Source organism: Micromonospora sp. PTRAS2 (genome assembly GCF_054052245.1).
Window position 1 is genome coordinate 57,185 of the sequence record NZ_JBSWBU010000015.1, and the last position, 52,174, is coordinate 109,358.

General features: G+C 72.9%; 54 protein-coding genes and 2 tRNA genes. 37 read left to right on the forward strand and 19 right to left on the reverse strand.

Going from position 1 to position 52,174, the window contains the following annotated elements; translation table 11 throughout:
• Positions 1-49: 49 nt before the first annotated feature.
• Complete coding sequence (locus ACVMYR_RS29355; protein ID WP_043966274.1) at positions 50-634, forward strand: type III secretion system chaperone family protein; 585 nt, start codon at positions 50-52, stop codon at positions 632-634.
• A 49-nt stretch (positions 635-683) separates the two neighbouring features.
• On the opposite strand, the gene ACVMYR_RS29360 is transcribed toward ACVMYR_RS29355, so the two are convergent.
• The 3 genes from ACVMYR_RS29360 to ACVMYR_RS29370 form a co-directional block, all read right to left on the reverse strand.
• Positions 684-1,103, reverse strand: a complete 420-nt coding sequence (locus ACVMYR_RS29360) for a globin (protein WP_353900860.1) — start codon at positions 1,101-1,103, stop codon at positions 684-686.
• 124 nt (positions 1,104-1,227) lie between these two features.
• Positions 1,228-2,619 (reverse strand): MFS transporter, encoded by a 1,392-nt coding sequence (locus tag ACVMYR_RS29365; protein WP_077938667.1) that lies wholly within the window; start codon positions 2,617-2,619, stop codon positions 1,228-1,230.
• Between the two features lie 299 nt (positions 2,620-2,918).
• A complete protein-coding gene (locus ACVMYR_RS29370) occupies positions 2,919-3,998 on the reverse strand; it encodes a mechanosensitive ion channel family protein (protein WP_457123361.1) in 1,080 nt (359 codons plus the stop codon).
• A gap of 264 nt (positions 3,999-4,262) precedes the next feature.
• On the opposite strand from ACVMYR_RS29370, the gene ACVMYR_RS29375 reads away from it, so the two are divergent.
• A complete protein-coding gene (locus tag ACVMYR_RS29375; protein ID WP_043966647.1) occupies positions 4,263-4,805 on the forward strand; it encodes an HNH endonuclease in 543 nt (180 codons plus the stop codon).
• A gap of 30 nt (positions 4,806-4,835) precedes the next feature.
• Here ACVMYR_RS29375 and ACVMYR_RS29380 read toward each other — a convergent pair whose 3' ends face one another.
• The 3 genes from ACVMYR_RS29380 to ACVMYR_RS29390 all read right to left on the reverse strand — a co-directional run bounded on the left by ACVMYR_RS29380 (position 4,836) and on the right by ACVMYR_RS29390 (position 6,986).
• A complete protein-coding gene (locus ACVMYR_RS29380) occupies positions 4,836-5,723 on the reverse strand; it encodes a class F sortase (protein ID WP_077938668.1) in 888 nt (295 codons plus the stop codon).
• Positions 5,724-5,735: 12 nt separating this feature from the next.
• Positions 5,736-6,236, reverse strand: coding sequence for a hypothetical protein (locus tag ACVMYR_RS29385; RefSeq protein WP_043966649.1), 501 nt, complete (start codon positions 6,234-6,236; stop codon positions 5,736-5,738).
• A gap of 315 nt (positions 6,237-6,551) precedes the next feature.
• A complete protein-coding gene (locus ACVMYR_RS29390) occupies positions 6,552-6,986 on the reverse strand; it encodes an Lrp/AsnC family transcriptional regulator (RefSeq protein ID WP_043966285.1) in 435 nt (144 codons plus the stop codon).
• A 145-nt stretch (positions 6,987-7,131) separates the two neighbouring features.
• Here ACVMYR_RS29390 and ACVMYR_RS29395 point away from each other — a divergent pair, with 145 nt between their 5' ends.
• The 12 genes from ACVMYR_RS29395 to ACVMYR_RS29450 are packed head-to-tail and all read left to right on the forward strand — an operon-like array spanning position 7,132 to position 18,179.
• Positions 7,132-8,094: a tryptophan 2,3-dioxygenase gene (locus ACVMYR_RS29395; protein ID WP_431896357.1), complete on the forward strand. Its 963-nt coding sequence runs from the start codon at positions 7,132-7,134 to the stop codon at positions 8,092-8,094.
• Between the two features lie 14 nt (positions 8,095-8,108).
• Positions 8,109-9,389, forward strand: a complete 1,281-nt coding sequence (gene kynU / locus ACVMYR_RS29400; protein WP_457123362.1) for a kynureninase — start codon at positions 8,109-8,111, stop codon at positions 9,387-9,389.
• The gene (locus ACVMYR_RS29405) at positions 9,386-10,723 is read left to right on the forward strand and encodes an FAD-dependent oxidoreductase (RefSeq protein WP_457123363.1); all 1,338 of its coding nucleotides are present in this window, start codon (positions 9,386-9,388) and stop codon (positions 10,721-10,723) included. Before kynU ends, ACVMYR_RS29405 begins: the two co-directional genes overlap by 4 nt.
• Before the next feature lie 23 nt (positions 10,724-10,746).
• Entirely contained in the window at positions 10,747-12,228 is a 1,482-nt protein-coding gene (locus tag ACVMYR_RS29410; protein WP_457123375.1) for a 2-hydroxymuconic semialdehyde dehydrogenase, read from the forward strand.
• Positions 12,225-13,019 (forward strand): 2-keto-4-pentenoate hydratase, encoded by a 795-nt coding sequence (locus ACVMYR_RS29415; RefSeq protein ID WP_077938671.1) that lies wholly within the window; start codon positions 12,225-12,227, stop codon positions 13,017-13,019. Before ACVMYR_RS29410 ends, ACVMYR_RS29415 begins: the two co-directional genes overlap by 4 nt.
• The gene (locus tag ACVMYR_RS29420) at positions 13,016-13,804 is read left to right on the forward strand and encodes a 2-keto-4-pentenoate hydratase (protein WP_077938672.1); all 789 of its coding nucleotides are present in this window, start codon (positions 13,016-13,018) and stop codon (positions 13,802-13,804) included. The genes ACVMYR_RS29415 and ACVMYR_RS29420 overlap by 4 nt, the downstream gene beginning before the upstream one ends.
• Positions 13,801-14,229: a RidA family protein gene (locus ACVMYR_RS29425; protein ID WP_431896361.1), complete on the forward strand. Its 429-nt coding sequence runs from the start codon at positions 13,801-13,803 to the stop codon at positions 14,227-14,229. The genes ACVMYR_RS29420 and ACVMYR_RS29425 overlap by 4 nt, the downstream gene beginning before the upstream one ends.
• A gap of 36 nt (positions 14,230-14,265) precedes the next feature.
• On the forward strand, positions 14,266-14,790 hold the full coding sequence (locus ACVMYR_RS29430; protein WP_431896363.1) for a 3-hydroxyanthranilate 3,4-dioxygenase: 525 nt from the start codon (positions 14,266-14,268) through the stop codon (positions 14,788-14,790).
• The gene (locus ACVMYR_RS29435; protein WP_457123364.1) at positions 14,790-15,914 is read left to right on the forward strand and encodes an amidohydrolase family protein; all 1,125 of its coding nucleotides are present in this window, start codon (positions 14,790-14,792) and stop codon (positions 15,912-15,914) included. Before ACVMYR_RS29430 ends, ACVMYR_RS29435 begins: the two co-directional genes overlap by 1 nt.
• 49 nt (positions 15,915-15,963) lie before the next feature.
• The gene (locus tag ACVMYR_RS29440; protein ID WP_077938687.1) at positions 15,964-17,427 is read left to right on the forward strand and encodes an amidase; all 1,464 of its coding nucleotides are present in this window, start codon (positions 15,964-15,966) and stop codon (positions 17,425-17,427) included.
• 49 nt (positions 17,428-17,476) lie between these two features.
• Positions 17,477-17,785 carry an aa3-type cytochrome oxidase subunit CtaJ gene (ctaJ, locus tag ACVMYR_RS29445; protein ID WP_431896366.1) on the forward strand — a complete coding sequence of 103 codons (309 nt, stop codon included), beginning with the start codon at positions 17,477-17,479 and terminating at the stop codon, positions 17,783-17,785.
• On the forward strand, positions 17,772-18,179 hold the full coding sequence (locus ACVMYR_RS29450) for a DUF5130 family protein (protein WP_043966300.1): 408 nt from the start codon (positions 17,772-17,774) through the stop codon (positions 18,177-18,179). The genes ctaJ and ACVMYR_RS29450 overlap by 14 nt, the downstream gene beginning before the upstream one ends.
• 241 nt (positions 18,180-18,420) lie before the next feature.
• Here ACVMYR_RS29450 and pepN read toward each other — a convergent pair whose 3' ends face one another.
• Positions 18,421-20,976: an aminopeptidase N gene (gene pepN, locus ACVMYR_RS29455; RefSeq protein ID WP_396788985.1), complete on the reverse strand. Its 2,556-nt coding sequence runs from the start codon at positions 20,974-20,976 to the stop codon at positions 18,421-18,423.
• 246 nt (positions 20,977-21,222) lie between these two features.
• Between pepN and ACVMYR_RS29460 the strand changes: the two genes are divergently transcribed.
• The 3 genes from ACVMYR_RS29460 (at position 21,223) to ACVMYR_RS29470 (ending at position 23,743) form a co-directional block, all read left to right on the forward strand.
• Positions 21,223-21,822 carry a mycothiol-dependent nitroreductase Rv2466c family protein gene (locus ACVMYR_RS29460; protein ID WP_457123376.1) on the forward strand — a complete coding sequence of 200 codons (600 nt, stop codon included), beginning with the start codon at positions 21,223-21,225 and terminating at the stop codon, positions 21,820-21,822.
• A gap of 162 nt (positions 21,823-21,984) precedes the next feature.
• Positions 21,985-23,184, forward strand: a complete 1,200-nt coding sequence (locus ACVMYR_RS29465; RefSeq protein WP_091280880.1) for a DUF1015 family protein — start codon at positions 21,985-21,987, stop codon at positions 23,182-23,184.
• A gap of 91 nt (positions 23,185-23,275) precedes the next feature.
• A complete protein-coding gene (locus ACVMYR_RS29470) occupies positions 23,276-23,743 on the forward strand; it encodes a ribose-5-phosphate isomerase (RefSeq protein ID WP_043966306.1) in 468 nt (155 codons plus the stop codon).
• A gap of 33 nt (positions 23,744-23,776) precedes the next feature.
• On the opposite strand, the gene ACVMYR_RS29475 is transcribed toward ACVMYR_RS29470, so the two are convergent.
• Together ACVMYR_RS29475 and ACVMYR_RS29480 are read right to left on the reverse strand one after the other, a co-directional pair.
• Positions 23,777-24,103, reverse strand: a complete 327-nt coding sequence (locus ACVMYR_RS29475; RefSeq protein ID WP_353900873.1) for a hypothetical protein — start codon at positions 24,101-24,103, stop codon at positions 23,777-23,779.
• A 66-nt stretch (positions 24,104-24,169) separates the two neighbouring features.
• Entirely contained in the window at positions 24,170-25,402 is a 1,233-nt protein-coding gene (locus tag ACVMYR_RS29480; RefSeq protein ID WP_077938683.1) for a GNAT family N-acetyltransferase, read from the reverse strand.
• Positions 25,403-25,511: 109 nt separating this feature from the next.
• Here ACVMYR_RS29480 and ACVMYR_RS29485 point away from each other — a divergent pair, with 109 nt between their 5' ends.
• A complete protein-coding gene (locus ACVMYR_RS29485) occupies positions 25,512-26,075 on the forward strand; it encodes a hypothetical protein (RefSeq protein WP_077938684.1) in 564 nt (187 codons plus the stop codon).
• Positions 26,076-26,340: 265 nt separating this feature from the next.
• Positions 26,341-28,221: a propionyl-CoA synthetase gene (locus ACVMYR_RS29490; protein ID WP_457123365.1), complete on the forward strand. Its 1,881-nt coding sequence runs from the start codon at positions 26,341-26,343 to the stop codon at positions 28,219-28,221.
• Between the two features lie 78 nt (positions 28,222-28,299).
• Here the strand turns inward: ACVMYR_RS29490 and ACVMYR_RS29495 are convergent, their stop codons facing one another.
• From ACVMYR_RS29495 to ACVMYR_RS29505, 3 genes are all read right to left on the reverse strand, one after another.
• Complete coding sequence (locus ACVMYR_RS29495) at positions 28,300-30,984, reverse strand: Hsp70 family protein (RefSeq protein WP_457123366.1); 2,685 nt, start codon at positions 30,982-30,984, stop codon at positions 28,300-28,302.
• Positions 30,985-31,072: 88 nt separating this feature from the next.
• The gene (locus ACVMYR_RS29500) at positions 31,073-31,837 is read right to left on the reverse strand and encodes a pirin family protein (protein ID WP_431897803.1); all 765 of its coding nucleotides are present in this window, start codon (positions 31,835-31,837) and stop codon (positions 31,073-31,075) included.
• Positions 31,838-31,878: 41 nt separating this feature from the next.
• Entirely contained in the window at positions 31,879-32,442 is a 564-nt protein-coding gene (locus ACVMYR_RS29505) for a YceI family protein (protein ID WP_043966316.1), read from the reverse strand.
• 110 nt (positions 32,443-32,552) lie between these two features.
• On the opposite strand from ACVMYR_RS29505, the gene ACVMYR_RS29510 reads away from it, so the two are divergent.
• Both ACVMYR_RS29510 and ACVMYR_RS29515 read left to right on the forward strand, forming a co-directional pair.
• Positions 32,553-33,023: a MarR family winged helix-turn-helix transcriptional regulator gene (locus tag ACVMYR_RS29510; protein ID WP_077938689.1), complete on the forward strand. Its 471-nt coding sequence runs from the start codon at positions 32,553-32,555 to the stop codon at positions 33,021-33,023.
• 244 nt (positions 33,024-33,267) lie between these two features.
• Complete coding sequence (locus ACVMYR_RS29515) at positions 33,268-34,017, forward strand: cellulose binding domain-containing protein (RefSeq protein WP_357752419.1); 750 nt, start codon at positions 33,268-33,270, stop codon at positions 34,015-34,017.
• A 19-nt stretch (positions 34,018-34,036) separates the two neighbouring features.
• Here ACVMYR_RS29515 and ACVMYR_RS29520 read toward each other — a convergent pair whose 3' ends face one another.
• Positions 34,037-34,474: a hypothetical protein gene (locus ACVMYR_RS29520; RefSeq protein WP_096761680.1), complete on the reverse strand. Its 438-nt coding sequence runs from the start codon at positions 34,472-34,474 to the stop codon at positions 34,037-34,039.
• A gap of 178 nt (positions 34,475-34,652) precedes the next feature.
• On the opposite strand from ACVMYR_RS29520, the gene ACVMYR_RS29525 reads away from it, so the two are divergent.
• Positions 34,653-36,089, forward strand: coding sequence for an RICIN domain-containing protein (locus ACVMYR_RS29525; protein WP_457123367.1), 1,437 nt, complete (start codon positions 34,653-34,655; stop codon positions 36,087-36,089).
• Between the two features lie 84 nt (positions 36,090-36,173).
• Here ACVMYR_RS29525 and ACVMYR_RS29530 read toward each other — a convergent pair whose 3' ends face one another.
• The gene (locus tag ACVMYR_RS29530) at positions 36,174-36,674 is read right to left on the reverse strand and encodes an anthrone oxygenase family protein (protein WP_077938691.1); all 501 of its coding nucleotides are present in this window, start codon (positions 36,672-36,674) and stop codon (positions 36,174-36,176) included.
• A 321-nt stretch (positions 36,675-36,995) separates the two neighbouring features.
• Between ACVMYR_RS29530 and ACVMYR_RS29535 the strand changes: the two genes are divergently transcribed.
• Both ACVMYR_RS29535 and ACVMYR_RS29540 read left to right on the forward strand, forming a co-directional pair.
• On the forward strand, positions 36,996-37,220 hold the full coding sequence (locus tag ACVMYR_RS29535) for an RICIN domain-containing protein (protein ID WP_457123377.1): 225 nt from the start codon (positions 36,996-36,998) through the stop codon (positions 37,218-37,220).
• Positions 37,221-37,254: 34 nt separating this feature from the next.
• Positions 37,255-37,527 (forward strand): PIN domain-containing protein, encoded by a 273-nt coding sequence (locus ACVMYR_RS29540; protein WP_431897797.1) that lies wholly within the window; start codon positions 37,255-37,257, stop codon positions 37,525-37,527.
• A gap of 466 nt (positions 37,528-37,993) precedes the next feature.
• Here the strand turns inward: ACVMYR_RS29540 and ACVMYR_RS29545 are convergent, their stop codons facing one another.
• Entirely contained in the window at positions 37,994-38,215 is a 222-nt protein-coding gene (locus tag ACVMYR_RS29545) for a winged helix-turn-helix domain-containing protein (RefSeq protein WP_077938693.1), read from the reverse strand.
• A gap of 197 nt (positions 38,216-38,412) precedes the next feature.
• Between ACVMYR_RS29545 and ACVMYR_RS29550 the strand changes: the two genes are divergently transcribed.
• The 6 genes from ACVMYR_RS29550 to ACVMYR_RS29575 all read left to right on the forward strand — a co-directional run bounded on the left by ACVMYR_RS29550 (position 38,413) and on the right by ACVMYR_RS29575 (position 41,828).
• Positions 38,413-38,772, forward strand: coding sequence for a DivIVA domain-containing protein (locus ACVMYR_RS29550; protein ID WP_457123368.1), 360 nt, complete (start codon positions 38,413-38,415; stop codon positions 38,770-38,772).
• Positions 38,765-39,076, forward strand: a complete 312-nt coding sequence (locus ACVMYR_RS29555; RefSeq protein ID WP_144082706.1) for a hypothetical protein — start codon at positions 38,765-38,767, stop codon at positions 39,074-39,076. The genes ACVMYR_RS29550 and ACVMYR_RS29555 overlap by 8 nt, the downstream gene beginning before the upstream one ends.
• Positions 39,077-39,144: 68 nt before the next feature.
• A complete protein-coding gene (locus ACVMYR_RS29560; protein WP_457123369.1) occupies positions 39,145-40,056 on the forward strand; it encodes an AAA family ATPase in 912 nt (303 codons plus the stop codon).
• 314 nt (positions 40,057-40,370) lie between these two features.
• On the forward strand, positions 40,371-40,862 hold the full coding sequence (locus ACVMYR_RS29565; protein ID WP_457123370.1) for a hypothetical protein: 492 nt from the start codon (positions 40,371-40,373) through the stop codon (positions 40,860-40,862).
• Positions 40,863-40,976: 114 nt separating this feature from the next.
• Positions 40,977-41,264, forward strand: coding sequence for a hypothetical protein (locus ACVMYR_RS29570; protein ID WP_198956645.1), 288 nt, complete (start codon positions 40,977-40,979; stop codon positions 41,262-41,264).
• An 81-nt stretch (positions 41,265-41,345) separates the two neighbouring features.
• Positions 41,346-41,828 carry a hypothetical protein gene (locus tag ACVMYR_RS29575; RefSeq protein WP_457123371.1) on the forward strand — a complete coding sequence of 161 codons (483 nt, stop codon included), beginning with the start codon at positions 41,346-41,348 and terminating at the stop codon, positions 41,826-41,828.
• 28 nt (positions 41,829-41,856) lie between these two features.
• On the opposite strand, the gene ACVMYR_RS29580 is transcribed toward ACVMYR_RS29575, so the two are convergent.
• Both ACVMYR_RS29580 and ACVMYR_RS29585 read right to left on the reverse strand, forming a co-directional pair.
• Positions 41,857-42,324, reverse strand: a complete 468-nt coding sequence (locus tag ACVMYR_RS29580; protein ID WP_457123372.1) for a hypothetical protein — start codon at positions 42,322-42,324, stop codon at positions 41,857-41,859.
• A 1,508-nt stretch (positions 42,325-43,832) separates the two neighbouring features.
• Positions 43,833-44,162, reverse strand: coding sequence for a hypothetical protein (locus ACVMYR_RS29585; protein ID WP_077938700.1), 330 nt, complete (start codon positions 44,160-44,162; stop codon positions 43,833-43,835).
• A gap of 949 nt (positions 44,163-45,111) precedes the next feature.
• On the opposite strand from ACVMYR_RS29585, the gene ACVMYR_RS29590 reads away from it, so the two are divergent.
• Entirely contained in the window at positions 45,112-45,669 is a 558-nt protein-coding gene (locus ACVMYR_RS29590; RefSeq protein ID WP_457123373.1) for a tyrosine-type recombinase/integrase, read from the forward strand.
• Between the two features lie 53 nt (positions 45,670-45,722).
• On the opposite strand, the gene ACVMYR_RS29595 is transcribed toward ACVMYR_RS29590, so the two are convergent.
• A tRNA-Gly gene (locus tag ACVMYR_RS29595) sits at positions 45,723-45,796 on the reverse strand.
• Positions 45,797-46,011: 215 nt separating this feature from the next.
• On the opposite strand from ACVMYR_RS29595, the gene ACVMYR_RS29600 reads away from it, so the two are divergent.
• From ACVMYR_RS29600 to ACVMYR_RS29625, 6 genes are all read left to right on the forward strand, one after another.
• A tRNA-Pro gene (locus ACVMYR_RS29600) sits at positions 46,012-46,085 on the forward strand.
• Positions 46,086-46,230: 145 nt separating this feature from the next.
• Complete coding sequence (gene tig, locus ACVMYR_RS29605) at positions 46,231-47,583, forward strand: trigger factor (RefSeq protein WP_077938701.1); 1,353 nt, start codon at positions 46,231-46,233, stop codon at positions 47,581-47,583.
• A gap of 171 nt (positions 47,584-47,754) precedes the next feature.
• Positions 47,755-48,396: an ATP-dependent Clp protease proteolytic subunit gene (locus tag ACVMYR_RS29610; RefSeq protein WP_043966346.1), complete on the forward strand. Its 642-nt coding sequence runs from the start codon at positions 47,755-47,757 to the stop codon at positions 48,394-48,396.
• A 14-nt stretch (positions 48,397-48,410) separates the two neighbouring features.
• A complete protein-coding gene (locus tag ACVMYR_RS29615) occupies positions 48,411-49,073 on the forward strand; it encodes an ATP-dependent Clp protease proteolytic subunit (RefSeq protein WP_043966349.1) in 663 nt (220 codons plus the stop codon).
• A gap of 208 nt (positions 49,074-49,281) precedes the next feature.
• A complete protein-coding gene (clpX, locus tag ACVMYR_RS29620) occupies positions 49,282-50,577 on the forward strand; it encodes an ATP-dependent Clp protease ATP-binding subunit ClpX (RefSeq protein WP_043966350.1) in 1,296 nt (431 codons plus the stop codon).
• Positions 50,578-50,665: 88 nt separating this feature from the next.
• Positions 50,666-51,463: a carbon-nitrogen hydrolase family protein gene (locus ACVMYR_RS29625; RefSeq protein WP_077938702.1), complete on the forward strand. Its 798-nt coding sequence runs from the start codon at positions 50,666-50,668 to the stop codon at positions 51,461-51,463.
• Positions 51,464-51,481: 18 nt separating this feature from the next.
• On the opposite strand, the gene ACVMYR_RS29630 is transcribed toward ACVMYR_RS29625, so the two are convergent.
• Complete coding sequence (locus ACVMYR_RS29630) at positions 51,482-51,709, reverse strand: hypothetical protein (RefSeq protein ID WP_077938703.1); 228 nt, start codon at positions 51,707-51,709, stop codon at positions 51,482-51,484.
• Positions 51,710-52,174: the final 465 nt, after the last annotated feature.

Consider the following 52,174-nt stretch of genomic DNA (forward strand, 5'->3'; position numbering starts at 1 on the left):
CAACGCACCGTAGGCGGCTGGATCCGCTGGGGAGTGAGGTGCGCGAGCGATGCCGTGGTGGTCATGGCGCCCCGGTCCCGCCGTTGGCGGCGAACCGGAAACTCGAAGCGGGATCACAGTGGACAGCACCGTCCGGGTCGGACCACCGGCCCCACGTCAACCGGGCGACGACTGCCCGTCCGTCGATCGGCCGATGATCGCCGACATGTCGGCCACCATCGCGCCGGTCACCCTTCGCCGGGTCTGCGACGCGCTCGACCTGCTGGACGTGCGCTACCTGGCCGACGGCGACGGCAACCTGCTGGCCATGTGGGAGCGGCACGCGGTGCTGGTCACCCTGGAGGGTCCCGAGGACGAAATCCTGGTGATGCGGGCCCGCCCGCACGCCACGGTCCCACCCGACTGGGCCGACCGGGCCTACCGGGTGGTCAACGAATGGAACCACACCCGACGGTTCTGCAAGGCCTACATCGGCGACCCCACCGAGCGGGGGCAGTTGCCGATCTACGCGGAGCTCCAGGTGCCGCTCGGCGCCGGGGCGCACGACGCGCTGCTGGTGGAGATGCTCGACTGCGGGGCCGCGGTGGCCACCACCTTCGTGGACTGGCTGCACGACGAGGGCGCCCTGCTCTGACCCGTACGGTCCCGCCCGGGCCGCCGCCGGCGGCCCGGGCGGGACCGCGTCAGGCCGGTCCGGCCGGGTCCTCCATGACGTTGACCATGAAGTAGGCGGCCCGTTCCAGGTAGTCCCAGAGCGCGGTGGCGATCTCCGGCGGCAGATCCAGCCGGTCCACGGCCCGTCGCATGTGGTGCAGCCAGGCGTCGCGCTCGGCGGCACCGATGCGGAACGGGGCGTGCCGCATCCGCAGCCGGGGGTGCCCCCGCTGGGCGGAGTAGGTGTTGGGGCCGCCCCAGTACTGCATGAGGAACAGCGTCAGCCGGTCCGCGGCCGGGCCCAGATCCTCCTCCGGATACATCGGCCGCAGCAGCGGATCGGTGGCGACGCCGGCATAGAACTCGTCCACCAGCTTGCGGAAGGTGGGTTCGCCGCCGACCGCTTCGAAGAGGGTCACGGCACGCTCGGACTCACCGGTGGGATTCACCGCTCCATCCTGCCAGGTGCGGCCGGAGCCGGCGGGGGCCAACCGGCCCGTGCGCTGCCGACCTCGTCACAGCGGGGCGGGGGCGGTCCGGCCGGCGAGGGGAGTCGGGCGGCCCCCGGGTGGGTCAGCTCACCGCCTGGCTGGCCCGGCCGCGCTCGCCCGGCGTGCCACCCTCGTGTCCGCCGCCCGCGGCGGCCGGCCGGGGTCGAGGCTCGCCGCCCCCGGCCGGGGTTGGCGCGCCCGCGTTGCCGGCGGCCTCGACCGCCGTGTCGATCGCCGCCCGCGTCGGCCACGCCGCGGCGGTGAGCAGCATCAGCACCACGCCGGCCGCGCTCCACCCCCCGACCACCACCGGGATCGGGAAGCGCTCGGCGAGCAGGCCGGTGACCAGCACCGCGAGGCCCTGGATCACCTGGACCCCGGTGGCCATCACGCCGAACGCCCGGGCCCGGTAGCCGTTGGGCAGCGCGCGGACGAAGAGACCGTTGGCGACCGGGAGCAGCCCGGCGACCGCGAAGCCGCACAGGCCGGCGAGCAGCGCCACCACCAGCGGCGGCGGGTCGAGCAGCGACGGCACCAGGACGAGCGGGGCGAGCACCGCCAGCGGCCGGATCAGCACGAGCCGGCGGGCCGGGGCGACCGCCCGGCTGACCAGCAGCCCGCCCAGGATGAAGCCGACCGGGTTGGCGGCCATGATCACGGCCTGGGCGACGCCGCTGTCCATGCCGTCGTCGACGCCCTCGCGGGCCCAGGCGGCGGCCAGCCCCTCCGGCACGATGGAGAAGAGCATGGCGCTGAAGACCAGCAGGGCGATCGCCCGCAGCACCGGGGTGCCGAAGACGATCCGGAAGCCGTCGCCCGTCTCCCGCAGCAGGTGGCTGCGGTGGGCACTGGTCATCGCCGGCGGCCGGTCCTGGACGCCGAAGCGGACCAGGGCCGCCGAGAGGGCGAACGTGGCCGCGTTGACCAGCAGGGCGAGGGTCGGGTCGAACGCGGCGAGGGCCGCGCCGACGAGGTAGCCGAGCACCTGGGCGGCCTGGCCGGTGCTGCTGTTGAGCGAGAGCCCGACCACCAGCCGGTCGCCGGTCAGGATGAGCGGCATCAGCGCGGACCGGGCGGCCTGGCTGGGCGGGTTGGCCAGGGTGGTCGCGAAGAGCAGGCAGAGGATCAGCCACGGCTCGTTGCCCGGGAGGGCGACCAGCACCATCAGGGCCATGCGGATCAGGTCGCACGCCACCATCACCGAGCGGTAGCGGTAGCGCTCGGCCAGCGTGGCCAGCAGCGGGCCGCCGATCAGCCAGGGCAGGAAGCTGACCGCGAACGCGGCGGCGGAATAGCCCACGGACTGCGTCTCGCGGTAGACCAGCACCGTGACCGCGGCCTTGGCGATGAAGTCGCCGATCCAGGAGAGCGCGCTGGCGGTGAAGACCGCCCTGTACTCCCGTTGGGCGAACACCTCGCGGAAGGTGGCCGGCCCTTCCTGGGAGGGTCGCTCGTCGGACACCGTGGCCTCCATCGTTCCCACGGTGGGCCACTCGTGATGGCCTGACCGGGAACCGTCGTCAGATCTACGGATCAGCGAGACGTGATCACGCTCCGGCAGGTGGCGTGCGTACCGGATTCTGCCCGATCGTCTGACAACTAGCTAGGGCGAACGGATTGATCGTCGCATCTCCGACTGAACGAACGGACGATACCCGAGGGGCCGCGCGGTCCGCGACCCCTGTATTCTCGGTCAACAAAACCGCAGGTCATCGACGGTTCTCGGTGTCTGGAGCGGGGCGGGGCCGCTGCGGCGGTGGCGGCGGAGCCGGGTCAGGTGGCCCCGCCCTGGCCGGTCGCCGTGTCGTCCGCGGCCCGCAGGGGGACGCCCGGATAGAGGCGGGCGGCGGCGATCTTCGCGGTGATGCCCGAGTTCTCCAGCGCCTCGGCGAGCCGCCGGCGCAGTTCCCGGCCCACCGCGAACTGCCCGTCCGCGGTGGTCTTCACGACCGTACGGATCACCGCGCCGTCCACCGTCATCTGCTCGACGCCCAGCACGTCGGGCTGCTCCACGATCTCCGGGGCCAGGTCCGGGTCCAGGGCCACCGACGCGGCGGCCGTGCGCAGCACCGCCGTCGCCTCCTCGGTGCCGGCGAAGCCGATCGGCAGGTCCACCACGACCAGCGCCCACCCCTGGCTCTTGTTGCCCACCCGGACGATCTCGCCGTTGCGGATGTACCAGAGCACGCCCCGGCCGTCGCGGACCGTGGTGACCCGCAGGCCGACCGACTCCACCACGCCCGTCGCCTCGCCCAGGTCCACCGTGTCGCCCACGCCGTACTGGTCCTCGACCAGCATGAACAGCCCGGCGATCAGGTCCTTGACCAGGCTCTGCGCGCCGAAGCCGAGCGCCACGCCGGCGATGCCCGCGCTGGCCAGCAGCGGCGCCAGGTCGAAGCTGAACTCCCGCAGGATCATCAGCAGCGCGATGCCGAAGACGAACGCCGTGACCATGCTGCGCAGCACCGAGCCGATGGCCTCGGCCCGCTGCCGCCGCCGCTCGGGGATGAACTCGCCGGGCTCGTGGGCGGCGGTCGGCACCCGCTCGCGCAGCGGGCGCAGCAGCGTGGGCACCCCGTCGGCGGTGGTCCGGACCAGCCGCTTGATCATCCGGTGCAGCGCCCACCGGGCGAGGAGGGCCAGCGCGAGGATCAGCAGCACCCGCAGGGGCTTGAGCAGGATCCAGTAGCTGCCCTCCGCGAACCAGGCCGAGCCGCTCGTCTCGTACAACCACTCGCAGGAGCTGCTGCCCTGGCAGTCCGCGCTCGGCGACGGATCCGGGGACGCTCCGGGGGCCACGACGGCGGCCGCGGCGGCGGGAAGGGCGGCGAGGAACAGGCTGGGGGTGCTCACCCTGCTTTCGTACCCCACCGCCCGCGACCGGCCGGCAGCGGGGCGCATACGCCGGGGCGGACCGTGCGGAACCGGTCATCCTGACACAACCTAGGAATGCTTCGGCGAGGGACCCCGGATTAGTACGTGCAATCCGGGGCCTTATCAGGGACGATTGGCGCAACGGACGTCGGTGATCCCGCCGACGCCGGCGTCGTTCCGCCCTGCGCGGGGCACGCCCGGCGTGCCAGCGGTGGGAGCAGCTGGACCGGGAGGGTGAGCTCGATGCCTGACATACGACCCACGGTGGGCTCCGGCGCGCTGGTTCTCAACGCCACCTACGAGCCGCTGTGTGTCGTGTCGGTGCGTCGCGCCGCCATCCTCGTGCTCTCCGCCAAGGCCGTCTGCGTCGCCGACGGCGAGGGGATCCTGCACAGCGCCCGCAACGCGCTCCCGGTGCCCTCCGTGGTCCGGCTCACCCGGTTCGTGCGGGTGCCCTACCGCGCCCACGTCGGGCTCTCCCGGCGGGCGATCTTCGCCCGGGACGGCTGGCGGTGCGCCTACTGCCGGGGCCCCGCCGAGACCATCGACCACGTCTTCCCGCGCAGCCGGGGCGGCCGGCACGCCTGGGAGAACGTGGTGGCCGCCTGCGCCCGGTGCAACCACACCAAGGGCGACAAGACCCCCGCCGAGCTGGGCTGGCGGCTGCACGCCCCGCCCGCCGTGCCGAAGGGGACGGCCTGGCGGGTGCTCGGGCACCGGGCCCCCGATCCGCGCTGGGCGGACTGGCTCGACCTGCGCGAGGCCGAGACCGAGGCGGCGGCCTGAGCCGCGTGTCCTCCGCCGGCGCAGTGTGCGTCAGGTGGTGCGCGCCTTCACCAGGGACGCGTACACCACCACGTTGTCGGCGTATCCTGTCTCGCCGCCGACCCACGCGCCGCCGCAGGTGATCAGGCGCAGCCCCGGCCGGCTGAAGTCGCCGTAGACCTCGTCCACCGGCAGCCGGGCCTTGGCGTAGCGCCGCACCTCGTCGACCTCGAAGATGGCCACGGAGCGGTCGGCCCGGCGCACCTCGACCCGGTCGCCGGAGCGCAGCTCCTTCAGCTCGTGGAAGACCGCCGGCCCGGTGCGGGTGTCGACGTGGCCGACGATCACGGCCGGGCCGTACTGGCCGGGGGTCGGGCCCTGGTCGTACCAGCCGGCCTCCTGGGCGCGGTCGGCGTCGGGCACCCCGATGCTGCCGTCCGCGGCGATGCCCACGTCGTGCACCGGGGCGTCGAGGCCGATCGGCGCACTCGCGATGCCCACCGGCCGGCTGGCCGGCAGCACCGGGAACTTCTTCGGCGGGGGCCGCAGCCCGGCGATGAAGCGGTCCGGCAGGAGGCTGTGCCCCGTCACCTGTTCGACGCCGAGCATCGCCACGATCAGCACCATCAGGGCGGCGACGAACAACACCGGGAACCCGGGGCCCCGGCGGACGGCCCGTTGCCACCGGCGGGCGGCCGTACCGGAGGGGTCCGCCGCGCCGACGGGCCCGGCGCGGCCGGGTGTCACGGCGCGGCCGGGCGGCCCCACGGTGGTGACGCTGGCGGAGAACGCCTGCCGGGCCACCCGGGCGAACCGGCCGTAGCCCCGGGCCACGAGCCGGGCCGCCGCCCGGACCGGCCTGCGCCGCGTCCGCCGGGCGCGGTCCCGCCGGTCGCGCTCGCGTCGGGCCGTGGCGTCGGCGCGGGTACGTCGGGCCATGACGGCTCCCGGTCAGGACCGCGTCCCGGTCTGCCGGCGGGAGCCGAACGCACCGAACCCGGCCGCCACGGCCGCCGCCACCAGGCCGCCGACCAGCAGCAGCGAGCCCGTGCCCCGGCCCTCGCCGGCCGTGCCGCCGGCACCGGTGTTCGGGCCCTTGCTCGGCTGCGTCATGTTCAGCACGGTGAGGGTGGTCGTCGCGGTGCCGCCGTTGGCGCAGCGCAGCTCGACGGAGTAGTCGCCGGCCTGCTTGTTGCCGGGGATGGTGACCGCCCCGGTCAGGAAGCCGTTGTTCGGCCGGAGCACGACCCGCCCGAACGCGTCGGACTGCACGTCGGCCTGGCGGTTGTTGTCGTTGTCGCAGCTCGCCCGGATGTCGACCCGGGTGCCGGCCTGGGCGCTGTTCGGGGTGACCTCGATGAAGGTGTTCTCCCCGGCCCGGGCCGGCGCGCCGGCGAACAGGACGAACGCCCCGAGCACGCCGAGCACGGTCAGCACGGCCCGTACGGTCAGCCCGGCGTGTGCGACCCCCGCGACCCGCGCGCCGCGCCCGGCCGGACGGGCCGGGGCCGGCACGGATGGCGTTGCCGGACGGGTCGTGGCGGCCGGTGCGGCGCGCATGGCCGGACGGGCACGGTGTGACGCGGTGAGCCCCCGCATTGTTCCCCCCTCCCGGTGCCGAGGCACCGGAATCCTCCCCGGGACAAGTCCGCGCTGCATTCCCCCTGACGTGGGGGCAAACCCGCCGGCACTGGTCCGCGCGCCGGCTCGGCAGGGTGTTAGGAGGGGGCCCTTCCTATACAGAAAGCGTTAACAAGGTGCCCTTCCTTACAGGCGGGTGACGGGGTGCCAGGCAAGGGGGGTGGAGAGGACCATCGTGCTCGACGGCTGGCCGTACGGGGCGAGCCGGTCGATCACCCGCTCGAAGTCCCCGATCGAGCCGGCCGCCACCCGCAGCACGCTGCACGCGTCGCCGGTGATCCGGTGGATCTCCATGATCTCCGGCCAACCCGGCACGTCCGGGTCGTTGAGGATGCACCGCGACCCGTAGCAGGACATCCGGATCAGGGCGACCACCGTGCGGCCGGCGCGGGCCAGGTCGACGTGGGCGTGGTAGCCGGTGATCACCCCCGACTCCTCCAGCCGGCGGACCCGTTCGGCCACGGCCGGCGGCGACAGGTGCACCCGCCGGGACAGCTCGCTGTACGAGAGCCGGGCGTCGGCCTGGAGTTCCCGCAGCAGCGCCCAGTCCATGTCGTCCACGCCTGACCTTCCTCTCCGAAAGGTGGATGGGGGTTTCGGCTTTGGCTTCGCAGGTCGAAGGGCGGCAGCGCCGTCGAATCGGCATTCCGTTCGGCCCGTCGACCGGGGCACCATGACGCTACCCGGCTCATGGAGGAGACGACAGGTGGAGCAGACGGACCTGCGGGTGCCCGCACCGGCCACGGTGGTCCGTCCGGCGACCCCGCGGCAGCGGGCGGCCCGGGCGGCCCGCAACGGCGGCGAACCGACCCTGGACTTCGCCGACCGGGTGCCCTACGACGCGTACGTGCACGCCAGCACCCTGCACCGGTTGCAGCAGCCGCTGAGCGACGACCCGGGCGAGATGTCCTTCCTGATGGTCAGCCAGATCATGGAGCTGTACTTCGGGCTGACCCGCCACGAGCTGCGCGAGGCCCAGCGCTGCCTGCGCGCCGACCGGGTGCGCGCCGCCCTGGCCCCGCTGCGCCGCGCGGCGCTGCACCTGGAGGGGCTCAACGCGGCCTGGAAGGGGCTGCGCTGGATGACCCCGGCCGACTTCAACCGGTTCCGCAACCTGCTCGGCGAGGGCTCCGGCTTCCAGTCGGCGATGTACCGGCACCTGGAGTTCACGCTCGGCCTGCGCGACGCGGCCCTGATCCGGCCGTTCCGCCGGCAGGCCGAGGTGCACGCCGAGCTGCGCGCCACGCTGGCCGCCCCGAGCCTGTGGGACGACGTGGTGGCCCTGCTGGCCCGCCGCGGCTTCGCCGTGCCGGCCGAGGTGCTGGGGCGCGACGTCGCCGAGGAGCACCGGCCGCACCCGGCGGTGGAGGCCGCCTGGGTGGCGATCTACGACGGCGAGGAAGCCGGCGACGGGGAAGCCGGCGACGGGGAAACAACCGGCGAGGAAGCCGGCGCGGACGGGCCGGGCGACGAGCTGCGGCTGCTCGGCGAGGCGCTGGCCGAGGTGGCCGAGCAGTTCGGCGACTGGCGGTGGAACCACGTCAAGGCCGTCCAGCGCACCATGGGCGCGAAGGTCGGCAGCGGCGGCTCCGCCGGCCTGGCCTGGTTGCAGCGCAGCATGGCCCGGGTGGTCTTCCCCGAGCTGTGGTCGGCCCGGACGGCGATGTGAGCGGGGAGGACACGATGACCGTCGCGGAGAGCGAGGCGCACCGCCTCGACAAGGCCGACCCCGGGCACCGGCACCTGTTCCACGTGCCGCCGGCCGACGGCGGGCGCTACCCGGAGGCCGCGTACCTGGCCGGCAACTCGCTCGGCCTGCAACCCCGGGCCACCCGCGCCGAGCTGCTGGCCGACCTGGACGCGTGGAGCCGCCTCGGCGTCGAGGGGCACCTGGAAGGGCAGCGGCCCTGGCTGCCGTACCACGAGCTGTTGACCGGGCCCGTCGCGCGACTGGTCGGCGCGCGGCCCACCGAGGCCGTGGTGATGAACTCCCTCACCGTCGACCTGCACCTGCTGATGGTCAGCTTCTACCGGCCGGCCGGGCGGCGCACCCGCATCGTCATCGAGGACGCCGCCTTCCCGTCGGACAGCTACGCGGTGCGCAGCCAGGCCCGCTTCCACGGCCTCGACCCCGACGCCACCGTGCTGCGGCTGCGCCCCCGCCCCGGCGAGGACGCCCTGCGCACCGCCGACGTGGCCGACCTGCTCGCCGCCGAGGGCGACACGATCGCGCTGGTGCTGCTCGGCGGGGTCAACTACCTCACCGGCGAGCTGCTGGACATCCCGGCGATCACCGCCGCCGGCCGGGCCGCCGGTGCGGTCGTCGGCTGGGACCTCGCGCACGCCGCCGGCAACGTCCCGCTCGCGCTGCACGACTGGGGCGTCGACTTCGCCGCCTGGTGCTCCTACAAGTACCTCAACTCCGGCCCGGGAGCGCTGGCCGGCGTCTTCGTCCACGAACGGCACCTCGGCCGGGCCGACCTGCCCCGCTTCGAGGGCTGGTGGAGCACCGACGCGGCCACCCGGTTCGAGATGACCCCGACGTCCCGGCCGCCGGCCACCGTGGAGGCGTGGCAGGTGTCCAACCCGCCGATCCTCGCCATGGGCCCGGTGCGCACCTCGCTGGAGCTGTTCGACTCGATCGGCATGCCGGCGCTGCGGGAACGCAGCCTGCGGCTCACCGGCTACCTGGAGCGGCTGCTCGACGAGGTCACCGCCGACCGGCCGCTGACCGTGGTCACCCCCCGCGACCCGGCCCGCCGGGGCTGCCAGCTCTCCGTGCGCATCGGCGCGGGCAGCGCCGGGGAGCTGACCAAGCGGCTGCGCCACGAGCACGGGGTGATCGCCGACGCCCGGGAGCCGGACGTCGTCCGGTTCGCCCCGGTGCCGCTCTACTCGACGTACCACGACTGCTGGCGGGTCGCCGACGCGCTGGCCGCGACGGTCGCGGAGGTGACCCCATGAACCCCGAACGCGAGGAGATCGCCGTCGTCGGGGCCGGGCTGGCCGGCTGCCTGCTGGCCTGCTTCCTGGCCCGGCGCGGCTACCGGGTGGCCCTCTACGAGCGGCGGCCGGACCCGCGCACCGGCCGCGTCGAGCGGGGCCGCTCGATCAACCTGGCGCTGTCCGAGCGCGGGCTCGACGCGCTGCGCCGCATCGGGCTGGCCGAGCAGGTGCTGGCCGACGCGCTGCCGATGCGCGGGCGCATGATCCACCCCGTGGTCGGTGAGCCGGCGTTCCAGTCCTACAGCGCCACCGGGGACCGGGCGATCAACTCGATCAGCCGGGGCGCGCTCAACAACGCCCTGCTCACCGCCGCCACCGCGCTGCCCGGGGTGCGGGTCGCGTTCGACCACCGGCTCGTCGGCCTCGACCCGGCCACCGGCGAGATGACCTTCGAGACCCCGCAGGGCAAGATCACGGCCGCCGCGCCGGTCGTCCTCGGCGCCGACGGGGCCGGCTCCGCCGTGCGCGGGCAACTCCTCGCGTACGGGGTGCTCCAGGAGAGCCTCGACTTCCTCGACTACGGCTACAAGGAGCTGACCGTCCCGCCGGTCGGCGGGGAGTTCGCCCTCGACCCGGCGGCCCTGCACATCTGGCCGCGCGGCACGTCGATGATGATCGCCCTGCCCAACCCCGACCGCTCGTTCACCTGCACGCTGTTCTGGCCCACCCACGGCACGGCGAGCTTCGCCTCGCTGACCAGCCCGGCGGCGATCGAACGGCACTTCGCCACCCACTACCCGGACCTGCTGCCGCTGGCCCCCAACCTGGTCGACGACTACCAGCACAACCCGGTCGGGGTGCTCGGCACCGTCCGCTGCACCCCGTGGCAGGCGGGCGGGCGGGTCGGGCTGCTCGGCGACGCCGCGCACGCCATCGTCCCGTTCTACGGCCAGGGCGCGAACTGCGCGTTCGAGGACGTGGTGGCGCTGGACCGCTGCCTCGACGAGTGCGCCGACGACTGGGCGGCGGCGCTGCCGCTGTTCCAGGCGCGGCGGCAGGGCGACGCCGAGGCGATCGCCCGGATGGCGCTGGCCAACTTCGTGGAGATGCGCGACAAGGTGGCCTCCCCGGTCTTCCAGGCCCGCCGCCGCCTCGACCACGCGCTGGAGCGGGCCCTGCCCGGGCGGTACGTCTCCCAGTACGAGCTGGTGTCCTTCTCCACCACCCCGTACGCGCGGGTGCGGCGGCGGGTGCGCCGCCAGCAGGCGGCGCTCGGGGCGGTGGCCGCCGGCACGGCGGCGCTGCTGGCCGGCGCGGTCGGCGCGGCGTGGACCCGGGGACGGCGGCGGTGAGCGTGACCTGGGATCCGGGCCTGATGGCCGGGCGGGCGGCCGGCGGGCCGCCGCTGCTGCGGCACTTCGTCGGCGGGGAGTTCGTCGACGCGGGCCGGCGGTTCACCAAGCGCAGCCCCGTCACCGGCGAGCCGGTCTTCGAGGTGGTCGAGGCCGACCGGTCCACCGTCGACGACGCGGTGGCCGCCGCCCGGGCGGCGCTGCGCGGGCCGTGGGGCCGGCTGGGGGAGCGGGAGCGCGCCGAGGTGCTGCGTCGGGTCGCCGACGAGCTGGAACGCCGCTTCGCCGACCTGGTCACCGCCGAGGTCGCCGACACCGGCAAGTCCATCAGCCAGGCCCGCACGCTGGACGTGCCCCGGGCCGCGGCCAACTTCCGGGCGTTCGCGGAGATCGTGGCGACCGCCCCGACGGAGTCGTTCACCACCGTCACCCCGACCGGCGGGCGGGCGTTGAACTACGCCGTGCGCAAGCCCGTCGGCGTCGTCGCCGTGATCGTCCCGTGGAACCTGCCGCTGCTGCTGCTCACCTGGAAGGTCGCCCCGGCCCTGGCCTGCGGCAACGCCGTGGTGGTCAAGCCCAGCGAGGAGACCCCCGCCTCGGCGACCCTGCTCGCCGAGGCGCTGGCCGCCGCCGGGGTGCCCGACGGGGTGTTCAACCTGGTGCACGGCTTCGGCCCCGACTCGGCCGGCGAGTTCCTCACCCGCCACCCGGACGTTGACGCGATCACCTTCACCGGCGAGTCCGCCACCGGCGGGGCGATCATGCGGGCCGCCGCCGACGGGGTGAAGGCCGTCTCGTTCGAGCTGGGCGGCAAGAACGCCGGCCTGGTCTTCGCCGACGCCGACCTCGACGCGGCCGTCGCCGGGTCGGTGCGGTCCAGCTTCACCAACGGCGGCCAGGTGTGCCTGTGCACCGAGCGGATCTACGTGCAGCGGCCCGTGTTCGACGAGTTCGTCGGGCGGCTGGCGAAGGCGGCCGACGCGCTCGCGTACGGGTGGCCCGCCGACGAGGCCACCGTCAACATGCCGCTGATCTCCCACCAGCACCGGGACAAGGTGCTCGGCTATCACGACCTGGCCCGCGCCGAGGGGGCCGAGTTCCGGGCCGGCGGCGGCACGCCCGCCTTCGGCGACGCCCGCGACGGCGGGGCGTACGTGCGGCCCACCGTGCTCACCGGCCTGCGCCCCGACGCCCGCACCAACCGCGAGGAGATCTTCGGCCCGGTGGTGCACGTCGCCCCGTTCGACACCGAGGAGGAGGCGTACGCGCTGGCCAACGGCACCGAGTACGGCCTCGCCGCGACCGTGTGGACCCGGGACGTGGGCCGGGCGCACCGGGCGGGGGCCCGCCTCGACGCCGGCATCGTCTGGGTCAACACCTGGTTCCTGCGGGACCTGCGCACCCCGTTCGGCGGGGTGAAGGCGTCCGGCATCGGCCGCGAGGGCGGCGTGCACTCCCTCGACTTCTACTCCGAACTCACCAACGTCTGCGTGGACCTCACATGACCGTCGACATCGAAGCCGCCGCCCGGGAGCTGACCGAGGCCCGGTCCAGCGGCAAGCCCTGCCCGCCGCTGCGCGGCCGGCTGCTGCCCGAGGGGGACGTCGCGTCGGCGTACCTCGTGCAGCAGCGCCAGGCACGGGCCTGGCACGGCCGGGGCGAGCGCCGGGTCGGCGCGAAGATCGGCCTGACCTCCCGGGCCGTGCAGGACGGCTTCGGCGTGTACGAGCCGGACTTCGGCGTGCTGACCGACGCGATGGCCGTCGCCGACGGCGACGAGGTGCCGATCGGGCGGCTGCTCCAGCCCCGCGTGGAGGCGGAGATCGCCTTCGTGCTCGGCGCGGACCTCACCGTCGGGCGGCCCACCACCGTCGACCTGCTGCGGGCCGTCGACCACGTGCTGCCGGCCATCGAGATCGTCGACTCGCGGGTCGCCGGCTGGGACATCTCCATCGTCGACACCGTCGCCGACAACGCCTCCAGCGGGCTGTTCGTGCTCGGTGCCGCGCCGCGCCGGCTCGCCGACGTCGACCTGCGGCTGTGCGGGATGGTCCTGGAGCACGCGGGGGAGCCGGTCTCGGTCGGCGCGGGCGCGGCGTGCCTCGGCAACCCGCTGCACGCCCTCGGCTGGCTCGCCGGCACCCTCGCCCGCGCCGGCGACCCGCTGCGCGCCGGTGACGTGGTGCTCTCCGGGGCGCTCGGGCCGATGGTGCCGGTGACGCCCGGCGCGGCGTACGAGGCGCGGATCTCCGGGCTCGGCTCGGTGCGGACCTGCTTCAGCGAGGAGAAGTCATGATCGGGGTGGACACCGCCGGCATCGCCGCGAAGCTGGGCGAGGCGGCCGACACGGCCACCGCCATCGGCCAGCTCGCCGCCGAGACCGGCCTCGACGTCGACGGCGCGTACGCGGTGCAGACCGCCCTCGTGCAGCGCCGGCTCGACCGGGGCGAGCGCCTCGTCGGGCTGAAGATGGGGCTGACCAGCCGCGCGAAGATGGCCCAGGTCGGCGTCGACGAGGTGATCTGGGGGCGGCTCACCGACGTGATGCGGGTGCCCGACGGCGGCACGGTCGACGTGGCCGACTTCATCCATCCCCGGGTCGAGCCGGAGGTGGCGTTCCTGCTGGACCGGGTTCCCGAGCCGGGCGAGCCGGTCGGGTCGTTCGCCGACGCGGTGCGCGCCGTGGCCCCGGCGATCGAGCTGATCGACTCCCGGTACGCGAACTTCACCTTCTCCCTGCCGGACGTGATCGCCGACAACACCTCGGCCGGCGTGTTCACGATCGGGCCCTGGTCGCCGGTGCCCGACGGGCTGGACAACCTCGGCGTGCTGCTGGAGGTCGACGGACGCATCGCGCAGGTCGGCTCGACCGCGGCGATCCTCGGCGACCCGCGTCGGGCCCTGGACGAGGGGCTGCGCCTCGCCGGCCGGCACGGGGTGCGGCTGCGCTCCGGCTGGGTGTTCCTCGCCGGGGCCGCGACGGCCGCCGTGCCGCTGCGGCCGGGCGCGCACGTGCGGGCCGTCGTCGAGAAGCTCGGCGTCGCGTCGCTGCGGGCGGCGTCGCCCGGGGCGGCGTCGTGAGTGGGCGGGCTCGGGTGGTGGCGGGGAAGGCCGTGCCGCGCGGGGCGTTCCCGCACGTCAAGGTCGCGGGCGGCTTCGTCTTCGTCTCCGGTACGTCGTCGCGGCGGCCCGACAACACGTTCGCCGGTGTCGCCGTGGACGAGTTCGGCACCACCGACCTGGACATCCGGGAGCAGACCCGGGCCGTCATCGGCAACGTCCGGGACCTGCTGCGCTCGGTCGGCGCGGACCTGGCCGACCTGGTGCAGGTCACCTCGTACCTGGTCAACATGAACGACTTCGGGGGCTACAACGAGGTGTGGGCGGAGTTCTTCGACGCGGGCGGGCCGACCCGGACCACGGTGGCCGTGCACCAGCTGCCGCACCCGCACCTGCTGATCGAGATGCAGGCCGTGGCACTTCTTCCGTCGGAAGGTCAGTCGTGAGTTCGCAAGGTCAGTCGTGAGTTCGGGAGGTCAGTCGTGAGTGAGATCGCCGAGCCGTTCAGCTTCCCCGGCTGGATCGCGGAGAACCAGCACCTGCTGAAGCCGCCCGTGGGCAACAAGGAGATGTTCCCCGGCGGCGACGACTTCATCGTGATGGTCGTCGGCGGGCCCAACCAGCGCACCGACTTCCACGTCGACCCGTACGAGGAGTTCTTCTACCAGGTCAAGGGCAACATGCACGTCAACCTGATGACGCCCGAGGGGCCGCGTACGGTGCACGTGCGCGAGGGGCAGATGTGGATGCTGCCGCGCGACACCCCGCACTCGCCGCAACGCCCCGAGCCCGGCTCGATCGGCGTGGTCGTCGAGCGGGTCCGCGAGGAGGGCACGCTGGAGAAGTTCCAGTGGTACTGCCCGCAGTGCGGGGCGAAGGTGCACGAGGTGGAGTTGCAGGTCCGGGACATCGCCGCCGACCTGCCCCCGGTGTTTCAGGCGTTCTACGCCGACGAGGCCGCCCGCACCTGCGGCGACTGCGGCGCGCTGCACCCGGGCAAGGGCTGATGACGGCCGGGCCCGCGTCACACTCACCCGCCCCGGACGCGGGCGCACCCGTCGTGGACGTGCACACGCACGTCGTACCGAAGGGGTGGCCGGACCTCGGCGCGGCGTGCGGCGGGTCCGGCTGGCCCTGGCTGCGGGTCGACTCCGAGCGGGCCGCCATGATCATGGTGGGGGAGACGGAGTTCCGGCCCGTCGGGGCGGAGTGCTGGGACGCGCCGACCCGGCTGGCCGACATGGCCGCCGACGGGGTCGACGTGCAGGTGGTCTCGCCGACGCCGGTGTTCTTCTCCTACGACCGCCCGGCCGACCAGGCGGCGAAGGTCGCCCGGATCTTCAACGACCTGACGCTGGAGGTCACGGCCGGCGGCGGCGACCGGCTCGTGCCGTTCTGCCAGGTGCCGTTGCAGGACCCGGACGCGGCCTGCGCCGAGTTGGACCGCTGCCTCGCGGCCGGGCACGTCGGGGTGGAGATCGGCAACCACGTCGGCGACCGCGACCTCGACGACGCGGGCGTGGTCACCTTCCTCCAGCACTGCGCGCACGTCGGCGCGCCCGTCTTCGTGCACCCGTGGGACATGCCGGACGGGCCCCGGCTCGGCCGGTGGATGGCCCGCTGGCTGACCGGGATGCCCGCCGAGACGCACCTGTCGGTGCTGGCGATGATCCTCGGCGGGGTGTTCGACCGGGTGCCGGAGACGCTGCGGATCTGCTTCGCCCACGGCGGCGGCAGCTTCCCGTTCTGGCTGGGCCGGGCCGACAACGCCTGGCACCGCCGGGGCGACCTGGTCCGGGGCGCGTCCGCCGCCCCGCCCAGCGCGTACGTCGACCGGTTCTGCGTCGACTCGGTGGTGTTCGCCCCGGCGGCGCTGCGGCTGCTGGTCGACACCATGGGGGAGGACCGGGTGCTGGTCGGCAGCGACTACCCGTACCCGCTGGGGGAGCGGCCGGCCGGGCGGGTGGTCCGCGAGGCGGACTTCCTCACCGCCGGGCAGCGCGCCAAGCTCCTCTCCGCCAACGCCCTGCGCTTCCTCGGCCTGGAGCGACGGTTCGCGATCCGGGAGCTGCTGTCGATCGACCGCGACTGGGCGGGCCTGCTGGAGGACGACAAGACGCCGCGGTTCTGACCGGTCGTGTCGGGCGGCGGGGCGGGGCGGGGTCGGGCAGGATGGCGGGGTGGCCGAGCTGCACGACCTGACCGCCCTGGAGCAGGGCGCCGCGATCGCGCGCGGCGAGTGCTCCAGCGTGGACCTGGTCGAGCACCACCTGTCCCGGGTCGACGCGCTCGGCGACACCGTCGGCGCGTTCGTCACCGTCACCGGCGAGGCGGCCCGCCAGGCGGCGCGGGCGGCCGACGCCGCCCCCGCGCAGGGGCGCGGCCCGCTGCACGGCGTGCCCACCGCGATCAAGGACCTGACGCTCACCGCCGGGGTGCGCACCACGTTCGGCTCGGCGGCCTTCGCCGACCTGGTGCCCCCGCTCGACGCCGACGTGGTGCGGCTGATCCGCGCCGCCGGGCTGGTCAGCCTCGGCAAGACCACCACCAGCGAGCTGGGCTGCTCGCTCTACTCCGAGGGCCTGGTCGCGCCGCCGGCCCGCAACCCGTGGGACCTGGCCTACACGGCCGGCGGCTCCTCCGGCGGGGCGGCGGCGGCCGTCGCGGCCGGGCTGGTCCCCGTGGCCCAGGGCTCCGACGGCGGCGGCTCACTGCGCATCCCCGCCTCGCTGTGCGGCCTCGTCGGCCACAAGCCGAGCCGGGGCACGGTCCCCGGTGGGCCGCTGGGCTTCGGCGCGTTCGGCCTGCCGATCAACGGGCCGCTGGGGCGCACCGTCGCCGACGTCGCCGCGCTGCTCGACGTCATGGCGGTGCCGGTGCCCGGCGAGCCCTACCTGCCGCCGCCCGCGCCCGACGGCGGCTACCTCGGCGCGGCCCGCGGCGCCGCGCCCGGCCGGCTGCGGGTCGGCCGGTTCACCGCCCCGATGCTCGCCGACGAGCCCGTCCACCCCGACTGCGTGGCCGCCGTCGACACCGCCGCCGCGCTGCTCGCCGAGGCCGGGCACGAGGTGGTCGACGTCCCCGCGCCGTTCGGCCCGGAGGTGTGGCCGCTGTTCGAGATCGTGTGGTATGTCCTGGCGCTTACCCCCGTCCCGCCCGAGCGGGAGAGCCGCCTGCTGCCGCTGACCCGCCTCCTGCGGTCGCGGGGCGCGGAGATCTCCGCCGGCACCCTGACCAGCACCCTCGGCGAGCTGCAGGCGCAGGTGCGCCGGGCCGCCCGCCGCACCGCCGGCTGCGACCTGCTGCTCTGCCCGACCCTCGCAGCGCCGCAAGCGCCGGTGGGCTGGTTCACCGCCGACGGCGACCCCGAGCGCGACTTCGACCGGCAACGGCGGTTCTCGCCGTACTGCGCCGTGTTCAACGTCACGGGGCAACCGTCCGTGTCGCTGCCGCTGGGGCGCACCGCCGAGGGGCTGCCCGTCGGGGTCCTGCTCACCGGCCGGTACGGTGCCGACGCGACCCTTCTCGGCGTCGCCGCGCAGCTTGAGCACGCCAGTGGCGGGTGGGATCGCCACCCCGCAGTCTGGCGGGCCGTGGGCTCCGCTAACGTGAATACGAGCGGAGTCGGCGAGCCGATGTCATGATCGTCCAACCGACCCGGAAGTTCCTGGTCTCTCTTTCCGCCTGGGGGCGTTGGGATTGTCTGTTACCGAGACGTTGCTGATCTTCGTCGGCATCCCGGCGGCCGTGGTGCTGGTGATCACCGCGCTGGCGTTCGCCGGTGGCCGGTCCTCCGGGGGCGGCGCCAAGCGCTACCGGCCGGGTCGACCCTTCGACTTCACTCCGGTCTGGTTCCTGGGCCGTCCGGAGCAGCTGGCCGACTCGGCCGGCACCGCGCTGGCGGCGGGCGCGCAGGCGCCGGCGCTGACCAGCCACAAGCTTGACCGGGCCGGCGTCGAGGCGCCGGCTGGTGGAACCGGAGGCGCAAGTGACCGTTGGTGAGAAGCAGGCCGAGGCGGGCACCCCGCCCGAGGTGCTGGACGGGCCCTTCTCGACCCGCCAGCTGCTGCGCATCGACGAGGCGCTCCGCCTGGCCGACCAGGGGACCGGGCTGGTCTTCTCGGTCTACGTCGGCGGGCTCGACGAGCCGATCCGCGCGCACGCCCAGCGGCTGCACCGCCAGCTCGCCGACCCCGACCGGTCCGTGCTGATCGCGGTGTCGCCCAACCAGCGCCAGCTGGAGATCGTCACCGGGCGGCAGGCCCGCAAGCGCATCCCCGACACCTACGCCAAGCTCGCCGCACTCTCCATGGTGGCGGCCTTCGGCGGCGGCGACCTGGCCGGCGGCATCATCAGCGGCCTCGACCAGCTCGCCAGCCACGCCGGCCGGGCGTAAGGAAGGGCCCCTTCTTAACGCATCCGGTCGAGAAGGGCACCCTTCTCACCATCCGTACGGCGAGCAGCACCGCACACGACGGCGACGCCCGGTCCGCGACAGCGGGCCGGGCGTCCGTGCGTTCGGCGGGTGTGCGCGTCCGGCGGTGCCATCGCGTCCACCTCCGCACGCCACCCCAAACGCCCGGGGCCGGCGGTGGACGCGCGTCCACCGCCGGCCCCGGGCCGCGTACCACGTGGGGTCAGGCGCTGCGGGCGTCGCGCTCGCGGGCCTTCAGCGCGCGCACGACGGCGTCGCGGCCCTCGGCGACCAGTCGCCGCAGCGACGCCGGCTTGTCGCCGGCGGCGGCCAGCCACGCGTCCGTGGCGGCCACCGTGTCCTCGGAGACCTGCTGCGTCGGGTACGCCAGCTGCACGAACTCCTGCGCCGGCTCGCTGTCGCGCTGGGCCCAGACCTGGTCCACCACCTCGAAGTACCGCTCCCGGTACGGCGCGACCAGCTCCGCCTGCACCGCCGGGGCGAAGCCCTGCAACAGCGCCCGGTTGCGCCAGTTCGGCAGCGCGTCGGGGCCGGTGAGCTGCGCCCAGACCGCCGCCTTGTTCTCCGGCGTCGGCACCAGCGCGTGCGCGTACGCGGCCTCCCGCTCGCCGCTGGCGGTGCGGTCGCCGGCCAGCTCCGCCTCGATCTCGGCCGGCCCGCCGACGCCCTTGCTCACCAGCGACTGCAGGATCACCCAGCGCAGCTCGGTGTCGATGGCCAGCCCGGCGGGCACGTCCACCCCGTTCAGCCAGCCCCGGACGGCGGCCAGGTCCTCCGCCGAGCGGGACGCCTGCACGTACGCGCGCGCCCAGGCGAGCTGGAGCCCGCTGCCCGGCTCGGCGGTGGCCAGCGTCGCCTTCGCGGCGCGGGCCAGCTCCGCCCAGCCGGTCGGGGCCCACGCCGGGTCGGCGTACAGGTTGAGGGTGGTCACCACGGACTGCCGCAGGGTGGCGGTGACCAGGTTGATGTCGGTCTCGGCGGGCAGCCCGGCCAGCACCAGCGCCAGGTAGTCGCGGGCCGACAGCTCGGCGTCGCGGACCATGTCCCACGCCGCCATCCAGCACAGGGCCCGCGACAGCGACGACTCGAACCCGGCGATGTGCTGCACCACCGTGGCCATCGACCGCTCGTCCAGGCGCAGCTTCGCGTACGTCAGGTCGTCGTCGTTGAGCAGCAGCACGTCGGCGGCCCGCACCCCGGCCAGGTCGGTCAGCTCGGTCGCCTCGCCGGTCACGTCGACCTCGACCCGGTCGCGGCGCACCAGCCGGCCGTCGGTCAGGTCGTACAGGCCCACGCCGATGCGGTGGGTGCGCAGCGTCGGGTGCCCCGACGGGGCCTCCTGCCGCACCACGACCCGCTCGTAGCTGCCGTCCGCGCCGATCGTCACCTCGGGGCGCAGCGTGTTGACCTGCGCGGTCTCCAGCCACTGGGCGGCGAACTTGCGCAGCTCCCGGCCGGAGGCCGCCTCCAGCTCCGACAGCAGGTCGTCGAAGGTGGCGTTGCCCCAGGCGTGCTTGCCGAAGTAGGCCCGCAGCCCGGCCAGGAACGGCTCCTCGCCGACGTACGCGACGAGCTGCTTGAGCACGCTCGCGCCCTTGGCGTACGTGATGCCGTCGAAGTTGACCTCGACGGCCTCCAGGTCCGGCATCTCGCAGTAGACCGGGTGGGTGGAGGAGAGCTGGTCCTGCCGGTAGCCCCAGTTCTTGCGGATCGACAGGAACGTCGTCCACGCGTCGGTGAACCGGGTGGCGTGGGCGTTGCACCAGTGGCTGGCCCACTCGGCGAACGACTCGTTGAGCCACAGGTCGTTCCACCAGCGCATGGTGACCAGGTCACCGAACCACATGTGCGCCAGCTCGTGCAGGATCGTGTTGGCCCGCTGCTCGTACTCGAAGTCGGTGACCTGCGAGCGGAAGATGTAGTGCGACTCGGCGTGCGTGACGCAGCCGAAGTTCTCCATCGCCCCGGCGTTGAAGTCGGGCACCCAGAGCTGGTCGTACTTGGGCAGCGGGTAGCGCACCCCGAACTGCTCGTGGAAGAAGTCGAAGCCCTGCTTGGTGATCAGGAACAGGTCGTCGGCGTCGAGGTGCTGCGCCATCGACGCCCGGCAGTAGACCCCCAGGTCGATGCCGTCGTGGCTGTCGCGCACCTCGTGGTACGGGCCGGCGCAGAGCGCGGTGATGTAGGTGCTCATCCGGGCCGACTGGGCGAAGTGGACCGCCTTGAGCCCCTCGCCGGCCGGCTCCTCGCGGGCCACCGGCATGTTGGACACCACCCGCCAGTGCTCCGGGACGGTGGCGTGCCAGGTGTAGACGCTCTTGAGGTCGGGCTGGTCGAAGCAGGCGAACACCTTCTGCGCGTCGGCCGTCTCGAACTGGCTGTAGAGGTAGGTCTCCCCGTCGACCGGGTCGACCGTGCGGTGCAGCCCCTGCCCGCTGTTGGAGTACGCGAAGTCGGCGTCCACCACGAGGGTGTTCTCGGCGGCCAGGCCGGGCAGCGCCAGCCCCTTCTCCGCCGACCAGCCCGACAGGTCGAGCGGGACGCCGTTGAGGGTGGCCGACCGGACCGACTCGGCGGCGGCCTCGATGAAGGTGGCCGCACCCGGCTCGGCGCAGCGGAACCGGACCTCGGTCACCGACCGGAAGGTGCGTCCGTCGGCCGCCTGCACGGCGGTCGACAGGTCCAGACTGATGTCGTACCCGGTCACCTCAAGCAGGCGGGCCCGCTCGGTGGCCTCCACCTGGGTCAGGTTGCGCACTCCCGGCACTGTTCGTCTCCATCCCACTCTCGCCGTGCGCCGCCGCGGCGCCAGCCCACCGCTCGCTCGTGGCGACCGGTTCCGATCCGAGTCTTCCATGCGAGGGCACCTCGCGGTGGTCGAGCTCACGCTCTCATTCCGCTACCGGTCGATGCGCCGTGGGGTGAGGATCGAGGGACGAGGCGCCGGCTTTCGGCCCTCCCGTCGCGAAGGGAACCTCACGTGACCGACCGTGTCGCCGTCGACATGTGGTTCGACCCCATCTGCCCCTGGGCGTGGGTGACCTCCCGCTGGCTGCTGGAGGTGGAACAGGTCCGCGACGTGGACGTCCGCTTCCACGTGATGAGCCTGTCGGTGCTCAACGAGGGCCGGGACGTGCCCGAGCAGTACCAGCAGCTCATGCAGGCCGGCTGGGGCCCGGTGCGGGTGTGTGTCGCCGTGCAGCAGCAGCACGGCCCCGACGCCGTCCGCGCCCTCTACACGGCGCTGGGCACCCGCATCCACCTGGGCAAGGAGGAGCTGGGCCGGGACCTGTACGTGGCCGCGCTCGCCGACGCCGGGCTGGGCCCGGAGCTGGCCGACGCCGCCGGCTCCACGGACTACGACGAGGCGCTGCGGGCCAGCCACGAGGCGGGCATGCGGCCGGTCGGCCAGGACGTGGGCACCCCGGTGATCCACGCGCCGGGCCCGGACGGCTCGCTGGTGGCGTTCTTCGGCCCGGTGGTCACCCCGCGCCCGAAGGGGGAGGCCGCCGGCCGGCTCTGGGACGGCGTCCTGCTGGTCGCCGGCACGCCCGGCTTCTACGAGCTGAAGCGCTCCCGCGAGGTCGGCCCCAGCTTCGAGTAAGGAAGGGCCCCTTCTTAACGCATACGGTCGAGAAGGGTTCCCCTCTCACCCCCGCCCGGGGCGCGCGCCGGTGCGCGCGCCCCGGGCGGGGCCCCGTTCAGTTGGTGGACTCGGGTGGGGTGCGGCCCGCGGCGTAACCCCGCGGCGGTAGCGTCAGCGGACATGACGGTCGTGCATCCGATCGCCCGGGCCTGGATCACCACTGGCGGCACCGGCGCGCAGAACTACGACGAGTTCGCCGACGACGCGGAGATCACCGCGATCATCGAGGCGAACCCGCACAGTGCCCTCGGCATCGAGATGCCCCACCGGGCCCCGGAGAGCCTGGGGAAGTCGTTCCTCGACGCGCTCCCCGACGCGGTGACCCGGCTCGCCGAGGCGAAGGCCGACGGCAGCTACACCCCGGCCGAGCAGGTCGTGGTCCTCTACCGGATCAGCGCGCCGGGGGAGGAGACCGCCTACGGGATGTTCGCCATGGTCGACACCGACCAGATCTCCACCAGCGCCGACGAGCCGGGCCTGGTCATCCGCAACGAGGACGTGTTCATCGCCAAGGTCCGGGAGCGGGTCGCCCTCGCCGAGGCGCTCGGGCACCTGCTCTCGCCCGTACTCCTGCTCCAGACCGGCCGGGGCGACGAGCTGCACGCCGCGCTCGCGGCGGCGACCGAGACGGCCGGCGCGCCCGCCGCGACCGACACCGACCAGGCCGGGCGCACGCACGCCGTGTGGCTGCTCGGCCCCGGCCCGGAGCAGGACGCGCTGACCGCGCTGGCCGGCGGCGGCGAGCTGGTGGTCGCCGACGGCAACCACCGCAGCCTCGCCGCCCAGACCGGCGGCCTGCCCCGCTTCCTGGCCGTGGTGACCACCCCCGCGTCGGTCGCCATCCAGCCCTACAACCGGCTGGTCAGCGAGCTGACCGTCACCCCGGCCGAGCTGCTCGACCGGCTCCGCGCCGCCGGGGCCGAGGTCGAGCCGGTCGACGGCCCGGTCGAGGTCCCGACGGCCGGCGGCACCGTCGCGCTCCGGCTCCCCGACCAGGGGTACGCGGTGCGCCTGCCGCACGTCGACGGCGGCCGGCTGGAGAACCTCGACCACGCCCTGGTCGAGCGGGTGCTGCTGCGCGACGCGCTCGGCCTCGACCCCGGCGACAAGCGGATCACGTACGTCGGCGGCGACTACCCGGCGAGCTGGCTGACCGGCGAGGTCGAGGCGGGCCGGGCCGAGCTGGCCGTGCTGATCGCCCCGGTGACCGTCGACGACTTCGTCGCGGTGAACCTGGCCCGGGAGAAGATGCCGCGCAAGAGCACCTGGTTCACCCCGAAGGCCCGCGGCGGCCTTGTGGTGGCCGAGCTGCCGCGCTGAGCAACACCCTGAACTGCGCTTCTGTGCCGAAACCGGCTCCGCGCCGCCGCCCGCGCGTCGGCGCGTGAGCCGGCCTGACAGACTGCGCGGTATGCGCGTCTATCTGGGATCCGACCACGCCGGTTTCGAGCTGAAGGTGCACCTGGCCAGCCACCTCGCCAAGCAGGGGTACGAGGTGGTCGACGTCGGGCCGCACGTCTTCGACCCGGACGACGACTACCCGGCGTTCTGCCTGCACACGGGCACCCGGGTGGTCGCCGACCCGGGCAGCCTCGGCGTCGTCATCGGCGGTTCGGGCAACGGCGAGCAGATCGCCGCGAACAAGGTCGCCGGCGTCCGGGCGGCGCTGGCCTGGAACATCGACACGGCCCAGCTCGGCCGGGAGCACAACGACGCGAACATCGTGGCCGTCGGCGCCCGCCAGCACACCCTGGACGAGGCGACCGCCATCGTCGAGGCGTTCCTCACCACGTCGTTCTCCGGCAACCCCCGGCACGCCCGGCGGATCGAGCAGGTCGCCGCGTACGAGCAGACCCGCGAGCTGCCCGAGCTGCCCTGACCCGGCGCGAGGACCTGCCCCGCCCCGCGCAGCTCAGCGGCCGGAGCGGGGCAGGTCCTCGCGGGGCACCCAGTTGCGCCGGACGACGACCACCCGCTGCTCCGCCTCGGCCAGGTCCGCCTCGGTCGGCCGGGCGGAGTCCCGGGCCCGCATCGCCGCCCGGGGCCCCACCTGCGAGGAGCCGGGGCCGACCAGGCCGCGCAGGCCCCGTTCGCCGCCGTCCCGGTCGTCGCCGCCGGGGGCGGGCCGGCGGCGCGGCGGCTCGGCCGCCACGTCCTGCGTGCCGGCCGTGGCGGCGGCCGGGGTCTCGCCGTCGGTGTGGTGCCTCGACCGGCGTCGCCGTCGTTCCGCGTCACCCATCCGTCGACCGTACCGCCCGGGACCGCCCCCGCGCCCCGCCCGGGCCGGCCCGACGCAACCAGGGTGTCAGAAGACGCCCATCCCTGACGGGGCCCGGTGCCAGGAGAAGGCCGGGCCGGCGGCGGCGAGCGCACCGGGGCGCAGCTCGGCGACCCGCCCGGCGTCGGCGAGCGTGGTGATCCCCACCCCGCCCAGGTACAGCTCGCCGAGCGCCCGCACGTCGCAGGCCAGGTCGGCCGGGGCGTCGGCGGGCACGCAGCGGGCGCCGTCCGGGCCGCCGGTCAGCCGCCAGCGCCCCGCGTTCTCCGGCAGCAGCTCGTCGGTCACCTCGACCACCACGTCGACGGCGGCGGCGTACCGGCGGGCGGCGAGGGCGGCGGGCACGTCCACCACCCGCACCCACAGCGCTTCGGACACCCGGGGCTCCAGCCGCCGCGGCTCGTTGACCAGGCGCAGCAGCGGATCGTCCACCGGCCCCCGGTAGGACAGCCGGCGGGTCAGGTCGAGCGAGAGCAGCAGCCGCCACAGCGCCAGGCGGGCCGTCGCGTTCTCGGCCACCACCTCGTCGACGACGGTCACCCCGCACGCGCCGGCGGCGTCCTGGCTGAGCCGGGAGCGCCACAGCGCGTACCCGTCGACCTCGCCGTCCGGGGCCTCGTGCAGCAGCACCCGCCGCTCCGTCGCGCCGTCGCGCTGGTCGGCCGGGTCGCCGAGCACGTACCGCCACCACCGGTCGTCCCGGTCGGACCAGCCGGGGCGGTCGGCGCGCTGCCGGTCGTACACCCGGGCCAGCTCGGCCTGCCGCGCGGCCGGGCGGTCCAGGCGCAGCCGGCCCTCGGCGGCGGTCGGGGCGGGCAGCCGCAGCTCGGTGGTGGTGCACTCGACGGCGAGCTGCTGGGCGGCGAGGCCGTAGCCGAAGCGGGGGTAGATCCGGCCCTCGCTGGCCCACAGCACGGCCACCGGCTCCCGGCCGGCGTCGCGGACCTCGCGCAGCTGCCGGCGCATGAGCCGGGTGAGCAGGCCGCGGCGGCGGTGGGTGGGCAGCACCGCGACCATGGTCACGTGGGCGGCCGGCACGACCGCCCCCGGCACGGTCAGTTCCCGGGTGTACGCCCCGGCGGACGCGACGAGGTCCGCGCCGTCGAAGACCAGCAGGCTGCGCTGCGGCTCCCAGATGCTTCGCTCGGCCTCGCGCGTCTCGGCGGGAAGGGTGGTGTGGAACGCGATCTCGAACAGGCGGGCCAACTCGTCGAAGCCGCCGGCCCGGCCGACGGTGATCGGCAGCGCAGTATCGGTCATCGCCCGTGTCTATCCCACGGCGCACGCACGGGCGAGCGGATTTGCCGGCTGGTTACCCTCGGAGATGGCGGGCCGGCGACGCCGGCATCGGTCAGGGGGAGGACACGAGATGGCAGACCAGACACAGCCGTGGGCGGAGCGCACGGTCGAGGTGCCGCCGCAGCCGGGTGTCGGGGTGCCGCCGCAGCCCGACGCCTTCCGCCGGGGCGTGGCGTCCGTCGGCCAGCGGCGCCCGCCGCGCACCGAGCAGTTCCCCACCGTCGAGCACGGCGGCCACGCCGGGCACGACGGGCACGATGGGCAGTGGTCCAACGTGTCGGCGCCCCGCCGGCCGCTGAGCTGGCACCTCAACCAGCTCCGGGTCGGCGGCGAGTGGAGCGCCGCCGGTGCCCTCTTCGCCTTCGTCTGCTGGGGCATCTGGGCCATCTCCGGGCGGGGCAACCTGGGGGCGCCGGTGCTCACCTTCCTGCTGAGCCTGCTGGTCGCCGCGGGCCTGTTCGGGCTGTCCCGGCTGCTCGGCCGGGTCGTCCTGGAACGGCAGCTCGGGCGGGTCCGGCGCAGCGCGCGCGGCGCCCACCTGGTGACTGCCGTCTTCCTGGTCGGCCTGGGGGTCGCCTACCTCCAGCAGACCGAGTGGGTGGTCTCCGCCTGGAACTGGGTCACCGGCAACTGATTCCCCGGTGCGCCCGGGCGGTCGGCCGTGGGCCGGGCCGCCCGGGCGTCGCCGTCGCGGCCCGCGCGACGCGGGCCGTTCCTCACCAGGCCGACGCCGCATACCCACCCGGCGGGCCTTCATCCGCCCCGGCGGGACCGGCCGACCGTCCGGACTGGGTTCGGCGGGCGGCCGCAGCGCCGTTCGGCGACCCGGGGGGTACGTCCGGCGCACCGGAGCCGACCGGCCGTCGTCCCCACCCGCGGCCCCCGGCGATCATGGTCCGATGGGCGCGTATCGAGCAGCGTACGAGCGGAGCATCGCCGACCCGACGGGATTCTGGCGGGACGCGGCGGCGGAGATCGACTGGCACCGGCCCCCGCAGCGGATCCTCGACGACACCCGGGCCCCGCTGTACCGCTGGTTCCCCGACGGGGAGCTGAACACCTGCCATAACGCCCTGGACCGGCACGTGGCGGCGGGACGCGGCGACCAGCCGGCGCTGATCCACGACAGCCCGGTCACCGGCGTCACCCGCACCTACACGTACGCCGAGCTGCTTGATGCGACCGCCCGGTTCGCCGGGGCCCTGCGTCGGCTCGGGGTCGGCCGGGGCGACCGGGTGCTGCTCTACCTGGCGATGGTCCCGGAGGCGGTGGTCGCCATGCTGGCCTGCGCCCGGATCGGCGCGGTGCACTCGGTGGTGTTCGGCGGCTTCGCCGCGCACGAGCTGGCCGTCCGCATCGACGACGCCCGGCCCAAGGTCGTCGTGGCCACCTCGTGCGGCATCGAGGTGGACCGGATCGTGCCCTACCACCCGATCCTCGACGCGGCCCTCGCCGAGGCCGAGCACGCCCCGCAGCGGTGCGTGATCGTGCAGCGCCCCCAGCATCCCGCGCCGCTGACCCCCGGCCGCGACGTCACCTGGGACGACGCCCTCGACGGCGCGGCACCCGCCGACTGCGTCCCGGTCGCCGCCACCGACCCGCTCTACGTGCTGTACACCTCCGGCACCACCGGCCGCCCCAAGGGCGTCGTACGCGACAACGGCGGGCACGCGGTGGCGCTGCGCTGGTCGATGGCCAACGTCTTCGACATCGGGCCGGGCGACGTCTTCTGGGCCGCCTCCGACGTCGGCTGGGTGGTCGGCCACTCCTACATCGTGTACGGCCCGCTGCTCACCGGCGCGACCACGGTGCTCTATGAGGGCAAGCCCGTCGGCACGCCGGACGCGGGCGCGTTCTGGCGGGTCGTCTCCCAGCACCGGGTGGCCGCCCTGTTCACCGCTCCCACCGCGATCCGGGCGATCCGCCGTCAGGACCCGGACGGCACCCGCATCCGCCGGTACGACCTGACCAGCCTGCGGACGCTGTTCCTGGCCGGGGAGCGGCTCGACCCGGACACCTTCGCCTGGGCCGGGGCGCGGCTGGGCGTGCCGGTGGTGGACAACTGGTGGCAGACCGAGACGGGCTGGCCGGTGGCGGCGAACCCGCGCGGCCTCGAACCGCTGCCGATCAAGGCCGGCTCGCCGTCGGTGCCGGTCCCCGGCTACGACGTGCGGGTGGTCGACTCGCGGGGCGAACAGGTGCCGGCGGGCGTCGACGGCTCGATCGTGATCAGGCTGCCGCTGCCGCCGGGCTGCCTGCCGACCCTCTGGGGCGACGACGAGCGGTACGTGCGGTCGTACCTGAGCACCTTCGACGGCTACTACCTGACCGGCGACGGCGGCCGGTTCGACGCCGACGGCTACCTGTACGTGATGGGCCGCACCGACGACGTGATCAACGTGGCCGGGCACCGGCTCTCCACCGGGGCGATGGAGGAGGTGCTGGCCGGGCACCCGGCGGTGGCCGAGTGCGCGGTGATCGGCGTCGCCGACGCGCTGAAGGGCCAGGTGCCCAGCGGGTACGTGGTGCTCAAGGCCGGCGTCGAGGTGGAACCGGACGCCCTCGCCGCCGAGCTGGTGGCCCTGGTGCGGGAGCGGATCGGCCCGGTCGCCGCGTTCCGCCGGGTGACCGTCGTGCCGGCGCTGCCGAAGACCCGCTCCGGCAAGATCCTGCGCCGCACCATGCGTGGGCTGGTGGAGGGGCGCGACGAGCCGGTGCCGGCCACCATCGACGACCCGGCCACGCTCACCGTCTTCCGGGACCTCGCCAGGACCGACTGACGGCCGACTGACGGCCGCCCGGCTCCGTCCGCTCCGCACCGGCGGGCGGGGCCGGGCGGCGATCCACCGTTGCCGTCGTCAGGGCGTCGGGGCGAAGCGGTACAGCACGAAGTCCTTCGCCGCGCCGCACAGCAGCACGCTGGTGTTCCACGAGCAGGACTCGCTGCGTACGTCCTCGGCCAGGCCCAGCTCGACCGGGCCGGTGCCGCCGACGGCCAGCCCGGCGACGCTGCGGTCGGCCTCGCCGCCGCTCAGCGGGTCGGCGAAGACCAGCACGTTGCCCGCGTCCAGCCGCACGGCCACCCCGCTCCGGTCGCGCAGCACCGCGCGGCCCGCCGGGTCGAACAGCGTGGACGTCGCCTCCGGGAACTGCCGCCGCACGATCAGGTGCGCGCCCACCGGCACCAGTTCCCTGGCCCCCGGCGTCGCCCAGCGCCTCGCCTCCTCGCCCTCCGCGACGGCCACCACCTCGGCGCGGTCCGCGTCGCCGGCCGGGGCCTCCAACAGGCACGCCCGGTGCTTGCCGCAGGCCACCAGCGCCGCGACCCGACGCCCGTCGTCGGCGGCGCTGTGCAGCACCGTCGGCTCGGCCACCCGGGTGAGGTCGTACCCGAGCAGCCGGTAGCCGCCGGCCCCGGCGTCGTCGACCACGTACAGCCGGTCGTCCCGCGCGACCATCGGGTCGTCGAGGTCGGCGACGGCGGGCCAGCTGCGCAGCACCGTGCCCTCGACCAGGTCGATCAGCCGGGCCGAGCGGTCCGCGCCGATTTGCACGAGCCGGTCGGCCTTGCCCCGCCACGGGTCGCGGGGCGTCCCGTCGGCGTACGCCGGCCCGCCGGCCGCCTCGGCGGTCTCGACCGGCAGCACGGCGCTGCGGGCGTTGCCGGACGAGTCGCGCGGGTTGTCCTCGGTCCAGACCTGCGCCCCGTCGCGCATCCGCAGCCCGACGAGCCGGTTCCCGGTGGTGTCGATCAGCACCGCCACGTCCCGCCCGAAGATCACCCGGTCGTCGTCGCCGATGCTCCGGCTCCACCGCTGCTCGCCGGAGGCGGCGTCGCGCACCACCAGATCGCGGGGCGCGTCGACGCCGATCGGGTCGGCGAAGGCCGCCACCGCCCCGGGCACGGCGACGAGCGCGTCCCACTGCTGCGCCGTCTGCGTGGTCTGCTTCCGCCATCGGGTCCGGCCGGTCCCCGCGTCGAGCGCCACGATCTCCAGCCGGTCGTCCGGCAGCGGGTACGCCGCGTAGCCGACGTCGCCGAGCAGCGCGGTGAGGGTCTCGACCGGCCGGTCCTCGCCGGCCGGGACGCGTGCGACCTCGGCCAGGTTCTGGAACTCCAGCCCCGGGTAGCGGTCCCGGGTGAACCACAGCGCGGCCCCGACGCCCACCCCGGCGAGGGCGAGCACCGCCGCCACCGTGATCCACAGCGCGCGCCGCCGGCGGGCGGCCGAAGGCGACCCGGGTGCGGCGGGTGACCCGGGTGCGGTCGGCGGCACGGGCGCGGGCGGCGACACGGGCATGGGCCCGCCCCACGCGGTGGCCGGCGTCCCGGCGGGGGCGGGCACGGTCGACGGCAGCCCCGGAGCAGCGCCGGGCGGGGCGGGCGGCGACGCGGGGGCCGGGCGGGGGGTCGGCAGGTCCGTCAGCGCTCCCTCGGCCACCGGCAGCTCCGGCTGCTCCAGCACGGTCGGCGCGACGCCCAGCTCGGCGTGCAGCATGCGGGCCACCAGCGGCATCCGGGTCGGGCCGCCCACCAGGAACAGGCCGGCGAGCCGGTCGGGGGTGAGGCCGGCGGCGGCGATCACCCGCCGGGTCTCGGCGACGGCCCGGGCCAGCAGCGGGGCGGCCACGCCCTCGACGTCCTCGCGGGTCAGCTCGACGACCGCCGGCAGGCCCGGCACGACCACCGGCGCGACCGTCGCCCGGGACAGCATCTCCCGCGCCTCGCGGACGCCCTCCCACAGCTGGTGCCGGTCGCGCCACTGCGGCGCGTCGGCCGGCTGGGTGAGCCGCTGCCACACCTGCGGGTCGGTGGCGGACACCCGCTCGCCCAGCCGGGTCACCAGGGCCGCGTCCAGGTCCAGCCCGCCCAGGTCGGGCACGCCCCCGGTGGCGGTCACGGTGAAGCCCGAGTCGCCCCACGGGTCGGCCCCCTCGTTGCGCAGCACCGCCACGTCGAGGGTGCCGCCGCCGAGGTCGAACACGGCGATCGAGCCGCCGACGGGCACCGGCCGGCGCAGCACCTGGGCGTAGTAGCGGGCGGCGGCGACGGGCTCGCGCAGCAGCCGGGTGCCGGGCGGGGTGGGGCCGGACAGGGTGTGCTCGGCGGCCTGCGGCCAGCCCGCCCTCAGCAGCGCGTCGGCGAGGACCTGCCGGCGGGCGTCGTCCCAGGACGCCGGGCAGGTGAGCACCGCCGGGGGCAGGAAGCCGACCGCGGCGACGGCCGCCTGCCCCACCGCGTGCAGGATCGCGGCGAGCAGGTCGGCGGGGGCGTACTCGCGGTCGCCCAGCGCGACGGTCGGGGCGTCGATGCGGCGCTTCGGGTTCGGCTCGTAGCGCCCCGGATCGGCCTGCGCCAGCCGCCGGGCGTCCCGGCCGACGTGCAGCCGCCCGTCGGTGTCGGCGTACACGCCGGAGGGGACGACCGGCTGCCCGTCGACCAGCAGCGGGCGGGTCCGCCCGTCCGGCCAGCGCAGCACGGCCACGGTGTTGGACGTGCCGAGGTCGACGCCGAGGGCGAACCCGTCGTGCTGGCCTGCCATCTGCCGTTACCTCCGCCGGGACGAGCCGATGTCCGGCCCCGCATCGTACGCAGGCCGGACACCGGTCCCGTGGCCGCCGCCGGGCGGCTCAGTCGGCGACGGTGGCGTGCATCTCCCAGACCAGGATCTCGGCCGGCTCGGTGGCCGTGACCCGCTGCCCGCCGGTGGCGGTGAAGCGGACCGCGTCGGCGGTGCCGAGCGCGCCCGAGCCTTCGAGGGTCACCGCGCCCCGGGGCACGAACAGGTGCAGGTACGGCGCCTCGGGCAGCTGCACGCTCTGGCCGGGCTGGAGCCGGGCCGCGTAGAGGGCGGCGTACCGGTTCCGGATCCGGATGGCCGCGGCGTCGGCGTGCCGGTCCATCCCCGACGCGACCGGGACGAGCCCGCCGGTGAGCAGCTCGTCGCCGATCTCCAGCTGCTCGTAGCCGGGGGTGACGCCGGGCTCGTCGGGCACCACCCACATCTGCACGAAGTGCACCGGCTCGGTGTGCCGCTCGCCGCCGAGCCGCCACGAGTCGTTCTTCTCCGAGTGCAGGATGCCGGTGCCGGCGCTCATCCGCTGGGCCAGCCCCGGATAGATCACGCCGGAGTGGCCGGTGGAGTCCTGGTGCACCAGCGACCCCTGGAGGACCCAGGTGACGATCTCCATGTCCCGGTGCGGGTGCGTCTCGAAGCCGGTGCCCGCCCGGACCACGTCGTCGTTGTTCACCAGCAGCAGCCCGTGGTGGGTGTTGTCGGGGGACCAGTGGTTGCCGAACGAGAACGAGTGCTTGGAGTCGAGCCAGGCGATGTCGGTCTTGTACCGGTCGTCGGCCCGGCGGATGTCCACCCGGGGGGTCAGCGTGGCGCTCATGGGATGTCCTCTCAAGGCCGCTGGTGGGAGGGGGAGCGGGGTCAGGCGTTCTTGATCGCCGAGACCTCGAACTCCAGGGTGATCTTCTCGCTGACGAGCACGCCGCCGGTCTCCAGCGCCGCGTTCCAGGTCACCCCGTAGTCCTTGCGGTTGATCGTCACCGCGCCCTCGAAGCCGAGGCGCAGGTTGCCGAACGGGTCGCTGGCCGCGCCCTCGTAGGTGAAGGGGATCGTGACGGGGTTGGTGACGCCCTTGACGGTCAGGTCGCCGGTCAGGTCGAAGGTGTCCTCGCCGGTCTGCCGGAACGCCGTGGAGACGAAGGTGATCTCCGGGTGGGTCTCCATGTCCAGGAAGTCGTTGCTGCGCAGGTGCGCGTCGCGCTGGGCGTTGCGGGTGTCGATGCTCGTGGCCTGGATGGTCACCCGCACGTCGGTGCGGGCGGGGTCGGCCGCGTCGAAGGCGACGGAGCCCTCGAACTCGTTGAACGCGCCGCGCACCTTGGTCACCATCGCGTGCCGGGCGACGAACCCGATGCGGGTGTGGCTCGGGTCGATGGTGTAGGTGCCGGTCAGCTGGGCCAGGTCGGCGCCGGTTGCGGTGCTCATCTCGATCTCCTCCGGGGTCTCATGATGTGTCATGTACGTTGGCCTCAACCTACATGACGCATCATTCATTCCGTCCATGACGTGTCATGCATCACTGGTACGCTGGGGTCATGACCGGCACCCGATGGCTCGACGACGACCAGCAGCGCGCCTGGCGGGCGTACCTGCGCATGCAGGCCGAGCTGGCCGCGCGGCTGGGTCGGCAGTTGCAGGCCGACTCCGGGCTCTCCTTCGCCGACTACGGCGTGCTGGTCCAGCTCGCCGAGGCCCCCGGCGGGCGGCTGCGCCCGTTCGCGCTGCAACGCGACCTCCAGTGGGAGCAGAGCCGCCTGTCGCACCACCTCGGTCGCATGCAGCGCCGGGGCCTGGTCGACCGCGAGGAGTGCCCCCAGGACGCCCGGGGCGCGTTCGTGGTGCTCACCGCCGCCGGCCGCGCGGCCATCGAAGCCGCCGCGCCCGCGCACGTCGACACCGTCCGGCGGCTCGTCTTCGACCAGCTCGACCCCGACGAGGTACGCGCCCTGGAGCGCATCGCCACCCGCGTCGTCGACGGCCTGGACGCCGAACGCCGGCCGGCCTGACCGCGCGCCCGCGGCTGTCCTGACGGCTGCCCGCGCCCGACCGGAACGGCTTATTGCATCGACGTTTATCGAATGGAAGGCTGTCGCTGGGTCGCGCGCCCGGGAGCCGGCGCGAAGCCCCGAACCAGCCTGGGAAGGCGCGCGGGGTGGCAGGGCCATCCGGCGCCGGGCCGCCCTCCCGGCGACCGCCGCCGACCGCTGCCCGCCAGTCGGTCGGCGCGTCCCGCGATCCGAGGAGGTACGGATGTTCCGCATGCCCGGCGTGGTGCTCGCCGCCGCGACCCTGACCCTGGCCACCTGGGCCGGCGCGGCCGGCGCCGCCGCCGCGCCCCCCGCCCCGATGCAGACCCCGGCGCCGCCGATCCCCACCCCGACCGTGGCGTGCCCGCCGGCCCTGCCGATCTGGGGTCAGGTGACGGCGACCACCGCGACGAGCCTGACCATCACCTACACGATGCTGCTCAGCCCGCCCTGCGGCTACGACCCGCCGATGCAGGTCCTCCTTTTCACCAGCCGCTCCGACGCCGAGCAGTGGCGCAACCCCGCAGCCCAGGCACTCACCGGGCCCGAGCGCAACGGGACGGTGACCATCGGCGGGCTGACCCCGGGCACCGACTACTGGTTCCGGTTCAGCGAGCCTGACGGCAAGAAGGACCCGTACGTCATCGGTGGGCCCGCCCGCACCACCGACCAGTCGGTGTGCACCGCGACCGCCACCGTCGACAACCGGTGGATCGGCGGCTTCACCGCCACGGTCACCGTGCGCGCCAGCGGCGGCGAACCGGTCCAGGGCTGGCGGGTGTCCTGGCGGTGGCCCGGCGACGAGCGCATCTCGGCGGCCTGGAACGGGGTGGCGGAGACCAGCGGGGCCGACGTCGTCGTCCGCAACGCGTCGTACAACGGCACGCTGGCGCCCGGCGCCTCGACGACGTTCGGGATGATGGTGTGGTCCAGCGGCGCGGCCGGCGTCCCCACGCTGACCTGCGGCCGGTAACCGTCAGCCCGGTCAGTGTTCAGTCCGGCTCGGGGGCGAAGGGGCGGCGCCGGGGCTGCCGTAGCTCCCAGTCGGCCGGGCAGAGGTACGCCCAGGCGCCCGCCACCACCATGTTGATGTCGGGAAGGCCGGTGCCCCAACGCGGTGGGCGGCCCGCGACGCGCTGCAGGTAGCGCTCGTAGACGGCGAAGAAGTGGTACCGCGGCGCGGTCCGCCACAGCGCGTACGGCTGCTCCCGCATCCAGTCGCAGGCCGCGTCGCCCTCGGCGAGCAGGTCGGCGGCGGGCGGCAGCACCGGCACCGGGGCGTCGCTGTGCGGATCGCCGTACTCCTTGAGGTACGCCAGGTAGCCGTCCTCGTCGCGGCGGTGGGTGAGGTGGACGCCGGCGACGGCGACCGGCGCGGCGAGCGCGGCGGCCGTGACCAGTCCGAGGACGACGCGTGTCCGCTTCCGCACGGCACGAGGGTAATCCGGCGGCGAGCGTCCCACACTCCGGTTACCGAGTTGTTGCGCATGGGTGACCATCGATGGGTTAATGCACGTGCAGCCCAGTCTCGGCCGCGTCGCGGCGTCGGGGCCCTGCGGCGGATGTCGAGGTCGGCGCGGCCGTCCTGACCGACGGAAGGACGATCGGATGAGCAGAGGCGGACGTCTCCTGTCGCTGGGAATGGCGCTCACCGTGGCCATCGCGACGGTGGTCGGGCCGACCACCGTGGCCACGGCCGCGCCGGTGACCGTCACCAACGGCACCCAGTTCACCGACACGGGCGGCGCAGTGGTGCACGCCCACGGCGGCGGTGTCCTCAAGGTCGGCGACTACTACTACTGGTTCGGCGAGAACCGCAACGCCGACAACACCTTCCGGGCGGTCTCCGTCTACCGCTCCACCGACCTGCGCACCTGGGAGTTCCGCAACAACGTGCTGACCCAGTCGTCGGCCGCCGAACTGCAGCGCGCCAACATCGAGCGACCGAAGGTCATCTACAACGCCAGCACCGGCCGGTACGTGATGTGGATGCACAAGGAGAACGGCTCCGACTACAACGAGGCGCGGGCCGCCGTGGCCTCGTCGGCCACCGTGGACGGCAACTACACCTACCACGGCAGCTTCCGGCCGCTCGGACAGCACATGTCCCGCGACATCACGCTCTACAACGACAACGGTACGGCGTACATGATCTCGGCCGCCGACGACAACTACGACCTGCACATCTACCGGCTCACCTCGGACTACCTGAACGTCGCCACCCTCGTGGGCAACTTCTGGGACGGCGCCCACCGCGAGGCGCCCGCGATGTTCAAGCGGGGCAGCACGTACTTCCTGCTGACCTCCGGAGCGACGGGCTGGAGCCCCAACCAGGCGAAGTACGCCACCGCGCCGAGCATCTCCGGGCCGTGGAGCGGCTGGACCGACGTGGGCAACAGCAGCACGTTCAGCTCCCAGCCGGCCTACGTGCTGCCCATCCAGGGCACCTCCACCACCAGCTACCTGTACCTGGGCGACCGCTGGGCGGGCGCCTGGGGTGGCCCCGTCGGCGACTCGCAGTACGTCTGGCTGCCGATCACCTTCCCGTCCAGCACCAGCATGAGCCTGACCTGGTACCCGTCCGTCACCATCGACACGGCCACCGGGACGGTCACCGGCAACTCGCCCGCCTCCTACCGCGTCACCGCCCGGCACAGCGGCAGGGTGATGGACGTGGTGGGCTACTCCACGGCCAACAACGCCGAGGTCAAGCAGTACACCTGGAACGGCGGCGGCAACCAGAAGTGGGAGTTCCAGGACGCCGGCGGCGGCTACTTCCGCGTCGTCAACGCCAACAGCGGCAAATGCCTCGACGTCGCCAACGCGTCCACCGCCGACGGCGCCAACATCATCCAGTACACCTGCGGCAGCGGCACCAACCAGCAGTGGCAGTGGGCCGCGACCGGCGACTACTTCCAGCTCCGGGCCCGGCACAGCGGCAAGTGCCTCGACGTGGTCAACGCCGGCACCGGCGACAGCGCGGACATCCAGCAGTACGCCTGCAACGGTGCCACCAACCAGCAGTGGTCGCGTACCCCGTCCTGACGGCTCGCGCCGAGCGTGACGGATGGGGCGTGCGGGTGATGTCGTGCCGGCCGTCGGCGTGGGTGAGCCGCCTCGGCTGCCGACTCAATCGGCGGTACGGCCGTAGACGAGCAGAGCCCAGGTGAGGCAGCCGAACGCCGCCGTGCTGCACAGGGCGCGGACGATGTTCCAGATGACCCAGCTGGATTCGAAGCGCCCCCGTACGGCTGCGAGGTCGGCATTGTGGCCGGGATCGCCGGCCGCCGCGAGCTTGTCGTTGAGCGGTACGTTGACGGCGATGGTGATGAGGAACATCGCCAGGTACAGGGCCAACCCGCCGGTGATCCACGGCAGCGCTGGGCGGCCTTCTCCGCGCCAGGCCAGGAGAGCGGACAGGGTGGCGAACACCGGTGCGCCCAGGAAGCCCGGCATGAACCAGCCGTTGACTATGGTCACGTTGATCCGCTGCATCGTGTCCACGAACGTCCGGTCCCCGGCCCCTTTCAGCGCGGGCATGACCGCGTAGGCGAAGGCGGCGAACAGCCCTGCCATGAGTCCGGTGGTGATGGTGGCGGCGATCAGCGACACGTGCTGTGCAAGTCGCATGGTGTCCAACTCTCCCAGATGTCGTGTCACGGGTGGCTAGAGCCACCGGGCGAGGGCGTTCGACAGGCGGTCCATCTCGTCGGCGTCCACCACGTGGCCGTCCGGTTGCCCCGGGAACCCGAACACGTTCGGCCCCCGGCGGTCGATGGCCAGGTCAGCTCACGCGGCGGCAGCTCGTCGAACCGGGCGTTGTTCGCACAGGAGAAGCAACCTCGCTGGTTCATCACTGTGCAGTAGAGCCCACGCTGTCGGCTTCTGCCACCCCGTCGCCCGCACTCACGGCGCGCGGCTACGACGTCATCGTTCCCTCGCTCCCACGGGATCCGCTGCCGGTGGCAGTGGGCGGCGACCGGCGACCACTTCCAGCTCCGGGCCCGGCACAGCGGCAAGTGCCTCGACGTGGTCGACGCCGGCACCGGCGACGGCGCGGACATCCAGCAGTACGCCTGCACCGGAGCCTTGTCGTCCTGGACACGGACGTCGCGTCGGCGATTCTGCGGGGCCGCCTGCCCCAAAAGACCGCCCTCGTGCCCGTCTGACGGGTAAGACCCTGTGCATCACGTTCGTCACGCTGGGGGAGTTGACCAAGTGGACCGTGCTGCGGAGTTGGGGGCCACGCAAGCTGGTCGACCTTGCGCAGTGGCGATCCGGCGTGGTGCTGCTGCCCTTCGATGAGGCGGTGGCGACTACCTGGGGCCAGCTCCAGGCGCGGGCGCAGCATCGGGGGCGTCCCCGTCCGACGAACGACTCCTGGATCGCGGCTTGCTGCCTGGCCGACCGGCTTCCGCTGGCGACCTTCAACGGCAAGGACTTCGCCGAGTACGACGGCCTACGCCTGTTCGACGTGTCGTAACTTCACGTACCGGGTCCGGCCTGACCTCGGCGGCGACCGACCACCTCCGCGATCGTGCATTGGCGCTGACCACGTTGCCGATGACGTGGACGGGCGAAAGACGCCTCGCACCAGGGTTCACCTGGCGGACCGTGCCGGGGGCTCGTACCAGGCGCTGCCGTGATCGGTGCTCGCCAGGGCAGCCCTGAGCAGTGACGGTCGAGTGCGCCCGCCCGGCGGGCCCCCGTCTGTTTGATCGACTTCATGTCGGCGACATGGCGGTATCAATCGGACGGGGATACCCCCACCTGCCCGACATGAAGTCGATCAACCGCCCGTTTGGGCGGTTTGCCCGGCCTGATGGGGCGGGCGGGCCGACGCTTGCGCGGTTCCCTTGACCACGTCTCGGGCTGTGATTGCGCCCGGGCCCCGCGCGGCGGCCTGCCCCAGGTCGCGATCATGTTCCTCGGTGCAGCAGCCAGGGCCGTCAGTCCGCCGGCTTGGCCTTGACGTAGACGCCTTCGCCTTGGCGGCCTTCGACGATGCCTTCAGTTCGAAGGATCAACATGGCACTGCGAACAGAAGCGTAGGAAACCCCATGTTCGGCCTTGAGCTCGGTCGTCGACGGCAGCTTGTCGCCGACGGTGAACTTGCCACTGCGGATTTGTTCGCGGATGGCCTCTGCCACTCGCTCGTACTTCGGGGTCATCCGTAACTCCTCGGGTCGCAACCCCGAGTAGATCACTTCCAGACACCCCTAGGAGGGGCACGAGTCCGGTGCCTGCCCGCTTGTCCACCTGCGCGGAGTTGCGGCAGGCACCGGGCCCGATGCAACCAGCCACACCAAGGCAGGCCGTTTCGGCGGTCGGGCCGCGCGTCGCTGTCGACAGCGAGGGACGGAGGCACATGGAGCGGAGCACCGACGAGGGCGGCGGGCTCTACCGGACCACCCGGCACCTGTTGACGCCGGTGGAGGTCCGCTGGCAGCGCTTCCCGATGACCCGCTTCGGTCGGCGAGGGCTCGACCCGGAAGCAGTCGCGACCTTCCTTCGCCGCGTCGAGATCGACACGGACACGCTCTACCGGGAGGCCGTCGCCGCGCAGGACGAGGCCCGCCGCCATCAGGCCACCGTGCTGGAGCTGCAAGCGGAGTGCCGGCGTCCTCGCGAGCTGTGGGCACCCCGGCGCCGCGGTGAGTACAGGCGTGCGCCCGTGTGGCCGCTCTACAAGGGGCGTCCACCGGATGGCGGGCAGGACGATGACTGACTACCCGGCGATGCACGGCCCGTCGAGGCCGGACTGGAACTGCCTCGTCTGCGGCGAGCCCTGGCCGTGCCTCGTCCGCAAGCGGCAGCTCAAGGAGCTGTGCCACTGCAACGTACGGGCGCTTGAGCGCTACATGAGCCCGTACCTGCGCGACGCCCACCGGGAGATCGACGGCCTGAGCACCGCCGAGATCACGGATCGGTTCGTGGGGTGGTGCGGCAGGCCGCTGGAGATGTGGGCGGTCCCGGAGCGCGGCCGACAGGTTCCGGAGCCCGGGGCCGCCGACGGCCTCCCGTCGTCGTGAGCCAGGTCCCTTCGCCGGGGGACGTCATCCTGGTCACCCGGAAGGCGTCTGTCCAGTTCGTGGAGCCGATGACCTTCCGCGTGATCAAGGTGCTGACCGAGTTGGTCACGTACCACGGTTGGGTGTGGCTTCGGGGCTACCAGCTGGACGACAAGGGCCGCGCGGTCGCCAGCCGCGAGCTATTCGTCCAGCCCGCGGGCCTGGTGACGCTGCGGGAACGCCAGGCCCCGCAGCCGGCCACGCTCAACGCCCGCCGGAGAAGGAACATGCCGCCGCCGGCCAGCGCGACCCGCCGTACCGGGATAGGGGTGTGGTGGGTCGACGGCCCTGCGCCGACGGGCTCGCCCCCGACGGTGGGGGCTCGGCGCGGCGACGTCCTGATCTGTCAGGATCGGCGGATGCCAGTGCGGGAACGGCCGGTGGTGATCGCGGTATGCGGGTGCCCGGGGGCGGGGAAGACGACCGTCGCCTCCGCGACGGCTGGCCACCTCGGCATCCCGTTCCTGACCCGCGACGAGATCAAGGCAGGTCTCGGCCTCTCCTCCGCCTCCGTCGGCGAGGACGGTCGGGTACGCCTCGACGGGGACTTCCACCTCGCCGGTGGCCCCGTCAGCCTCCGGGCCGAGGCCGTGATGGTCGACGCAGCCCGACTGCTCGCGGCCTCCGGGGTGAGCTTCGTCGTCGAGTCCTCGGTGCTGTCCCACCAGTTGCTGGGCGTGCTGCTCGCGGGTGACGCCCGCGTGCTGGCCGTGCACGTCGTCGCCCGGGAGGCGGTCATCGGCCGGCGACTCGTTGCCCGGGCGGCCGGGGGCGGGGCCGTCGGCCAGCAGCTTCTGGCCCTGTTTCAGCGGGGCGAGCTGAAACGGTCGATCTTCGTGCCGCCGGAGGGCGTCGACGCCGTCGTCGAAGTCGACACGTCGGACGACGCGGCTCCGGTCATCGAGACGGTCGTGGCAGCAGCCGTCGCCCTGCTCGGGTAGCCGGCAACGGGCGGCTTCCGCCATCCCGCCAGGTGCCGGAGCTCCGATCCGGGTAGGGGATCGGGTGCGCGCCGGGAGGTGACTCGGCGGCGAGCAAGGGGTGACGTGTTGTGGTAGAGGTGAACGATGGGGCGAACCTTCGTACTGCTGTCGAGCCCGTTTCTCGGCCCGGTGGTGTGGGCTCCAGTCGCCTCCGCACTCACGGCGCGTGGGTACGACGTCATCGTTCCCTCGCTCCCACGGGATCCGCTGTTCTCACCCGACGAGGTGCTACGCGCACTGGACAACGCCGTGCCCAGGCTCGGCGGGTCCTGGTGCCGAACAGCAACGCCGGCCTGTACGTACCCGCGCTCGACGCTTCGCGCCCGGTGCGGGCAACCGTGTTTCTCGACGCCGTGCTGCCGCCGGAGAGCGATCGCATACCGGTCGCACCGGCGGGGCTGATCGCGACGCTCCGGGATCGGGTCGGTGCCGATGGCCTGCTGCCGCTGTGGAGCGAGTGGTGGCCGGAAGAGGACGTCGCCGCCCTGTTCCCGGACCAGCAGACCCGGCGGCGGGTCGAGGCTGACCAGCGCCGGGTGCCCTGGGACTACCTCACCGCGGAGGTGGATGTCCCCGCCGGTTGGGCGACGAACCCAGCCGGCTACGTGGCCTTCGGTGCCACGTACGCCAATGAGCTTCGGGAAGTGGAGAACCGGGAATGGCCGGCTCGGATCCTGGACGGCCGCCATCTTCACATGGTGTGGGACCCCGCGACTGTCGCTGCGATACTGGTCGAGATCACTGACGAGTTGGAACAGCGGTGAATGGGACGAGTCAGAGCCGGAAGCCTACGACCGTTGGTGCCCCTGGGCGACCGTCCTGGGTGCCGTTGTTGGCAGGTACCTGACACGGTGCCCGACACGGACTAGCCTGGGTCGGTGGCCGAGCTTCTGGCGATCGCGCTGGTTGGTGGTTCGTTGACGGCCATCCTGGGCCTTCTCGCATGGCTGGCGGCCAGGGTTCGTCGCCGAGGTATCGGGGACAACGTCATGGGACCGTTCGAGGAGATCTGGCATCCAGCCGCTCATCGATTCCGCACAGAGATCAAGGTGCACGAGGAACGGATGGTGCCCCTACCGTCCCCTGGAGACCCGAAGCGGCGAGTGCGCGGCGGAGTCGCCGGTCCCGGGCAGTCTCCCACCGAACAGCCGCTGAGGAACCCATGACTCTCCAGCACCTCGGACGACTCGGCTCCGGTCTGTGACGGTGGGCGTGTGGGCTGGCGATCGTGGCCTACCCTCCTGCACATGAACGTGTCGCGGGCCCGCCTGCTTGCCTGCGCGGTCATGCCGTTCCTGGCGGCCTGCGGCCCCGGGGCGTCGGGCCCCGCAGAGGCCGCCGCACCGGTGACCTACACCTGCTGCGAGGCTCAGGACGTCGACAAGTCGTACCAGGCGGGGGAGACCTTGACCGTGCACTGGACTGTCGAGTCACCGGAGCAACCGGGCGCAGCCTCGACAGGGTTCGAGTTGACCGCGCGCCTGACAGGTCCGTTCACCACAGTGGGCGATCTCAAGGCCGCGACGGAGGACACCCGAATCATTCCAGGGCTGGTCACCTTCGAGGCTGTACCGATTCGGCCATCCGGCGTGCCCGACGAGCGACCCGTCAGCACCATCGTGATCGGTGTCGATGCCCGGCCGGGTTGCTACAACCTGGTCACCTCCTCGGGGGACGGCGACAAGACGGTGAGCGGCGGCAGCATTGTCCAGGTGGTGGCCAGGCCATGAGCGTCGGGGCTCGCGTCCCCTGACGGCGTCAAGCGACCGCCTCGTCGCAGAAGTCCTCGTCATCGTCGTCTAACGGCAGCGGTGTCTGCCACCAGAGGTCGATGAGGAACCTCTGGTAGTCGTCGCGCCCGCTGCGGTGGACCCGGACGCCGTAGACCCCCGCCCCTGGCGGCAGCGTGATCTCTGCCGCCGCTCCGGCGGTGATCACCTCGACGAGCAACGCCCCGGTGGGGCAGTGCAACTCAAGCTGTCGGCATCCGTCCCACGAGCCGCCATCCGGTTCGGGCTCGACGTCCCATGTCCGCAGTTCGAGTCCTACGTCGAGCGGGTCCGAGAGCGCTCGTACGGTGAGTCGGTACGTGGATGCACCGGCCACCTGATTGTGTGAATCTCTGTACGACTCCCCGTCGTCGCCGGCATCGCACCACGCGTCTCGTAGGACGAAGTGGCCGTAAAGGATGCCGACCTCGGCTCGGTGCACGGCGAGCGGCTTCATGCCTCAAGAGGCTGACACCGCAGTCTGACACTCCGACGTCAAAGCCGCTCGCCGACGTGTCTGTGCTCGAGACGAGGGTCGGACACGCGACCGCCCCGGCCGCGCTGATGACACGCAAGCGCATGAAGAGGCCGGGACGAGAACGGCCCGGGTGCAGCGCCCGTCTCGCTGATCTGGCCGGAGGCGGTGGAGCGGGCGACGGGAATCGAACCCGCACCGTCAGTTTGGAAGATCGTTCTCGGCTGTCATGATCTGCCCGGATCGCCTGGTCAGCAGCCGGGTCGTGGTGCCCGGTCATGACCGCTGGGGACCGTCTGGGACACCGGCTACTGGCACGTGGCTGGCACGGCTGCGCGGTGGGCGCGCGACTGTCCGGCGGCGTGCGGCTTACCGCCCCCGGCCTCTCGGGCCGGGGGCGGTAAGCCGTGTCGCCGGCTCCCAGCGCGCCTGGACCCCGGTACCTGGTGGCAAGCCGCGAAGCGGCGCGGCAGCCGATCGCCCTAACCTCGGCGGTGGATGACCGCCCCGCGATCGTCACGACCGCAAGTCGGTGGTCAGTCGCCATGCGGACAGTTTCGAGGTCCGCTCTCCGGTACGGTCCCGCAGTGGACCTTCGATCCCGGCGAGCCGCTACCAGACGAGTAGTAGGCACTGCGTCATCGCTGGCGGGCTTGCTGATCTCCGCGCTCACCGCGTTGAGCGACTCAGGGCGGACGGAACCTCACGTCCTCGCTGGCCTCTTGGTGCTCGTCGGCGTTGGACTGCGCATAGAGGCCGCGATCATTGCTCCCCAGGCGTAGGACGAGCCATGGTTGGCCACGCGCGGCCGATGCCGGCCGGAGGCCGCCAGCAGGCCAGTGCGCGGCCAACGCGCCGCGCTTGCGCGGCGCCTTGATCCTGAAGAGAGTGATTCGGCAGTGGTGGGTTGAAGCCGGATGTCCCGTCACTCAGTAAGCCACCCGGCGTACCTGCCATCTGTTGCTACCGTTCTGACCGTGCGACTCGACAGGCGTTGGTTGGCGGGCGGACTGCCCCTTGGACTTGGGGTGCTGTCAGGGTTGGCAGCGGCCGGTGCAGGCGGGTCGATCGAACGTGCTCCTGCCGCTGCCCTCATCATGGTCGCCAGCCTCGGTGGTTCAGGACTGGCAGTCGGCGCGGTTGCAGCATTCCGCGAGCGTGCGCTCTGGTGGGCTGCTCTTGTACTGCTGGGTTTCTATGCCGGAACCTGGCTGCGCTCGTCGTACCACAGCGCCGCCGGGGACGCCCTCGTCCTGGTCCTCGCTGCAGTTCCGACCTCCATAGGAACCGTACTTGGCCTCGCGGCAGGCCAGTACGTCGTTGCTCGACGGGCTCCGACCTCTCGCTTGTAAGTTCTGGGCGCTCCGTCCGGGCATGTCCGCGCACGTCTCTGACGTCGGGCGCTGATCCGTCGCCGACCAACTTCGGCTCGCGCTGTTCGGCCCTGTTGCTGTCACCGATGCTGTCAACAGCAACAGGGCCATCGCCGCTTAGCGTTGGTCGGCAATCGACACTTGCTGCCCAAGGAACTCGCGGAGGAGCCGGCAGAGGTTCGAGATGGCCCGCGTGTGGTCGTCATCGCTAGCAAGGCTGTCCTCGGTCGCACCCTCACCGAAGGTCTCCACCAACACCAGCGACCAGAAGGCAAGGCTGCTGCCACGGTGGCGGACGGACATCCACCCTTGGAACTCTGCCAGCTCGCCCCGGCCACGCGCGAGGTCGAACCCTGTCAGCGCCGAGAACGCTCGCTCGTACCTTGGCCGTCCGACATACATACCTAGCCGATGGTCCACATGCCAGAGGAACTCATCCCAGCCCACTGGAGCATTGTTCCTGACCAAGACCGCTTCGGGGTGAAGGAATGACCGGCCGCCGCTGAGCTGTGCAAGCGGACCGGCGGTGCTGCGCCAACGGTCCGCCAGAGTCCACGGTCGTCCGACCTTGCTCGTGCCCGTCGTCACCCAGCTGGTTACCCAACTGGAGCGCCGTCCCTCAGCGAACACGTCGCCACCACCACGGCCAGGCCTGCGGTGCGGTCGGGTCCGGCCAGGTGATTGCTCGGTACTGACGGTCTAGGGGAGCAACGAGCCGGATTAGCCCACCGCGAGACCACGTAGGCATCGAATTCAAGACCCACTCAAGCCGGTCACGTGGATCGCTAGGGTCACAACACGGGCAGCCGTAGCACGGGTTGTCCGAACTTTGCGCGCCGGGTTTGTAGACGAACGATCGCCACGATCGGTATGCCGACGCGAACGCCCGATCCAACCTGCGGCGTCGAAGCTCCGTGGCCACCCTGGGTGGCATGTCCGGTAGCCGGATGCGGGCGGCGAGTTCCTGCTCAGGCACTCTGCCGAGGGCACGCAAAGCGCCTGGACGCTTACGCCCCATGGACCTTTCTGGTGTCAGCCATGATCCAGAGCATTCCACTCGTACGACGCGATTGTCTAGGAGCTTGCATCGGGCACCCCCACAGACCGCACCCGTTTGCCATCCCGTCTGCCGTCGACCCGCCCCCTGGGGAGCGGGCCGCCGCCCGGCCCGCTACGTCAAGACGGCCTTGACGGCTCGTACGGACGCTGGCGGGTCGGGCGGTGGTCTGCTCGGCTCGCCCCGGGTCGACGGTGGGCGGGATGGCTCCCCACCGCCACCGCCCACGGACCGCGAGCCGCCGGCGGACCCCCGGCCATCCTGGAGCCGGAGCGCCCCCGCCGGAGGCGCAGTAGCCGCAACCCCGCCACCGACCCGGCAGCCGCCGACGCGGCCGGCGTGCGCTCCCCCACGCCGCGCGGACTACTGGCCGCGCGGCCCGGCCGGCTGCCGGCCCCACCACCCCACCGGACAACGCCGGAGGAGCTGGTCTTCACGGGAGACAAGGGTGCGGTGCTGCGTTCCGGCAACTTCCGTCGGGCGGTCGGCTGGGCGGCGGCGCTGCGGGCGGCCGGCATGCCGGAGGGGTTCCACTTCCACGACCTGCGGCACACGGGCAACAACCTGGCGGCGGCGACCGGGGCCAGCACGCGGGACCTGATGCATCGGATGGGTCACGCGAGCATGCGGGCGGCGCTGGTCTACCAGCACGCGAACAGCGAGCGGGATCGGGAGATCGCGGCCGGCATGGATCGCCGCATCGCCAAGCAGGCGAAGCGGGCGGCGGCACCGGGCAAGGCCAAGTCGACGAAGGGCAAGGCGAAGGGCAGCGACAAGTCGGCGAAGCAGAAGCCGACCAAGGGCGGAAAGGCCGAGCGGCCGGTACGCGAACTCGCCTCGGACGGCACGGCCGGCGCTACTGGCACGCCAATGGCACGCAAGATCGGTAAGGGCTAGAACGAGAACGGCCCAGGCTCGGCGAGTGTGCCGCTGACCTGGGCCGGAGGGTGTGGAGCGGGCGACGGGAATCGAACCCGCACCGTCAGTTTGGAAGACTGAAGCTCTGCCATTGAGCTACGCCCGCGTGCGCCCCGGTGCACGGGGTGCGCCGACAGCCTACCCGGTGCCCGGGTTCGGCGCGCATCCTGTCCGCGCGTACCCATGATCCACGTCATGCCGGGGAGGTGGTGGTATCCGCGCCCCGGGACACCGCCATGTCGCCGATATGGCGGCGCGGACGCGGCGCGTCCGGCCCCGGCACCCCCGCCGCGCCTCGACGGCATACACTTCTCGTCGCCACGGGGTGTGGCGCAGCTTGGTAGCGCACTCGCTTTGGGAGCGAGGGGCCGTGGGTTCAAATCCCGCCACCCCGACTGTCGTCCGCGGCCGGGGCACCCCTGGGAGCCGCCGGTTCCCACCTGGTGCCCCGGGCGCTGCCGAGGGGCCGCGTCGGCTCGCCTACACTCGATGGGCTGAATCACGCCCAGACTCAACTGAGATCCGTCAAGGAGTACGCCTGTGAAGAGCACCGTCGAGACTCTGAGCCCGACGCGCGTGCGGCTCGCCATCGAGGTGCCGTTCGTCGAGCTCGAGCCGAGCCTCAAGAAGGCGTACCGGGAGATCGGTTCGCAGGTGCAGGTGCCCGGCTTCCGGCGGGGCAAGGTGCCGGCCGCCGTGATCGACCAGCGGGTGGGCCGGGGCACCGTCCTCAACGAGGCGGTGCAGGAGGCCATCCCGCAGAACATCCTCGCCGCGGTCCGCGAGCACGACCTGAAGACCCTCGGTCGCCCCGAGGTCGAGATCACCGAGTTCAACGACGGCGACTCCCTCAACTTCACCGCCGAGGTGGACGTCCGGCCCGAGATCACCCTGCCGGAGCTCGACTCGATCGAGGTCACCGTCGACGAGCTCCAGATCGACGACAGCGAGATCGAGGAGCAGGTGAAGAACCTGCGCGAGCGGTTCGCCACCCTGAAGACCGTCGAGCGGGCCGCCGCCGAGGGCGACTACGTGCAGATCGACCTGAACGCCACGGTCGACGGCGAGGACGTCCCGGGCGGCTCGGCGACCAACATCTCCCACGAGGTCGGCAGCAAGCAGCTCCTGCCGGGGCTGGACGAGGCCCTCGTCGGCCTCGCCGCCGGCGAGAGCACCACCTTCACCACCCAGCTCGTCGGCGGCGACTTCGCCGGCCGGGACGCCGAGGTGGCGGTGACCGTGCGCACGGTCAAGGAGAAGGAGCTGCCGGAGCTGGACGACGACTTCGCCCAGATGGCGAGCGAGTTCGACACCATCGAGGAGCTGCGCGCCGACGTGCGCGAGCGGGTCACCCGGGGCAAGCGGGTCGAGCAGATCTACGCCGCCCGCGACAAGGCCCTGGAGCAGCTCGTCGAGGCCGCCGGGGTGCCGGCGCCGGAGGGCGTCGTGCGCGAGGAGGTCGAGGGCCGCAAGCAGGCCATGATCGACCAGCTGGAGCGGATCGGCGCCTCCCTGGAGGAATACCTCGCGGCCGAGGAGAAGACCGAGGAGCAGATCGACGCCGAGCTCAACGAGGCGGCGACCGACGGCGTCAAGATCCAGCTGCTGCTGGACACCCTGGCCGACGCCGAGGAGGTCCAGGTCTCCGACGACGAGTTCGGCCACGAGATCGTCCACCGCGCGCAGCGCGCCGGGATGCCCCCGCAGCAGTACTACGACCAGCTGGTCCGCTCGGGCTCGGCGGCGGCCGTCTTCGGTGACGTGCGGCGCGGCAAGGCGCTGGCCTCGGTGATGGAGCGCATCAAGATCAAGGACACCGCGGGCAACGAGGTGAGCCTCGACGCCATCCGCGCCGAGGGCGAAGAGGCGCACGACCACGACCACGAGCACTGACACCTCGGGTGCGGCCGCCGTCCACCGGTTGCGGTGGGCGGCGGCCCAAGCCCTTTTCCGGGTACGTCCCGAAGGGGCTGCGCTGAGAGCGAAAAGCGCCCCGACCGGGACTCTGCCGCCCGGGCGAGCGGTTAGTGTCGGGTAGGACGGTACGGAGAGCGAAGGGCTGCCATGACCGACATGCACATCCCAGCGAAGCCGCTCCGGGCGATCGATGCCCGCGGTGGCGAGAACATTGGCAACCTCGACGACTCGGTCTACAACCGGTTGCTCAGGGAGCGCATCATCTTCCTGGGCAGCGAGGTGAACGACCAGGTGGCCAACCGCATCTGCGCGCAGCTGCTGCTGCTCGCTGCGGAGGACCCGGACCGGGACATCTACCTCTGGATCAACTCGCCCGGTGGCTCGGTCTACTCCGGCATGGCGATCTACGACACGATGCAGTACATCGACAACGACGTCTCCACGGTCGCGATGGGCATGGCCGCCTCGATGGGGCAGCTGCTGCTCTGCGCGGGCACCAAGGGCAAGCGCTACGCCCTGCCGCACGCCCGGATCATGATGCACCAGCCGTCCGGCGGCATGGGCGGCACCGCGTCGGACATCGCCATCCAGGCGGAGCAGATGCTCTACACGAAGCGGATGTTCCAGGAGCGGGTGGCCTTCCACACCGGCCAGACTTTCGCCCAGATCGAGGCGGACTCGGACCGTGACCGCTGGTTCACCGCCCAGGAGGCGACGGACTACGGCTTCATCGACAAGGTGATCACCGGAGCCGTGCAGGTTCCGGCGGGCGCCGGGACCCTGAGCTGACCGAGGAGCTGACGATGACCGACCTGAGCCTGCCGCCCCAGTTCGCGGCCGTGCACAACCGCTACGTCCTGCCGTCGTTCGTCGAGCGCACGTCGTACGGGGTGAAGGAGTCCAACCCGTACAACAAGCTCTTCGAGGACCGGATCATCTTCCTCGGTGTCCAGGTGGACGACGCGTCCGCCAACGACGTGATGGCGCAGCTGCTGACGCTCGAGGGCACCGACCCCGACCGCGACATCATCATGTACATCAACTCGCCGGGTGGCTCGTTCACCGCGATGACGGCGATCTACGACACGATGCAGTACGTCCGGCCGGACATCTCGACGGTCTGCCTGGGCCAGGCGGCCAGTGCCGCCGCGGTGCTGCTCTCCGCCGGCACGCCGGGCAAGCGCATGGCGCTGCCGAACTCGCGGATCATCATCCACCAGCCGGCCACGGAGGGCGGCTACGGGCAGGGCTCGGACATCGAGATCCAGGCCCGGGAGATCCTGCGGATGCGGACGCAGCTGGAGGAGATGCTCGCCCGGCACTGCAACCAGCCGGTGGAGAAGGTCCGCAAGGACATCGACCGTGACAAGATCATGACGGCCGAGGAGTCCAAGGAGTACGGGCTGGTGGACACGATCCTCACCAGCCGCAAGAAGGGGCTCCTCGCCGCCAACGCGGCCAGCTGAGACGAGCATGGGTCAGAGGTCGGCCAGGCGCTTTGCCGGCCGACCTCTGACACGCCCGATTTGGGGGTCGGAGAAACCCCCGCCAGCGGGTAACGTCGGGCCCGTACCGCTGCGTCGGGACGGTCCGGCGAGCGAACGGAGACGGACGGAGCGCAGCGTCCGCAGGTCATGGCCGGTGCACCGGCCGATGAGTGCAGGGAGAACGTAGGTGGCACGGATCGGTGACGGCGGCGACCTACTCAAATGCTCCTTCTGCGGCAAGTCGCAGAAGCAGGTGAAAAAGCTCATCGCGGGCCCCGGGGTCTACATCTGCGACGAGTGCATCGATCTCTGCAACGAGATCATCGAGGAGGAGCTGGCCGAGTCCGGCGAGGTGAAGTGGGAAGAGCTTCCCAAGCCGATGGAGATCTGCCAGTTCCTCGACAACTACGTGGTCGGCCAGGACCAGGCCAAGAAGGCGCTCGCGGTCGCCGTCTACAACCACTACAAGCGGATCCAGGCCGAGGCGGCCGGCGCGCCGGGTTCCGGCAGTGACGCCGTCGAGCTGGCCAAGTCCAACATCCTGCTGCTCGGGCCGACCGGGTGCGGCAAGACCCACCTCGCGCAGACCCTCGCCCGGATGCTGAACGTCCCCTTCGCGATCGCGGACGCCACCGCCCTCACCGAGGCGGGTTACGTGGGCGAGGACGTGGAGAACATCCTCCTCAAGCTGATCCAGGCCGCAGACTACGACATCAAGCGCGCCGAGACCGGCATCATCTACATCGACGAGGTCGACAAGATCGCCCGTAAGTCGGAGAACCCGTCGATCACGCGGGACGTCTCCGGCGAGGGCGTCCAGCAGGCGCTGCTGAAGATGCTCGAAGGCACGGTGGCCAACGTGCCGCCGCAGGGCGGGCGCAAGCACCCGCACCAGGAGTTCATCCAGATCGACACCACCAACGTGCTGTTCATCTGCGGTGGCGCCTTCGCCGGCCTCGACCAGATCATCGAGGCCCGCACGGGCCACGGCGGGACGGGCTTCGGCGCGCGGCTCCGCTCGGTCTCCGAGCGGTCGACCGACGACATCTTCAGTCAGGTCATGCCCGAGGACATGCTGAAGTTCGGCCTGATCCCCGAGTTCATCGGCCGGCTTCCGGTGATCACCAACGTCCGCAGCCTCGACCGGTCCGCCCTCGTGCGGATCCTCACCGAGCCGCGCAACGCCCTCGTGAAGCAATACCAGCGTCTCTTCGAGCTCGACGGCGTGGAGCTGGAGTTCGAGCCGCCGGCCCTGGAGGCCATCGCCGACCAGGCGATGCTGCGCGGCACGGGCGCCCGTGGCCTGCGCGCCATCATGGAGGAGGTCCTGCTCTCCGTGATGTACGAGGTGCCGAGCAACCCCGACGCCGCCCGGGTGCTGATCACCCGCGAGGTGGTCCTGGAGAACGTCAACCCCACGATCGTGCCGCGCGAGTTCACCGGCCGCCGGGCCCGCCGGGACCGCGAGGAGAAGTCCGCCTGACCCTCCCCGTCCGGCGGGGAGGGTCCACGACCCCTCCGCCGGCGGTGGAGGCTGTCGCGGGGGCCCCGCCAGCCGTACGCTGAGGGTCATGCGCGTCGCCGTCTGCCAGCTGAACTCCCGCGACGACCGGGCCGCCAATCTCGCGGCCGCGGAGGCCTTGTTGATCCGGGCCGCAGCGGCCGGCGCGGACCTGGCGGTCCTCCCGGAGTATGTCGACTATCTCGGCACCGCAGCCGGGATGCCGGCGCCCGAGCCGGTGGACGGCACGGTGGGTCGGTTCTTCGCCGACGTCGCCCGGCGGCTCGGCATCTGGGTGCACGCCGGGTCGTTCCACGAGGCGGGCCCGGACCGGGATCACACCTGGAACACCTCCCTGCTCTTCGACCGCACGGGCGCGCTCGCCGGGACCTACCGCAAGATCCACCTGTACGACGTGGAGATCCCCGGCCGGGTGTCATACCTGGAGTCGGCGACGGTGGCGCCGGGGGACAAGCCGGTGGTGGTCGACGTCGAGGGCGTCCGGGTCGGCTTGTCGATCTGCTACGACCTCCGGTTCCCGGAGCTGTACCGGCACCTGGCCACGGATGGGGGTGCCACGCTGCTGGTGGTGCCGGCCGCGTTCATGGTGCACACCGGGCGCGACCACTGGGAGGTCCTGTTGCGGGCGCGGGCCATCGAGAACCAGTGCTTCGTCGCCGCCGCCGGTCAGACCGGCGACCACGAGCCGGGGCGCACCTGCTTCGGCCGGAGCATGGTCGTCGACCCGTGGGGGACGGTCCTCGGCCAGGTGCCGGACGGCCCCGGTCTCACCGTCGTCGACTTGGACCTGGACCGCCTCCGGACCATTCGCACCGAGCTGCCCAGCCTGGCGAACCGCCGGCTCTGAAGCGTCCGGGCCCGCGGGTCAGCTCTGCAGGAGTACCCCCAGCACGGTGAGCCCGGCGATGGCGGTGGCCGTGATGAGCAGCGCGGCGGACATCCGCGAGCGTCCACGCCGCGCCAGCCGGCCCACGGAGAGCAGGATGACGGCCACCACCACGGCGCCGATGACCAGCTGCCAGAACGGCAGCAGCAGTCCGAGCAGGGCTTCTTCGGCGAGGGGCGTCGCCTGGCGGGGGAGGGCGTCATCCATGCCAGACACTCTGACATGCGCGGGCGCGATTCCGGTGTGCGTGGCGGGGCCCTTTCCGTCAGGACAGTGACAGGCGTTGATTTGCCTTCCCGAGGCCGTACGCGTAACTTTCTCTCTGCACGCGGGAGGCCGGACAAACCGGCTGAGAGCGGGCACAGGCTCGCGGCGGAGACGCCGAGCGAGGCTGGTCCGGGCGGTGCGGGGCGACTCCGGTGAGACGGGGTTGCGATCGCGAAGCCGACCGGGTAGAGTGCTGAGGCCGGCAGGAGCCGGGCGGGTGGCCGCGAAGCGGCGATCGGCCGGTCTGCGGCCCTCCACGACAGAAACGACCGCCGTTCTTCGGCGTGCGTCGCCGTGGGTCCGAGTGAATCTGAGCGCAAACCTTGGGAACAGGGTTGACGGCGAAGATGAGATCGGGTAAGTTAGAGAGGTTGCCCCGGAAGGCAGCCCTACAGTGTAGGGCTC

Coding starts and splice junctions, on each gene's coding strand:
- ACVMYR_RS29420 (WP_077938672.1), top strand. CDS start 13,016: ATGATCGGGGTGGACACCGCCGGCATCGCCGCGAAGCTGGGCGAGGCG.
- ACVMYR_RS29470 (WP_043966306.1), top strand. CDS start 23,276: ATGCGCGTCTATCTGGGATCCGACCACGCCGGTTTCGAGCTGAAGGTG.
- ACVMYR_RS29375 (WP_043966647.1), top strand. CDS start 4,263: ATGCCTGACATACGACCCACGGTGGGCTCCGGCGCGCTGGTTCTCAAC.
- ACVMYR_RS29490 (WP_457123365.1), top strand. CDS start 26,341: ATGGGCGCGTATCGAGCAGCGTACGAGCGGAGCATCGCCGACCCGACG.
- ACVMYR_RS29495 (WP_457123366.1), bottom strand. CDS start 30,984: ATGGCAGGCCAGCACGACGGGTTCGCCCTCGGCGTCGACCTCGGCACG.
- ACVMYR_RS29355 (WP_043966274.1), top strand. CDS start 50: ATGCCGTGGTGGTCATGGCGCCCCGGTCCCGCCGTTGGCGGCGAACCG.
- ACVMYR_RS29525 (WP_457123367.1), top strand. CDS start 34,653: ATGAGCAGAGGCGGACGTCTCCTGTCGCTGGGAATGGCGCTCACCGTG.
- ACVMYR_RS29555 (WP_144082706.1), top strand. CDS start 38,765: ATGACTGACTACCCGGCGATGCACGGCCCGTCGAGGCCGGACTGGAAC.
- ACVMYR_RS29545 (WP_077938693.1), bottom strand. CDS start 38,215: ATGACCCCGAAGTACGAGCGAGTGGCAGAGGCCATCCGCGAACAAATC.
- ACVMYR_RS29615 (WP_043966349.1), top strand. CDS start 48,411: ATGACCGACCTGAGCCTGCCGCCCCAGTTCGCGGCCGTGCACAACCGC.
- ACVMYR_RS29365 (WP_077938667.1), bottom strand. CDS start 2,619: ATGGAGGCCACGGTGTCCGACGAGCGACCCTCCCAGGAAGGGCCGGCC.
- ACVMYR_RS29475 (WP_353900873.1), bottom strand. CDS start 24,103: ATGGGTGACGCGGAACGACGGCGACGCCGGTCGAGGCACCACACCGAC.
- ACVMYR_RS29560 (WP_457123369.1), top strand. CDS start 39,145: ATGACCTTCCGCGTGATCAAGGTGCTGACCGAGTTGGTCACGTACCAC.
- ACVMYR_RS29415 (WP_077938671.1), top strand. CDS start 12,225: ATGACCGTCGACATCGAAGCCGCCGCCCGGGAGCTGACCGAGGCCCGG.
- ACVMYR_RS29460 (WP_457123376.1), top strand. CDS start 21,223: ATGTGGTTCGACCCCATCTGCCCCTGGGCGTGGGTGACCTCCCGCTGG.
- ACVMYR_RS29550 (WP_457123368.1), top strand. CDS start 38,413: ATGGAGCGGAGCACCGACGAGGGCGGCGGGCTCTACCGGACCACCCGG.
- ACVMYR_RS29410 (WP_457123375.1), top strand. CDS start 10,747: ATGGCCGGGCGGGCGGCCGGCGGGCCGCCGCTGCTGCGGCACTTCGTC.
- ACVMYR_RS29625 (WP_077938702.1), top strand. CDS start 50,666: ATGCGCGTCGCCGTCTGCCAGCTGAACTCCCGCGACGACCGGGCCGCC.
- ACVMYR_RS29530 (WP_077938691.1), bottom strand. CDS start 36,674: ATGCGACTTGCACAGCACGTGTCGCTGATCGCCGCCACCATCACCACC.
- ACVMYR_RS29465 (WP_091280880.1), top strand. CDS start 21,985: ATGACGGTCGTGCATCCGATCGCCCGGGCCTGGATCACCACTGGCGGC.
- ACVMYR_RS29580 (WP_457123372.1), bottom strand. CDS start 42,324: ATGAAGCCGCTCGCCGTGCACCGAGCCGAGGTCGGCATCCTTTACGGC.
- ACVMYR_RS29405 (WP_457123363.1), top strand. CDS start 9,386: ATGAACCCCGAACGCGAGGAGATCGCCGTCGTCGGGGCCGGGCTGGCC.
- ACVMYR_RS29515 (WP_357752419.1), top strand. CDS start 33,268: ATGTTCCGCATGCCCGGCGTGGTGCTCGCCGCCGCGACCCTGACCCTG.
- ACVMYR_RS29610 (WP_043966346.1), top strand. CDS start 47,755: ATGACCGACATGCACATCCCAGCGAAGCCGCTCCGGGCGATCGATGCC.
- ACVMYR_RS29510 (WP_077938689.1), top strand. CDS start 32,553: ATGACCGGCACCCGATGGCTCGACGACGACCAGCAGCGCGCCTGGCGG.
- ACVMYR_RS29480 (WP_077938683.1), bottom strand. CDS start 25,402: ATGACCGATACTGCGCTGCCGATCACCGTCGGCCGGGCCGGCGGCTTC.
- ACVMYR_RS29380 (WP_077938668.1), bottom strand. CDS start 5,723: ATGGCCCGACGTACCCGCGCCGACGCCACGGCCCGACGCGAGCGCGAC.
- ACVMYR_RS29500 (WP_431897803.1), bottom strand. CDS start 31,837: ATGAGCGCCACGCTGACCCCCCGGGTGGACATCCGCCGGGCCGACGAC.
- ACVMYR_RS29435 (WP_457123364.1), top strand. CDS start 14,790: ATGACGGCCGGGCCCGCGTCACACTCACCCGCCCCGGACGCGGGCGCA.
- ACVMYR_RS29575 (WP_457123371.1), top strand. CDS start 41,346: ATGAACGTGTCGCGGGCCCGCCTGCTTGCCTGCGCGGTCATGCCGTTC.
- ACVMYR_RS29505 (WP_043966316.1), bottom strand. CDS start 32,442: ATGAGCACCGCAACCGGCGCCGACCTGGCCCAGCTGACCGGCACCTAC.
- ACVMYR_RS29485 (WP_077938684.1), top strand. CDS start 25,512: ATGGCAGACCAGACACAGCCGTGGGCGGAGCGCACGGTCGAGGTGCCG.
- ACVMYR_RS29630 (WP_077938703.1), bottom strand. CDS start 51,709: ATGGATGACGCCCTCCCCCGCCAGGCGACGCCCCTCGCCGAAGAAGCC.
- kynU (WP_457123362.1), top strand. CDS start 8,109: ATGACCGTCGCGGAGAGCGAGGCGCACCGCCTCGACAAGGCCGACCCC.